Annotated in this window: 52 protein-coding genes (1 of these 52 cut by a window edge); 9 read left to right on the top strand and 43 right to left on the bottom strand. The window is 44.9% G+C overall.

What is annotated here, in order from left to right:
- Window positions 1–210, bottom strand: partial view of an RNA polymerase recycling motor HelD gene (gene helD, locus ACUTVW_RS08815; protein WP_445645422.1) — the 5' end (the start) only. Its footprint begins 2211 nt before the window's first position; only the first 210 of its 2421 coding nucleotides appear in the window; its start codon is at window positions 208–210; its stop codon lies off the left edge, out of view.
- A 466-nt stretch (window positions 211–676) separates the two neighbouring features.
- On the opposite strand from helD, the gene ACUTVW_RS08820 reads away from it, so the two are divergent.
- Entirely contained in the window at window positions 677–1657 is a 981-nt protein-coding gene (locus tag ACUTVW_RS08820) for an aldo/keto reductase (RefSeq protein WP_445645423.1), read from the top strand.
- A 137-nt stretch (window positions 1658–1794) separates the two neighbouring features.
- Here ACUTVW_RS08820 and ACUTVW_RS08825 read toward each other — a convergent pair whose 3' ends face one another.
- Entirely contained in the window at window positions 1795–2835 is a 1041-nt protein-coding gene (locus ACUTVW_RS08825) for an NAD(P)-dependent alcohol dehydrogenase (protein WP_445645424.1), read from the bottom strand.
- 178 nt (window positions 2836–3013) lie between these two features.
- Entirely contained in the window at window positions 3014–4054 is a 1041-nt protein-coding gene (locus ACUTVW_RS08830; protein ID WP_445645425.1) for an ABC transporter substrate-binding protein, read from the bottom strand.
- Window positions 4055–4339: 285 nt separating this feature from the next.
- Between ACUTVW_RS08830 and ACUTVW_RS08835 the strand changes: the two genes are divergently transcribed.
- Complete coding sequence (locus ACUTVW_RS08835) at window positions 4340–5152, top strand: undecaprenyl-diphosphate phosphatase (RefSeq protein ID WP_445645426.1); 813 nt, start codon at window positions 4340–4342, stop codon at window positions 5150–5152.
- Between the two features lie 191 nt (window positions 5153–5343).
- A complete protein-coding gene (locus ACUTVW_RS08840; protein WP_445645427.1) occupies window positions 5344–6000 on the top strand; it encodes an MBL fold metallo-hydrolase in 657 nt (218 codons plus the stop codon).
- A gap of 35 nt (window positions 6001–6035) precedes the next feature.
- Here the strand turns inward: ACUTVW_RS08840 and ACUTVW_RS08845 are convergent, their stop codons facing one another.
- Window positions 6036–6659: a hypothetical protein gene (locus tag ACUTVW_RS08845; protein ID WP_445645428.1), complete on the bottom strand. Its 624-nt coding sequence runs from the start codon at window positions 6657–6659 to the stop codon at window positions 6036–6038.
- Window positions 6660–6869: 210 nt separating this feature from the next.
- Between ACUTVW_RS08845 and metE the strand changes: the two genes are divergently transcribed.
- Entirely contained in the window at window positions 6870–9167 is a 2298-nt protein-coding gene (metE, locus tag ACUTVW_RS08850) for a 5-methyltetrahydropteroyltriglutamate--homocysteine S-methyltransferase (protein WP_445645429.1), read from the top strand.
- Window positions 9168–9387: 220 nt separating this feature from the next.
- Here metE and ACUTVW_RS08855 read toward each other — a convergent pair whose 3' ends face one another.
- On the bottom strand, window positions 9388–10902 hold the full coding sequence (locus tag ACUTVW_RS08855; RefSeq protein ID WP_445645430.1) for an FAD-dependent oxidoreductase: 1515 nt from the start codon (window positions 10900–10902) through the stop codon (window positions 9388–9390).
- 291 nt (window positions 10903–11193) lie between these two features.
- Between ACUTVW_RS08855 and ACUTVW_RS08860 the strand changes: the two genes are divergently transcribed.
- The gene (locus ACUTVW_RS08860) at window positions 11194–11625 is read left to right on the top strand and encodes a hypothetical protein (RefSeq protein ID WP_445645431.1); all 432 of its coding nucleotides are present in this window, start codon (window positions 11194–11196) and stop codon (window positions 11623–11625) included.
- 114 nt (window positions 11626–11739) lie between these two features.
- Here ACUTVW_RS08860 and ACUTVW_RS08865 read toward each other — a convergent pair whose 3' ends face one another.
- The 7 genes from ACUTVW_RS08865 to ACUTVW_RS08895 all read right to left on the bottom strand — a co-directional run bounded on the left by ACUTVW_RS08865 (window position 11740) and on the right by ACUTVW_RS08895 (window position 17219).
- A complete protein-coding gene (locus tag ACUTVW_RS08865; RefSeq protein WP_445645432.1) occupies window positions 11740–12330 on the bottom strand; it encodes a redoxin domain-containing protein in 591 nt (196 codons plus the stop codon).
- A 13-nt stretch (window positions 12331–12343) separates the two neighbouring features.
- The gene (ccmA, locus tag ACUTVW_RS08870) at window positions 12344–13057 is read right to left on the bottom strand and encodes a heme ABC exporter ATP-binding protein CcmA (RefSeq protein ID WP_445645433.1); all 714 of its coding nucleotides are present in this window, start codon (window positions 13055–13057) and stop codon (window positions 12344–12346) included.
- Window positions 13050–13871, bottom strand: coding sequence for an ABC transporter permease (locus ACUTVW_RS08875; RefSeq protein ID WP_445645434.1), 822 nt, complete (start codon window positions 13869–13871; stop codon window positions 13050–13052). Before ACUTVW_RS08875 ends, ccmA begins: the two co-directional genes overlap by 8 nt.
- Before the next feature lie 24 nt (window positions 13872–13895).
- Complete coding sequence (locus ACUTVW_RS08880; protein WP_445645435.1) at window positions 13896–14492, bottom strand: nitrous oxide reductase accessory protein NosL; 597 nt, start codon at window positions 14490–14492, stop codon at window positions 13896–13898.
- Window positions 14489–15871: a right-handed parallel beta-helix repeat-containing protein gene (locus ACUTVW_RS08885; protein WP_445645436.1), complete on the bottom strand. Its 1383-nt coding sequence runs from the start codon at window positions 15869–15871 to the stop codon at window positions 14489–14491. The genes ACUTVW_RS08880 and ACUTVW_RS08885 overlap by 4 nt, the downstream gene beginning before the upstream one ends.
- Window positions 15872–16176: 305 nt before the next feature.
- A complete protein-coding gene (gene bshB2 / locus ACUTVW_RS08890) occupies window positions 16177–16854 on the bottom strand; it encodes a bacillithiol biosynthesis deacetylase BshB2 (RefSeq protein ID WP_445645437.1) in 678 nt (225 codons plus the stop codon).
- A gap of 20 nt (window positions 16855–16874) precedes the next feature.
- Window positions 16875–17219 carry a YojF family protein gene (locus ACUTVW_RS08895; protein ID WP_434751244.1) on the bottom strand — a complete coding sequence of 115 codons (345 nt, stop codon included), beginning with the start codon at window positions 17217–17219 and terminating at the stop codon, window positions 16875–16877.
- 233 nt (window positions 17220–17452) lie between these two features.
- Here ACUTVW_RS08895 and ACUTVW_RS08900 point away from each other — a divergent pair, with 233 nt between their 5' ends.
- A complete protein-coding gene (locus tag ACUTVW_RS08900; protein WP_445645438.1) occupies window positions 17453–18223 on the top strand; it encodes a DUF817 domain-containing protein in 771 nt (256 codons plus the stop codon).
- 22 nt (window positions 18224–18245) lie between these two features.
- Here the strand turns inward: ACUTVW_RS08900 and ACUTVW_RS08905 are convergent, their stop codons facing one another.
- The 10 genes from ACUTVW_RS08905 to ACUTVW_RS08950 form a co-directional block, all read right to left on the bottom strand.
- The gene (locus ACUTVW_RS08905) at window positions 18246–18836 is read right to left on the bottom strand and encodes a hypothetical protein (RefSeq protein WP_445645439.1); all 591 of its coding nucleotides are present in this window, start codon (window positions 18834–18836) and stop codon (window positions 18246–18248) included.
- Window positions 18837–18889: 53 nt separating this feature from the next.
- Window positions 18890–20220, bottom strand: a protein-coding gene (locus ACUTVW_RS08910; RefSeq protein ID WP_445645440.1) for an IS3 family transposase whose coding sequence is annotated in 2 segments (ribosomal slippage) — window positions 18890–19836 and window positions 19836–20220 — 1332 coding nt in all. Because the reading frame shifts where the segments join, the coding sequence is not laid out codon by codon here.
- A 423-nt stretch (window positions 20221–20643) separates the two neighbouring features.
- Window positions 20644–21537: a UDP-N-acetylmuramate dehydrogenase gene (gene murB / locus ACUTVW_RS08915; RefSeq protein WP_445645441.1), complete on the bottom strand. Its 894-nt coding sequence runs from the start codon at window positions 21535–21537 to the stop codon at window positions 20644–20646.
- Between the two features lie 304 nt (window positions 21538–21841).
- A complete protein-coding gene (locus tag ACUTVW_RS08920; RefSeq protein ID WP_445645442.1) occupies window positions 21842–22831 on the bottom strand; it encodes an SDR family NAD(P)-dependent oxidoreductase in 990 nt (329 codons plus the stop codon).
- A 154-nt stretch (window positions 22832–22985) separates the two neighbouring features.
- Window positions 22986–24389 carry an outer membrane protein assembly factor BamB family protein gene (locus ACUTVW_RS08925; RefSeq protein WP_445645443.1) on the bottom strand — a complete coding sequence of 468 codons (1404 nt, stop codon included), beginning with the start codon at window positions 24387–24389 and terminating at the stop codon, window positions 22986–22988.
- Between the two features lie 154 nt (window positions 24390–24543).
- On the bottom strand, window positions 24544–26595 hold the full coding sequence (locus ACUTVW_RS08930) for a serine hydrolase domain-containing protein (RefSeq protein WP_445645444.1): 2052 nt from the start codon (window positions 26593–26595) through the stop codon (window positions 24544–24546).
- Window positions 26596–26706: 111 nt separating this feature from the next.
- Entirely contained in the window at window positions 26707–28005 is a 1299-nt protein-coding gene (locus tag ACUTVW_RS08935; RefSeq protein WP_445645445.1) for a GHKL domain-containing protein, read from the bottom strand.
- Between the two features lies 1 nt (window position 28006).
- The gene (locus tag ACUTVW_RS08940; protein WP_445645446.1) at window positions 28007–28747 is read right to left on the bottom strand and encodes a LytR/AlgR family response regulator transcription factor; all 741 of its coding nucleotides are present in this window, start codon (window positions 28745–28747) and stop codon (window positions 28007–28009) included.
- Window positions 28748–28944: 197 nt separating this feature from the next.
- Window positions 28945–29517 (bottom strand): esterase/lipase family protein, encoded by a 573-nt coding sequence (locus tag ACUTVW_RS08945; RefSeq protein WP_445645499.1) that lies wholly within the window; start codon window positions 29515–29517, stop codon window positions 28945–28947.
- Window positions 29518–29729: 212 nt separating this feature from the next.
- Complete coding sequence (locus tag ACUTVW_RS08950) at window positions 29730–30038, bottom strand: hypothetical protein (RefSeq protein WP_445645447.1); 309 nt, start codon at window positions 30036–30038, stop codon at window positions 29730–29732.
- Window positions 30039–30264: 226 nt separating this feature from the next.
- On the opposite strand from ACUTVW_RS08950, the gene ACUTVW_RS08955 reads away from it, so the two are divergent.
- Window positions 30265–30690 carry a hypothetical protein gene (locus ACUTVW_RS08955; protein WP_445645448.1) on the top strand — a complete coding sequence of 142 codons (426 nt, stop codon included), beginning with the start codon at window positions 30265–30267 and terminating at the stop codon, window positions 30688–30690.
- Window positions 30691–30783: 93 nt separating this feature from the next.
- Here the strand turns inward: ACUTVW_RS08955 and ACUTVW_RS08960 are convergent, their stop codons facing one another.
- Window positions 30784–32016 carry an exo-alpha-sialidase gene (locus tag ACUTVW_RS08960; protein WP_445645449.1) on the bottom strand — a complete coding sequence of 411 codons (1233 nt, stop codon included), beginning with the start codon at window positions 32014–32016 and terminating at the stop codon, window positions 30784–30786.
- An 18-nt stretch (window positions 32017–32034) separates the two neighbouring features.
- Window positions 32035–32403: a hypothetical protein gene (locus tag ACUTVW_RS08965; RefSeq protein WP_445645450.1), complete on the bottom strand. Its 369-nt coding sequence runs from the start codon at window positions 32401–32403 to the stop codon at window positions 32035–32037.
- A 209-nt stretch (window positions 32404–32612) separates the two neighbouring features.
- Here ACUTVW_RS08965 and ACUTVW_RS08970 point away from each other — a divergent pair, with 209 nt between their 5' ends.
- Window positions 32613–33893, top strand: a complete 1281-nt coding sequence (locus ACUTVW_RS08970) for a stalk domain-containing protein (RefSeq protein ID WP_445645451.1) — start codon at window positions 32613–32615, stop codon at window positions 33891–33893.
- 179 nt (window positions 33894–34072) lie between these two features.
- On the opposite strand, the gene ACUTVW_RS08975 is transcribed toward ACUTVW_RS08970, so the two are convergent.
- The 8 genes from ACUTVW_RS08975 to ACUTVW_RS09010 all read right to left on the bottom strand — a co-directional run bounded on the left by ACUTVW_RS08975 (window position 34073) and on the right by ACUTVW_RS09010 (window position 43000).
- On the bottom strand, window positions 34073–34291 hold the full coding sequence (locus ACUTVW_RS08975; RefSeq protein ID WP_445645452.1) for a hypothetical protein: 219 nt from the start codon (window positions 34289–34291) through the stop codon (window positions 34073–34075).
- Window positions 34292–34361: 70 nt separating this feature from the next.
- A complete protein-coding gene (locus tag ACUTVW_RS08980) occupies window positions 34362–35552 on the bottom strand; it encodes a Ger(x)C family spore germination protein (RefSeq protein ID WP_445645453.1) in 1191 nt (396 codons plus the stop codon).
- Window positions 35553–35556: 4 nt separating this feature from the next.
- Entirely contained in the window at window positions 35557–36672 is a 1116-nt protein-coding gene (locus ACUTVW_RS08985) for a GerAB/ArcD/ProY family transporter (RefSeq protein WP_445645454.1), read from the bottom strand.
- A 45-nt stretch (window positions 36673–36717) separates the two neighbouring features.
- On the bottom strand, window positions 36718–38361 hold the full coding sequence (locus ACUTVW_RS08990; RefSeq protein ID WP_445645455.1) for a spore germination protein: 1644 nt from the start codon (window positions 38359–38361) through the stop codon (window positions 36718–36720).
- 331 nt (window positions 38362–38692) lie between these two features.
- Window positions 38693–39574, bottom strand: coding sequence for a carbohydrate ABC transporter permease (locus ACUTVW_RS08995; protein WP_445645456.1), 882 nt, complete (start codon window positions 39572–39574; stop codon window positions 38693–38695).
- A gap of 15 nt (window positions 39575–39589) precedes the next feature.
- Window positions 39590–40480, bottom strand: coding sequence for a carbohydrate ABC transporter permease (locus ACUTVW_RS09000; RefSeq protein WP_445645457.1), 891 nt, complete (start codon window positions 40478–40480; stop codon window positions 39590–39592).
- A 281-nt stretch (window positions 40481–40761) separates the two neighbouring features.
- A complete protein-coding gene (locus ACUTVW_RS09005; RefSeq protein WP_445645458.1) occupies window positions 40762–42039 on the bottom strand; it encodes an ABC transporter substrate-binding protein in 1278 nt (425 codons plus the stop codon).
- Window positions 42040–42124: 85 nt separating this feature from the next.
- The gene (locus ACUTVW_RS09010; RefSeq protein WP_445645459.1) at window positions 42125–43000 is read right to left on the bottom strand and encodes an AraC family transcriptional regulator; all 876 of its coding nucleotides are present in this window, start codon (window positions 42998–43000) and stop codon (window positions 42125–42127) included.
- Window positions 43001–43204: 204 nt separating this feature from the next.
- Here ACUTVW_RS09010 and ACUTVW_RS09015 point away from each other — a divergent pair, with 204 nt between their 5' ends.
- Window positions 43205–43630, top strand: a complete 426-nt coding sequence (locus ACUTVW_RS09015) for a MaoC family dehydratase (RefSeq protein WP_445645460.1) — start codon at window positions 43205–43207, stop codon at window positions 43628–43630.
- Between the two features lie 160 nt (window positions 43631–43790).
- On the opposite strand, the gene ACUTVW_RS09020 is transcribed toward ACUTVW_RS09015, so the two are convergent.
- From ACUTVW_RS09020 to ACUTVW_RS09070, 11 genes are all read right to left on the bottom strand, one after another.
- Window positions 43791–44405, bottom strand: a complete 615-nt coding sequence (locus ACUTVW_RS09020) for a TetR/AcrR family transcriptional regulator (protein WP_445645461.1) — start codon at window positions 44403–44405, stop codon at window positions 43791–43793.
- Between the two features lie 17 nt (window positions 44406–44422).
- The gene (locus ACUTVW_RS09025; protein WP_445645462.1) at window positions 44423–45274 is read right to left on the bottom strand and encodes a lysostaphin resistance A-like protein; all 852 of its coding nucleotides are present in this window, start codon (window positions 45272–45274) and stop codon (window positions 44423–44425) included.
- A gap of 180 nt (window positions 45275–45454) precedes the next feature.
- On the bottom strand, window positions 45455–46645 hold the full coding sequence (locus ACUTVW_RS09030) for an aminotransferase-like domain-containing protein (protein ID WP_445645463.1): 1191 nt from the start codon (window positions 46643–46645) through the stop codon (window positions 45455–45457).
- Window positions 46646–46834: 189 nt separating this feature from the next.
- Window positions 46835–47974 carry an NAD(P)/FAD-dependent oxidoreductase gene (locus tag ACUTVW_RS09035; protein WP_445645464.1) on the bottom strand — a complete coding sequence of 380 codons (1140 nt, stop codon included), beginning with the start codon at window positions 47972–47974 and terminating at the stop codon, window positions 46835–46837.
- Window positions 47971–48699, bottom strand: coding sequence for a methyltransferase domain-containing protein (locus ACUTVW_RS09040; RefSeq protein WP_445645465.1), 729 nt, complete (start codon window positions 48697–48699; stop codon window positions 47971–47973). The genes ACUTVW_RS09035 and ACUTVW_RS09040 overlap by 4 nt, the downstream gene beginning before the upstream one ends.
- Window positions 48686–49840, bottom strand: coding sequence for a type III polyketide synthase (locus ACUTVW_RS09045; RefSeq protein ID WP_445645466.1), 1155 nt, complete (start codon window positions 49838–49840; stop codon window positions 48686–48688). Before ACUTVW_RS09045 ends, ACUTVW_RS09040 begins: the two co-directional genes overlap by 14 nt.
- Before the next feature lie 374 nt (window positions 49841–50214).
- Window positions 50215–51114 carry an alpha/beta hydrolase gene (locus ACUTVW_RS09050; RefSeq protein WP_445645467.1) on the bottom strand — a complete coding sequence of 300 codons (900 nt, stop codon included), beginning with the start codon at window positions 51112–51114 and terminating at the stop codon, window positions 50215–50217.
- A gap of 67 nt (window positions 51115–51181) precedes the next feature.
- Complete coding sequence (locus tag ACUTVW_RS09055) at window positions 51182–51532, bottom strand: MmcQ/YjbR family DNA-binding protein (RefSeq protein ID WP_445645468.1); 351 nt, start codon at window positions 51530–51532, stop codon at window positions 51182–51184.
- A gap of 150 nt (window positions 51533–51682) precedes the next feature.
- The gene (locus tag ACUTVW_RS09060; protein ID WP_445645469.1) at window positions 51683–53179 is read right to left on the bottom strand and encodes a DEAD/DEAH box helicase; all 1497 of its coding nucleotides are present in this window, start codon (window positions 53177–53179) and stop codon (window positions 51683–51685) included.
- A 105-nt stretch (window positions 53180–53284) separates the two neighbouring features.
- Window positions 53285–53914 carry a pentapeptide repeat-containing protein gene (locus tag ACUTVW_RS09065; RefSeq protein ID WP_445645470.1) on the bottom strand — a complete coding sequence of 210 codons (630 nt, stop codon included), beginning with the start codon at window positions 53912–53914 and terminating at the stop codon, window positions 53285–53287.
- Between the two features lie 54 nt (window positions 53915–53968).
- On the bottom strand, window positions 53969–54805 hold the full coding sequence (locus ACUTVW_RS09070; protein ID WP_445645471.1) for a class I SAM-dependent methyltransferase: 837 nt from the start codon (window positions 54803–54805) through the stop codon (window positions 53969–53971).
- Window positions 54806–55503 lie beyond the last annotated feature (698 nt).

Consider the following 55503-nt stretch of genomic DNA (forward strand, 5'->3'; position numbering starts at 1 on the left):
TTGCTGATTAATTGTATAAAAGGCATCTTCAAAATCCGTGTAGGAGCCGGTATTGATTGTAACGTCTTCCCAGAAACGTTTGCGAATTTCGGTAGCTTGCTCCGCGAGACCCTGCATCTGAGGTTCCAATTCGTCAAGTCTCACCTGCAGTTCATTACGCACCTGATTCAATCTTTCTTTTTCCAACAACCATTCGCTTGTTTCTGTCATAGTCGCAACCACTCCTTAACCCAATTATTGGCACAAAAAAGTGCGTTGACAAATCGAAGAATACGATGTAACATTAAGTTAGGAGAAATAATAAAACATCAATTACACATTCTACGAAAAACCAACTGCGCTCTCGATTATATCACGGCGTATTTTTGCGTTCAATCTTTTTTTATCCTTTCCGCTCATGTAACCTCTTCATTCCAAAGCTCAACATTTCATATTATAACTTCATTTACGTTAAGTCCCTTGGTCTGTTCCAAGGGGCTTTATTTATTTCATTTGATGCTTTACGATTATATACGTAAAGGACTTCTACTCCCCATTTTGATCGAATCAGGCAAAATTTCGATGGAAATGAACTACAGTTTCACTAGAGAATCATGACATAATAGAACAGAAAACAGCCATCCTATTAAATAGTGGAATACGTGGAAACTTTGAATAGAAAGGGAATGTGATTAAGATGGATTACGTAAAACTGGGCAATACAGGACTTGATGTCTCGCGCTTCTGTCTCGGATGTATGGGCTTTGGGGACGCCAATAAATGGGTTCACGAGTGGGTGTTGAACGAAGAAGACTCCCGGTCTGTAATTCGAAAGGCTCTGGATCTTGGTGTTAATTTCTTCGATACAGCCAATATCTACTCTCTTGGTACGAGCGAGGAATATCTGGGACGGGCTTTGAAAGACTACGCAAACCGTGATGAGGTCGTAATCGCAACCAAAGTTCATGGCAAAATGCATGAAGGACCAAACGGTTCCGGGTTGTCCAGAAAAGCTATTATGAGTGAAATTGACAAAAGTCTCAAACGACTTGAAAGCGATTATGTTGATCTGTATATCATCCATCGCTGGGACTACAACACCCCTATTGAAGAAACGATGGAAGCCCTCCATGATGTGGTGAAGTCTGGCAAAGCGAGATACATTGGTGCTTCTGCGATGTTTGCATGGCAGTTTCAGAAAGCGCTGTATACCGCCGAGAAAAATGGCTGGACCAAATTTGTGTCCATGCAGAATCATTTGAACTTGATTTACCGTGAAGAGGAACGTGAGATGTTGCCTTTATGCAAAGAGGAAAAAATCGGCGTCACGCCATACAGCCCCCTCGCTTCCGGCAGATTAACACGAGATTGGTCCGTGACTACCCATCGGTCAGAGACGGATATGATACAAAAATCAAAGTACAATGCTACAAGTGACGCGGATCGTGTTATTGTCGAACGGGTGGCAGCTATTGCCGAGAAGTATGATGTGCCTCGTACGCATATTGCGCTAGCATGGCTTTTACAGAAAGAGACCGTGACTTCTCCAATTATCGGCGCAACCAAACATTCACACCTGGATGTTGCCACGGCTGCATTGTCCGTAAAGCTGAATTCAGAGGATGTTGCTTATCTGGAAGAGCCTTATATTCCTCATCCTGTCGTGGGCGCACAATAAACATCATATATGTAACAAAACAAAATAGCCCCTTCTTTCCTTATGCGGAAATAGGGGCTATTTGCTGATGCATCTAGTTTATTATTCTGTACAAAAGCACTGACCAAGGTCAAAGTTACCTATTACCCTCTGCCCTCTTAAATCGTGCTAGTGTCAATAACAAAGCGATACTTTACATCTGAGGCAAGTACACGTTCATATGCTTCATCAATCTGATCTGCCGAAATAACCTCAATGCTAGGGGCGATATCATGCTCGGCACAGAAATCAAGCATTTCTTGAGTCTCACGTATGCCACCAATCATCGAACCGGCGAATGAACGGCGGTGACCAATCAACGCGAATGCATTGACGGCGAGTGGCTCAGGCGGAGCCCCTACATTAACGAGTGTGCCGTCCAACTTGAGCAGCGAGAAATAAGCATTGATATCAATGCTGGCACTTACTGTATTAATGATCAGGTCTAATGAGCCTGCCAGCTTTTCGAATGTTACCGGATCGCTCGTTGCAAAGTAGTGATCCGCGCCAAACTGCAAGCCGTCTTCTTTTTTGCTTAGCGTTTGGGAGAGAACGGTAACTTCGGCTCCCATCGCATGTGCGATTTTAACCGCCATATGACCAAGGCCACCCATCCCTACGACGGCAACCTTCTTACCCGGGCCAGCGCCCCAGTGATGCAACGGAGAATACGTGGTAATCCCCGCACATAGCAGCGGTGCAGCAGCATCCAGCTCAATATTGTCAGGAATGCGCACTACAAAATCCTCGGTTACCACGATATGAGTGGAATAACCGCCTTGCGTTGGTTCACCGTATTTGTCTACTCCCGCATACGTTGGAATGTTACCTTTCAGGCAGTACTGCTCTTCGCCTTTACGGCAATTCTCACATTCGCCGCAAGAGTCAACCATACATCCAACACCTACTCGGTCGCCTATTTTATATTTTGTTACACCACTACCTATTTCGGTCACAATTCCGGCAATTTCGTGGCCCGGTACGAGTGGATAATTGACGGGGCCCCACTCCCCATGAGCGGTATGAATATCCGAGTGGCAGATACCTGCAAATTTAATCTCAATTAATACATCCGTGGTATCCAGATCACGGCGGTTAATCTCTGCGGAACGAAATGCTTGATCGGGTCCGTCCACGGCTCTGGCTTTAGCTGTAATCAATGTATAACCTCCTCATGATTTTGGAATCCTCTTTATCTTAAGCCCTATAGTTAACTCTAAGTCAAATGTTTTGCTCTACTTTTTTTTCCAGCTCACGTAAAGAGGCCCACACCTATACGGTGAGAGCCTCTTTTTTTCTCTCGTTCAATTTGCTCTAAACATAGTCTGTCTGCTGAAACTACTTGGATGCCGAAAGTAAGCTATCTGTAATAAATTTAAGCTGTCCTTCCAAAGACACCGGATCGTTGTAGGTGTCAGAGGATGGATCAAGCTGAAATACATGATTTGCTTTTACAGCCGGAAGGTTCTTCCACAGTTTATTTTCGTACACCTTTTTGGAATCACTCGTGTCCCCGGACCACGGGCTGGTGAAAATAATGTCTCCTGCATAATCCGGCAGCACTTCGATCGAGATGGAAGCCCAGCCTGTGCCGCTGTCAATCGCTTCCGCTTGAGCCTTGGCCGGAGCCTTAAATCCCAATTCGCCGTAAATTATTTCTCCCCCGCGACCATAGTTATGACCGAACACATATAACCCTTTGTCATACGGATTCAGAATAGATACGGTACGCTTGCCTACAGCAGCCTCGACTTTTGGTTTCAGCTCGTTAATCTGAGCTTCCCACTTGCTTAGCCAAGCTTTAGCTGCATCTTCTCTGTTCGTCAGTTTGCCCATCTCCAGCATCAAGTCTTTGTAATTGCGCTTACCGTATTTAATCTGCACAACAGGTGCAATCTGGGACAACTTATCGATGCCTTCTGTACCTGTGTATACAATAATCAGATCGGGTTTCAGAGCAAGCAGTTGCTCTGGCGTAGGCCCCTGTTCACCTAAATCTGCTGTTCCTTGCGCAGCAAGCTGCCCTTTGATGTATTTGTTGTTCATTGCACCTGTAGTTGCCCCCACCACTGGAGCATCCAGTGCGACAAAATATCCCGTAGAGAAGGCCGTCAGATCCACAATCCGTTTAGGATTTTTCGGCACTTTCACTTCACCAGCATCAGACTGGAATGAAACCATCTCATCTTCTGCACCTGCTCCTGTGTCTGTCGTACCATCTGAATTGTTACTGGTTTTGCTTCCCGCATCGGATGATACAGTAGTCTTCTCCGACCCATCTTTAGCTGTATTTGAAGCAGACTGACCACATGCACTCAAGATCAGCATAAACACAAGCGCCATCATGATCCATATTGAACTTCTTTTTGTACTACGCAAAAATAACCCCACCTTTTATGTATTGATTCTATAAATCAAATGATATTGATAATCATTATCAATGATATCACGACTTTAGCCTTTTTACAATACAAGTTTAATATATTCATTCCGAACTTCGTCTATCCCCTTGAAAAACAAGCTCCACATCACATTTATTCTGACATTTTCACTCCAAACTTGCCATCAGGTAAGTTAAAAGGCTATCATCATTAGAGTGGATAGAGAGATTCAACTCATAGAATTGCTTTAGAGAATGTAAAGAAATGTTTCAAGGAGGACAAGATGGATCAGATTATACTGTGGTTAAAGTACTTTTTCTTAGGCATTGTTCAAGGGGCAACGGAGCCGATTCCGGTCTCCTCCAGCGGTCATTTGATTATTGCCCAGCGGCTGATGGGGCTGAAGCAGAATGGCCTATCATTCGAGATTTTGACAAATACCGCCTCATTAATTGCGATTGTTTTTATTTTTAGAGACGACATCATGAAGCTGATTACGGGTGGATGGGGTTACTTGCGTACCCGCAAACCGGAATATCGGGCAGACTTTATGTTTTGCTTATATATTGTCATCGGTACGATTCCTGCTGCCGTAGCTGCTGTACTGTTCAAAAAACAGATTGAGAGCATCTTCTCATCTGTTTATACGGTTGCAGTGGCTCTGCTAATTACGGGTGTAGCCCTCTGGCTTATCCGTAATCTTCGCGGCCGCAAACAGGACGGCGATCTGAAGATGAAGGATGCTGTGCTGGTTGGACTTGCCCAAGCTGTTGCTCTTATTCCGGGTATCAGCCGTTCGGGTGCTACCGTTATTTCGTCTATTGCGGTCGGCATGAAACAGGAAACAGCGTTAAAGTTCTCCTTTATGCTTTACATACCGATCAGTATCGGTGGTGTGATTCTGGGAGCCTCAGATATAGCGCATGATCCTAATCGTGCTCAGCTCGCTATTCCTTACCTGATCGCGTTTATCACCACGCTGGTCGTTACCTATTTCTCGATGAGATGGTTTATGGGCATTATGGCCCGAGGCAATCTGAAGTATTTTTCATACTACTGCTTCGCGGCGGGAACATTGTTACTTATCTTTTTATAAAAAAGATTCTCTATACACAGCAAAGGGACAACCAAGACGGTTGTCCCTTTTATTAGATTCCAAGTAATAATAAAAATTCCACATACACAGGATTCAGAACAACCGTATCTTTTGGCAGTCCCTATTCGTTTACTTAAGAAATGTAAAGATCAGCTGTGCATTGAAACTTGTTATTAGGAGGTCTGATATTGATGTTAATTTCAAAAGGAATCAAGATGATTGAACTCAATTTTGAAGGAGTTATAATTCATCCTGTTCTGATATGGGATGAAGAAACAGCCGTGTTAATTGATTCCGGTTTTCCGGGACAATATGACGATTTATGTCTTGCATTAGAGAAGATAGGCGTGCCGATGAGCCAACTAACAGCAGTGATTTTGACGCATCAGGATGTGGACCATATAGGCTGTCTTCCCGAGATTTTGCAGGAGTGTGGTACTGGGGTCAGGATATATGCACACGAACTGGACAAGCCCTATATTGAGGGACATCTCCCGCTTATCAAAGACGACCACCTGGAACATCCCCCAAAAGGCAAGATTGATGAAACTGTAACGGATGGTCAGGAACTGCCGTTTTGCGGTGGAATTCGCGTTATTCACACGCCTGGGCATACTCCTGGTCATATCAGTCTTTATGTAATGCGTAGCAAAACGCTCATCGCCGGAGATTCCATGTACAGTGTTAACGGCCAGCTTGAAGGTATCCACGGTCCGACTACACTGGATATAGAGGCAGCGCGCTTCTCTTTGAAAAAGTATCTGGAACTCGATATTTCATCCGTAATTTGTTATCACGGTGGTCTCAGTGATATGCATATAAAGGAACAGATCTTACGGCTGATTTAGAATTAAATGGTGGTTTCTGTTTCTGTTTTCATATTTTAAGGTTTGGCATACTCTAAAATGGCTGTCGCCGCTCGCACTCGCAGCACTTCTTCTTCGCTTTGCAGGGCTTCTTTCAGTACTTGAAGTGCCGCTTGAATTAAAGCTTCATCCACATTTGCTGTGAGAGCGTTGCTTGCTTCGGCTGCTGCGCTGACTGCAAGCGCGCGATCCAGCTGAGCTTCTGATACAGGATGCTCAAATTTCACGAGGATGGATGATGTGTTCCACAAAGCTTGGACTTTATCGTTCAATTCTGCGTGAGGAATACGTCCTAACCAAGTGACTCCCCGGCGGTGACAGATCAATTCATCTTCAGCACCTAAGGAGTCATCGTAATAATAATCTCCGATATCCCCTACATAGGTCCATTCCTCGTCCCTTATTAAGACGTAGTCCCCATCCTGCATCAGGTTAGCAAACATATGTAGTGTTGCAAGTGTATTTGTACATTCCGTCTCCCCCAGGCTATAACGTTGAGCCAGTTGTTCTTTCCATTGCTCCGGTGGCGTAAGCTCAAGGTCCCCTAGACCAGACCAAGGGATGCCAATGAAGTTATCTTCCAGAAATGATGATGTCCTGTTGAAACCTTGCAATATAGTTTGAATATGATACAGATTCATTCGTTTTTCTTCCTTTCACTCATTCATATGAACATAATTAGTCATTGTAACATCAGCGGTGTCACTTTCAAACTTACACGTTCTTTAACTCATGCCAAACTTTTTTTGTTATATCCTAAGGCTATAACTAGATATAATATAAGAGAATTACGTTATAGCCGTGTATTTGTGATAAATTTTTGTTAACACATTGCAGAGGGGTTAGTTCAAATGACAAAAAGCAGCGTATTGGGATATCCACGAATCGGAGCCGATCGGGAATGGAAAAAAGCACTTGAGGCATTCTGGTCAGGAAAGTTGGAAGAGAATGAGCTGCACGCAAGGTTGCAGGAGATTCGGCTCGATCATTTGCGCAAGCAACAAGCCAAAGGCATTGATCTGATTCCAGTGAACGACTTCAGCTATTATGATCATATTCTGGATACAGCCGTAATGTTTGGTATTGTGCCAAAACGCTTCGCTTATACCGGAGGCGCTGTGCCTCTCTCCGTCTATTACGGCATCGCCCGAGGAACGAAAGATGCCGCAGCCAGTGAGATGACCAAATGGTTCAATACGAACTATCACTATATTGTACCTGAACTGAATGATGCTTCGCCGGCATTGACCGAGAATAAACCACTACTCGCATACCTTGAAGCCAAAGAGAAACTGGGCATTGAAGGCAAACCGGTTATCGTTGGACCGCTAACCTTCCTCAAGCTTTCTAAAGGTTATGATGCATCCGAAACAGACGCTTGGCTTGATCAGCTACTTCCTCTCTACACTCAGGTGCTGCAAGAACTTGCAGATGCTGGCGTACAGTGGGTACAGATTGATGAGCCGGTTCTCGTAACCAAATTGAATGACGCGGATCTGCAGCGCTTGAACAAAATCTATACCGCTTTTGCATCAGCTGTTCCGGGTTTGAATATATTACTGCAAACGTACTTTGAATCCGTCGAAAACTACAACGAAATCATCAGCTTGCCAGTTCAAGGCATCGGTCTTGACTTCGTGCATGGTCTTGAAGGTAACCTGCAATCCATTCAAACGAGCGGTTTTCCGGCAGACAAAGTGCTGGGTGCAGGTATCATTGACGGACGCGGCATCTGGAAAGCATCCCTTCAGGACAAGCTGACATTGCTGGGCACCCTTACTTCTCTCGTTACATCTGAAAGGTTAATTGTGCAGTCCTCCTGCAGCTTGCTGCATGTGCCTGTGACAACAGCACGTGAAGCAAAACTTGCTGCTGAACTCAAAGATGCACTTGCATTTGCGGATGAAAAACTGGATGAGATCGTTATTTTGACCCAAGCAATCAGCAGCCCCGATGCGGACATCACCGCTAAAATTAAAGACGCCGAGCAAAAACTACAGGCATTGCAAAGCTCCGGAGATCGTAACCGCAAAGCCGTGCAGGAAGCCGTTGCTTCCATCCGTGTACAAGAGCCTAACCGCTCACGTCCGTTTGCAGAACGTCATGCAGCACAGCAAGAAAAGTGGCAATTGCCTTTGTTCCCGACAACAACGATTGGCAGCTTTCCGCAATCAACGGAGGTCAGAAAAGCTCGCCAACAATGGCGCAAAAACGAGTTGAGCAATGAAAAATACTCTTCCTTTATCCGTGATCAGATTGACCGCTGGATTAACATTCAAGAAGAGATCGGTATTGACGTGCTGGTTCACGGTGAGTTTGAACGCACCGATATGGTTGAATTTTTCGGCGAGAAGCTGGCTGGATTTGCCTTTACGCAATATGGATGGGTGCAATCCTATGGCTCACGTTGCGTGAAACCACCTGTTATTTTCGGAGATGTTGAATTTGTAGGTGAAATGACGGTTGAGGAAACGAAGTACGCGCAGTCGAAAACAGACCGCCCTGTTAAAGGTATGTTGACCGGCCCGATCACCATCATGAACTGGTCCTTTGTACGGGATGATATTGAACGGGAAACCATCGCTTATCAATTGGCCTATGCACTCAGACAAGAAGTTGAAGCACTCGAAAAAGCAGGCATCGGCATGATTCAAGTGGATGAACCTGCCGTCCGTGAAGGCCTGCCACTCAAGGAACATAAACAAGCCAATTATCTGGATTGGGCCGTCAAAGCGTTCCGTATTACGACATGCACCGTACAGGAAACCACCCAAATTCATACTCACATGTGCTATTGCGAATTCCACGATATGATTGATTCTATCGAAGCAATGGATGCGGACGTCATTTCCATTGAGACTTCACGCAGTCATGGTGAGCTGATTCACAGCTTTGAAGAGAATACGTATGAGCTCGGTATTGGACTTGGTGTATATGACATCCATAGCCCGCGTGTGCCAAGCGTCGAAGAAATGAGCAACATGATTGACCGCGCTTTGCGTGTGCTTGATCCGAAGCTGTTCTGGATCAATCCAGACTGCGGTCTGAAAACCCGTGGACAGGAAGAAACCGTGGCTTCGCTGAAAAACATGGTAGATGCTACACGGATTGCCCGAGCGAAGTATAATGCTACTCCTGTTCTGAACTAGATAAGTTGAACAACTGATGATTTATACGGACATTGTAATAAACAATAAACAAAATAACCTGGTAGAGTCGCTATAGTACACTAAACAAAAACACTTAAAGAGCCGCAATCCTGTATCATGCAGGATTACGGCTCTTTATAGTTACGCACGTTTAAAATCGGCGTTGTTACAACGTCAATCACAATGGCAAGCGCTAACACAGGGATTTCAGGTTGTTTTACTAGCTCATCGCAGGCTGAAATGATTCCAGCAGTTTTTTAATCTGCTCATCATACTCCAGTTCAAATGATGGAAGCATCTCATCCAATCTTTGCTGGAACAAATCAGGATCTTGTACACCAATCTCAGCCCTTAATTCCATTTCCTCTTCTGAACCATTGTCGTTCAGAATCATGTTCAGTACGTCACTATTAAAATATTCACTTGGAGGAAGAATCAGCGCATTCATCAGGAATTGCATAAAGAAGAGATGGTTATCTTTTTCCTGATCCGCTTTTTCCATCGCTTGCTTCGTAAATAAGTTGATATATTTCTGAGCAAAATTAACTCCTTTCAGTTCGAATGACCCTCCATGTTCCACTCCCTTCCAACGCATGTCAGCCACAGAACTAAGCCACCAAGCCGGTTCGATGGCCTTCTGCATCCGATGCAGTACCTCCCGCTCAAACGGAGGATCAGGATGCATCCGCTGTGCTTCCAAACATTTCCCTATCGTTTCCGCTTCGATTGCAGCTACGGTGATACCTTGTCCATGAATGGGATCAAAGCTGCAAAATGCATCGCCAAGAACGAGTAATCCAGAAGGCCAATCTTCCATGAGTTCAAAATGCTGGCGAACGGACTCGGAAATACGGTACCCCCTAGGCCCATGCAATGGCTCTAGCTGCTCCATTAACTTTACAATTTTATCTGAAGCAAACAGATGTTTGATTTGTTCTTGAAACTCCTCCGGCTGAGTGGACGGATACACCTCTCCTCCAGCATTGAAAAGAATGATTCCAGCGATATCATCCTCGGTGCGCATAAATATGCTTGCACGAATACCTTGCCCAGGATCTGAATCAGACATCACCAATTCATTTGGAATAGGGGATTTTATTTTGTAATAGCGGGTGCTGTAACCAAGAGATACTTTCAGCACTTCCGGTTCTGGCACAGACAATCCAATCTGATTAAGCCATCTGATCAATTTGGAGGAACGACCTGAGGCATCAATAACCATATCCGCTGGAAGTTGTTCTTCTCGCTTTTCCCCGCTTCTCTCTTTGGTGTAAATGCCTGTAATGGAGCGCTGATCTTCAGAGACCATTAGCCCGGTAACTTCCATACTGGTTATGAAGCTTATATGGGAAATATTCTGAATTCGTTTGCGCAGCACCCATTCCAGCAAGGCTCTGCTGCACGATGCAATTTTAAATGAGGAGGTCTCCTCCTTATTCACCAATGTACCGTACCGATTGCTAACGACAATCCTCTCATCGTGTGAAGAAATCGCCCCCAAATCTATCAATTCTTCATTGTATCCTGGAAAATAATGTTCCAAAATCAGCGCGCCGCGTGGCTGTACACGGTGTGGATGAAAAGATTGCGGTACCCCCTGCCGGTTCGATGGCTCCGTAGGGAATTCATCTCTTTCGATAATATATACGTCTTCATAATAATCAGATAACATTCTGGCTGTAATCAACCCCGCTATCCCAGCCCCAATGACTACTGCTTTTTTCATGTCAGACATTATGACTTCATCCTTTCTTCCAAATTATTTATTCTACGCTTGTTGCACATCAAAAATATTACTTATAATACCAATATATAATGAAAATCTCTCTTCTGGTAAGAATCAATATAGTCTTGCTGTATAGTTAAACTACGATATGGAAGAGGTGTAGATGAAATTATAGAGAAAAAGGTTGATTTAAGAGTTGCCCGAACTCAAAAGCTGTTAATTACTGCCTTTAAAGACCTGTTATCCGAGCAAGGGAAATTATTCAGCAATATCACGATTAAAGAAATATGTGACAAAGCCATGGTTCACCGTACTACCTTTTACAAACATTTTGAGGATAAATTTGCGCTGTTACACTCGACCCTGACTTGGGTATTACATGATTATTTACACATGAATATAGAAGATCGGCTACGGCAGCCTTTACAAAGCCTATCCAGAATCATGTTGGAGAATTTACTGGAGCCGATTGTTCAAAATCAGAAGAATGACAAGGGATTCACTGAATTTTTCAGAAATTATATCGGAGATATATCCAGAAGAGATTTTCTGGAACTTAAAAGAAGAGGTAAACCATTTTCACCTCCCATAGAACTTTTAGCCGAATATCATTCAGGGGTCATAAGTTTACTTGTTACGTGGTGGATATATCATCTTGAAGAAGATGTTACGGCAGAACAGATGGATGAGTATTACTATCAAATGGTGAACGAGAAAATCATGTTGGAATAGCAAACAACTCACTTTAAAATCAATGGCTGATTTTAGAGTGAGTTTATTTTTCCCCTTAAAGTGTTATTACTGAAAGCGATGGTTTGTGAAGCCTAATTGACTAATCGTCAACATTCACATACTCTCCTCCAGCCATTGCTGTAAGGGAATATCCTCCGTCAGTTCACCAAGCAAGATATGTCTAAACTGCCCCGCTTGGTCAATAACCATCGTGGCTGGCAGGCCTGTGATACGGTACAGCTTGGATACCTTGCCCGTTGCGTCAATGATCACCGGAAAATCGAACTGATGACTTTTCATAAACTCGTTAATTGTGCCCTTGCTCTCCCCCACGTTGACAAACAGTGTCTCCACGCTATTTTGATTCTGCTGCGCAAGTTCATGAACCAAGGGCATTTCTCTTACACATGGCGTACACCAGGATGCCCAGAAGTTAATCATCACGGCTTTGCCCCGATAATTGGACAATTGGACTTGCTCGCCTTTGGAATTAACCGCTGTAAAATCAGGAGCCTCTTCCCCCGCCTGAATGGGATTGGTACTTTTTGAATCAGAATTCGATATATTCCCCAGCACAGCCCACACACCTGTACCCAATGCTGCCAGCGCAATCAACATCGTAACGATCCGTCTTATTTTCGACCCTTTCTTTTGTCCATCCTGTTCTGCACTGTTCGTACCCATGCTTTGCGGCTTGTTTTGCATGATCACATCACCTTCATTTTAATCCCAGACTCTGATGAAAAGCAGCATGAAGTGAACCATACTGATTCCGAATATTTTCTGCGGTGCCCTCACCGACGTTACGACCCTGATTCATAAACATCACTTGGTCTGCAATATCATCAGCCACTTCTAGCTGATGGGTGGAGAACACAACCATATGCCCCTCCTGTTGGATATCTCTCAGCAAATGTACGAACTCCTGCATCCAGAAGGGATCTAACCCATTGGTAGGCTCGTCCATGATCAGCAGCGCAGGCCTCGCGAGCATCGCCTGAGCGAACAATACACGCTGCCGCATCCCTTTGGAGAAGGCAGTCACCCGTTTATGTTTTTGCTCGTCAAGTCCAACCATCACTAATACTTCTCGCACTCTCTCTCGAGGGAGTTTACGAAGAGAAGCCCAGAATAACAACGCCTCCTCTGCCGTAAGTCCCTGGCTGAACTGATAGTCATCCGGCATATAACCGATCTGATTCGCATACCGTTTACGATCCTGTGACCAGCGGACGTTATTCACCAGGATCTCCCCTGACGTTGGCCGTAGAATGCCTGCAAGCATACGAAGCAAGGTACTTTTGCCTGCACCGTTTCCACCACATACCGCAAGCACCTGACCAGAACCTAGACGAAAAGAGATATCATCTACAATTTTTTGATTTTTGATTTGTTTGTCTAATCCGTTCACAATAACTTCTGGTTCATGCACGAGAGCGCCCCCTTTCCCATATAACGTAAACAACAAGGATCGAGCAACTCACCCATAACAAGCACATTCCAGCAAATATGGCACTGCCGCTTGGCTGTTGCACCCACGTCACCCATTGATAATACTCAGGCCCCAGTATAGAACCGCCACCGAGCTTGATCACAATAAACAGCCGTACCAGTTCAGCCGGATTCAGAAAAGTTAAGACGACCAGAAGCGGTTTGATCCAAAGGTACGGCATGAGCCCTAATACCGCAAGTAATAATGTAGGCCAACCTATAACGGCAAAGAACCAGACCGATACTGAAATCGTTAAAGCTTGCCAGCGATTGCGAGACAGTGAGCCGATTAGCAAAGCAACACTCAGGAATAACAGAACAAGTCCGCAGGAAAAGGCCAGGAACAGAAGATACGTCAATAGATCGATCGGATTACCAAGCAAGCCGCTGACAACTCCCATCAGTCCATATCCAAAGGTCACAATCGTCAGTAATACGGCTGCTAGTCCAACATATTTACCTGTAATGAAGGATAGTGTTCCAATGGGATAGGTCGATAACAGTTGCCAACTGCCGTCCTCCTTTTCAGCGGTCAACGAGAAAGAACCCAGGAACAATGTCATCAGCGGTAACAGATAAAGAATCAGATTCAGCATCGAACCTGTTGTTCCCGAATATCCTTGTACCGGATTCTGTGCATTGAGAAGCAATAAACTTAAGCTAAATGTACAAAAAAGAACTAAAAACGAATACGCCCAGGGATTGCGAAACCCCGTTTTCAACTCTCTCTTGGCCATTTGTATCATGTCAGACATTGGCTTCACCACCCCCTATCAGCATCAGTGGCTGCCTGATCCTTCTTTCGACTCCCCTTCTTGATGCATATCTTTACTCATCTCTTCTCCCATATCATGCTCCGAGTCTTTTTTCATCCCATCTTCATCGTGACCATGTCCGTGCCCGTCCATATTCATTTTATCCATGTTCTGAGTCCAGTCATGAGAGGCGAGATCTTTTGCAGTCATGATCTTGCCCACACCTTGTTCTGCTACGAATGCTTCAGCAGAAGCTTTATCCTTGAAGTTAACAATCCCGTAAGCCATAGGTGTTCTAAGCGAAGCATCATAAACATAAGTCGCTTTATTGAATTCAATCCATTCTTTGTCGTTGTAATCACGTACATAATCCATGCCAATATTGTCTGTTCCATTTTCCTTTTTCCATTGATTCATGCAACCGAGATCATCAAATTTCAGATTTTTACCGTCCTTGGTTGTGAGTTGTGTGGCAAAGGCGTCATCTTTCACCTGCATGTTACAGATCACACAGATATCCACGTCCTCGTTGATCGGCACAGCCGCATACTTCTGTCCACATGCCGTTAACATTACCGTACCTAAGAGCAACATGATCATTATAATCCATCGTTTATTCATTTTCTCCATACCCCCATATAGATCATCGTACTTGTAGAAAAGCCGAGCAAAAGTAAACCAATCATCCAAACCAAACTTGAGCGGGTTTTCACATTTGTTCCCTCTGTCCCGGGTGTTCCAGATAATTCTGTGTTCTCGATGCTCATCTGTGGTGATTCGTCTGTGGTCCATTTGTTTTTCCCTTCCGAATGCAACTCACTCAGAAAGACCATACCCGGTGATTGAAAAAACAGTTGATATGCGGCATTCCGGCTCACCAGTTGTTCATAGAACGGATTGATCGCATGGGATAGTTCGCTGATCCCATCCTGATTCAGATCCAGTCCCTGAAACGAATCCCAATAGTTTTCCTTCAAAATATTATCCTTGCTGTCCATTGCCGATGCATCAATAACGTTGGAAATAAATCGATTTTTCGTAAATTGATTTCCCTCAGCAAGCACTATCTGAATGCCAACGAAATTACGGATTAAGCCGTTGTCATGGATTTCATTACCTGAAGATTCGGCTATATTCATGCCCACACGGTTACCTTCAATCGTGTTGTTCTGAACTTTGGAACGATGTACGTCATAGAGTAAAATGCCTTGGGAATGAACATTCGTACTCTGTTTGCGAAAGATATTGCCTGACACAACCGTATTTTTTACACCCATAATCATGGCACCTGTCATGTTTTCTTCTCCAGTGTTATTCGTGACAGACGACCCATCGATATACATACAATGAATACCGTATCTGGTTCGAATGAAACGGTTATCGTTCACCACTGCATACCGGCTATTCTCCAGATAGATTCCATCGAGCATTCCGTGAATCGTATTGCCTTCGATCCGGCTGTTAGCGGAATTGTAGAGATCAATACCATTGCCTTTTTGACTGCTGGGGGTCGTGCTTGTCCCTGCCCATTCAATCGTATTGTCTTGTATTACGGCAGAAGCTGCATCACGCAGAAGCAAGCCAGCCCCTTTGGAGCGAATCGTAAGTTCAGCGACTTCGCTATTGCTGCCCGTAATTTGCACGGCGGCAGCTGGCTGACGACCGTTATGCTCAACCCTGAACCCTTCCAGCTTCACATCGCTTGCTTGAATGGATATAGCTGCTTGTTCTTGTTCATTGTGTACTGTAACCGCTGTATCCCCAATTAGAGTGAGCGGCTTAGTAATGACAACGGGGCCAGAGTATCGACCGGCCTCCAGATGGATTTCTTCTCCAGCATCCGCTTGATCTATGATCGGCTGAAGTGGAACCAATTGCTTTTCTTCATTTAGTCCAGTTGCAGCCACATCTCTTTGAATTGCGGGAAGCAGTCCAAATCCGATCACGAGGAGAGCAACCAGTGTTAGTTTACTGAGCCTGAATCCTTTATTCGTGTTCATATTAGTATTCATATTTTTAATTGTATTTTTCTTTTTGAGCTTATTTTTGTTCTTCCATCGATCATTCACGTTCAGAATGTGTAAGCCCCCAGTTCCTCTGCATTTTTCATGCATTTCATCACCACTTTCCTCCATTCCTAGTCTATAGTGTTACAGTAAAGCGTTATCCCAGTCCTTCACACAGTGTATCGAAAATGATAAATTTCCCATATAGCCCCATTAGGCTATAGTCTGCTTCCTTTTGTGTCCAAATTGTGATTGAATGAAAAAAAGCCGCCAAATTGGCGACTTTAAACATGTTAAGTTTATGCAAATGGATAGGTCCAGAAGCGTTCACGCCCAAAACGTGCTTGAAGTTCTTCATCGTTCAGCTTGCGATTACCAAGCAACTCTGCTGCTTGAAACTGCGAGCGGTGGGCACGAATCGAGGCCAGCTTTTGCTCCAAAAATTGGGAGACATCTACGGTTACATCTGGCTTACCAATATGCTGCTCGTGATTATTAGAGAAAGCTACACAGTGAACGACTGGACGTTGCTCCAGTGGTAAACGGCTAACCACTCGGATCACTGCGGCTCCTGTCGCATCATGATCGGGGTGTACACTGAATCCGGGATAAAAAGTAAAGATCAGTGAAGGTTTGATCTCCTCAAGCAGAGCCATAATGCTGCCATCCAGCAATTGAGGGTCTTCGAACTCTACCATTTTATCGTGAAAACCAAGCATCCTTAAATCTTGAATACCAATCGCACTAGCTGCTTCAATAAGCTCATCTTTGCGGATGGCTGGCAGGGTTACGCGGTTCGCAAACGGCGGAATACCCATGTTACGTCCCATCTCACCCAGCGTCAGACAAGCATATGTAACGTGTGCTCCAGAATCAATGTATTTGGCTAACGTGCCCGATACGGAGAATGCTTCGTCGTCTGGATGGGGATAAACCACCAGGATGCGTTGGTGCTCATCATGTGCATTCTTTGTCATATGTTGTTCCTCCGCTCCCATTAGAACTTCTCCCGGCTCAGCTGCAATGCGACAACCAGTTTGCCTTGGCTGTCATGGCCGGCCATAATCAGTCTTTCTTGTTCCTGCTCATCAATATGTGTAAGTCCTTCGGCATAAACCCAGCCATCTGTCGTCTTCAAGCCGACACGATAAGGTCCCTCACCCGAGATCGAGCCCTGTGTATATCGAATAGCTGCATTGGTAATAAAGGCCGAAGCCGGATGCCGTGAACTATCGTAATGTTGAGCGTAAGCGCCCGTTGTCATTTCAAGATGCATATATACATCCTGATTAACAAGGCGGTCTAGCCGAAGCTGAATATCTTGTGGTTGTATCAGTTGCATGACGGCCTCCCTGTTTCATGTTAAGTGTGAACTCCATTTTATCATATGCAACAAGGAATATACATTTAAAGCTGCTCAGAAGCATAAAATGACAAGGCTTTGTCCTCGAAAACATGAACTTTCTTCTGCATTTTTTATTTTTCAAATGGTACAAAATCGATTAGATTAGTATATGTACCATTATATCTCTCACATATATTCAAGATCAGAAGCATCAAAAGGAGCTGCTCCCCATGAAATCGATCATACAGTTATTACATTTTGGATATCATCAAGCCATGAGCTGCATTTTTCCCGTAGCTATTTTTGGTACGCTGGCTCTTTCAACGGTCATTCCATTTCCTTATATCCAACGCTATGATGCAATCCTGCTTATTCTGCTTGCTGTTCAATATTTGATGTTTCGCACCGGACTAGAGACATTGGACGAAATCAAGGTCATATGTGTATTCCACTTGATCGGTCTCCTGCTGGAGATTTACAAAGTACATATGGGATCATGGTCTTATCCGGAACCTGCGTATAGCAAAATATTTGGCGTTCCGCTGTACAGCGGATTCATGTACGCCAGCGTAGCCAGCTTCATGTGTCAAATCTGGCGAAGACTGCGTATGGATATGACCGGCTGGCCGGGTGTGGTTCCATCCATGTTGCTGGGCGGAGCCATCTATCTTAATTTTTTCACCCATCACTTTCTCCCGGATTTCCGCTGGTGGTTGACGGCACTTGTATTTATAGTCTTCTGGAAAACGTGGATCATCTACCGGGTACGTCTGACAACCTACCGCATGCCGTTGTCTCTTGCTTTCATTATCGTAGGTTTTTTTATCTGGCTGGCTGAAAATATCGCTACCTTCTTCAATGGCTGGAAATATCCGGATCAACATGAGAGTTGGCAACTGGTGAGCTTCAGCAAGATCAGTTCATGGTTCCTACTGGTCATTATCAGTGTAATCATCGTTGCACAGCTCAAACACGTGAAAGCTAATCGCACAGCAAAATAACTTCAAGAAGACCATGTGCGGATCACATCGAAGCTGACCTTTTCCCCAGCTTCAGTGATCCGCTATCGTTTACCATTTTATTTTGCTTGCTGCCAACTTCTTTTCCCTCTTCATCATATACTTTAATGATATAGGCTGTACCCTCCGGTGAAGGTAACTTCACAAACCAGACATACTCTTCCATATCTGTTTTGATCAACTTGGCTTCAGTAATGGACTTGGAGCCGTTCTGTTCTATTTCAGCAGTTACACGCTGGATACCCGGATGCCCGATTGTACCAAACACCATTGGAAAAGGAGTGTCTATCCCTTCAAGCTCCGGTAAGTTCATATAATACAATGCATACTCAGACGGATCTATATCTCCGATTCCATAACCTCCGCCCCATACCCACTTCCAGCCAAAACTATTTTTTCGTACGTACTCCAGCTGCAAATTACTTGATGCTTCGCTGTTCGTTCTCTGCGTAAACAAGATCATCCTGTCTTCCACAGGTTCCTGATGAACTAAACGGACATTAGGGGTTGACTCCCTGAATTGTTGAACTGCATCCTCAGGCGTACTGCCGATCGGAATCGACATGGTTTCGTTCAGCCCCATAGCTTTGGACAAGGTCCGATCCGCCAGTAAAGTGTACCCTTTGTAAAGGACATTTTGAAAAAAAACTAGGCAACTTGTTGAAGCTGCTGTCTGTATTTTACAGGCGGCAGTTTTTTTAAATCCCATTGCCCTCGATAGTGATTGTAATACGTCATATAACTTTTAATTTCTCGTTTCACTTCTTCAAGAGTTTCGCATTCTTTTGTATTCGTTTCATCCTTAAAATGCCCAAAGAATGATTCCTGAGGGGCATTATCCCAACAGTTCCCTCGACGCGACATCGATTGACTTAACCCCATGTTCTTCACCATCAATTGGAATTGCGGGTTCGTATAATGAAAGCCTTGATCGGAATGGATTAAGGCATCTTTTGTGAGATGACGGTGCTTCTTCAGTTGACGGAGTGTACTGAGTGCAATTTCTATACTCAACGAAGAGGAGACCTCATACGCTAAAATTTCATTCGTCTGTGCATCTTTAATGGTTGATAAATACGCACGTTTATTGCCTTTGTACGTCAAATAAGTGATATCCGTTAATAACACCTTACCCGCTTCTCCTGACTTGAAATTACGCTGTAATTGGTTTGTACATGTCCGATGCTCTTTCGTTGCTTTTGCCATTCTACGTGCTGGATTAGCTTTTCGAATGGGACAAATGATTTCGAATTTCTTCATAATTCGGCGAATACGTTTCAAGTTGTACGTCACCTTGTATTGATTTTCCAATGTCATTTTAACTTGACGTGCTCCTTTTTTCCATCCGCGAAACCGATAAGCCTTCAAGATCACTCTCTTTACAACTTCATCGGCTTTGGCTTTAGCTACACGCTTTTGAGTTGATTTTTCACTAAAGTAATTGTAATAGCCTGAACGTGATACTTCCATGACGTTGCATAAATAACCAACCAACCGCTTCAAATTGTACGTTTTAATCGTGTGGTGAATGAATTGAAATTTCAGTTCTGTTGCAATGTTTATTTCTTTTTCAACATCTGCCTTTCTAGTAGATCGAGCTTTTTTAACAGTTCGTTTTCCGCTCGTAACAGTAGGTTCTTTGCTTCTAATCGTTCAATCTTTTCCTCCAGCGTCCATTCACGCTCCAATGGCCGACCTGAATTGGTTTTACGTGTATCTTGTAAGCCCTCTACGCCTGCTTCACGATACGAGGCACGCCAACGTTTTCCGCAAGAACGGATACGCTCTAAACCAATTAAATCAACATCTAAACCGGCTTCTTCAAAAATCTCCCGTGGCATTTTACCATGTTCATTTTCTGCAATAAAATGACGCTTAAATGCATCGGTATATGTGATCGCCTTTTCACTAACAGCAACTATATTTAAATTTTGTCTAAGTTGTTCTTGTTCTTTCTTAGACAGTAATCTTTTCGTCATAATATTTCCGCTCCAACATCTTTTTTTATTATTATAAACAAAATACCCTATAAGATGGGCTTTTTTCAAAGTGTCCATCTTATAGGGTACATTTTACAGACCGCCTGGCTTTTCTTTTATATACATATAGGTGTATACCGATATCAGAGAGAGTGCTAAGAATGCTATCGTTGCAACTATAATCTTGAGAGTCTTTCCTTTTCCTTTACTCATGTTCAAGCCTCCTTCTTAAAAAATAGATAAATTAATAATATAACACACAAACCCATCAAAAATTACCATGATTTTCATAATACTTCTTTCATTTCTATAATAAAAGACAAAAAAGCCGCCAATTGGCGGCTTCATCTTATTAACGGCGCATAGTCTAGCCATGGCTTACGCATGCCCTAGTGCTCCATTCTTCACATGTCGTATCCTGAATTAATATTCTCCAAGGAATATTACTTCTGTCTCCAATTCCACTTGGAACTTATCCCATACCTTTTTCTGAATAAACTGAATCAGATCCTCGTAATCCTTGGCGGTAGCGTGATCCACATTCACAATAAATCCTGCATGTTTGGTCGAGATTTCAGCCCCACCCATCCGAGTGCCTTGCAATTGACAATCCTGAATCAGTTTACCGGCAAAATGTCCTTCCGGACGTTTGAACACACTTCCGCATGAAGGGTATTCCAGAGGCTGCTTCGATTCTCTCAGGAACGTTAGTTCTTTCATCTTGCTGGAGATTTCTTCTTTATCCCCTTCGCTAAGCGTGAACTCGGCGTCCAGAATAATATAATGATCCATCTTAAAGAGACTGTTGCGGTAGCTCAGCTTCATCTCTTCACGCGGGATCACAACAACCTTGCCTTCACGGGTAATTACCGTCGCCTTTTCAATTACATCTGCAATCTGACCACCGTAAGCACCTGCATTCATGTACAGAGCGCCTCCTGTACTGCCAGGAATGCCACAAGCGAACTCCATACCGGTCAGGCTATGTTCCAGAGCAGCTCTGGATACGTCAATAATATCGGAACCACTTTGCGCCAACATGCGTGTCCCATGGACTTCGATCTGGTCGAAGCGACTGAGTGAAATCGTGACGCCGCGAATGCCTCCGTCTTTAATAATAACGTTAGATCCTTTGCCAATGACGGTCAGAGGCAGCTGGTGGCTGTTGGCAATCTCCACAACTTTGGTGATCTCCTCCACCGTAGTTGGATGCACGAGGATATCTGCCTTGCCCCCAATTTGGATAAACGTATGGTTTTTTAGCGGTTCATTAAATTTCACTTTTTCGTTAGGTATGTGATTCTCAAAAATATTCATGATTTTCTCTCCCTGCGTTCTTCAAAAAGAACATGATTCCTACATTGTAAATCGAAACGCACTCCGATGACAATCTATCCTCATAATTCCCTGTACGGACCGATGAAATTCAACCGTATACTATAATGATATTCGCCTGTTTGCTGAATAGATACTCAAGTATACGTTAAATTATAAATGAACAACAATTTTTCAGATCGTTTTGCATAAAAAAAGCAATAGCGCTGCGGATTTATGACCCGCAGCGCTTGAACATTCTACCATATATTCTTGAATTCCTCTAGCTCTTGAATAGAAGTCCAGTTCATAGCCGTCCGTCAACGGGAATATCCGTCTTCGTCAATTCAGCAGATAACGCCCATAAACGCTCCGCCTGCTCTGCATCAATCGCATATGGCTTCACGCCGTAAAAACCGCCGTCTTCAGGAGCCATCTCACTGATATTACAATCTTCACAGTAAACACCTCCCATGCCTTCAAGCTGAGGAGCAGTTGCAGCCCATACTTGGGTTGCTGCACCCTGCTCCGGAGATTTGAACCCCGGATTAGCCACATTGCCGGACTCATCAATCCAGCCGAGTGCAATCATCTCATCTTTGGGCATATAACGTTGTAACGGAGTCATAATCCCGCCCGGGTGCACAGCAAAAGCACGAACTCCATGCTGCTTGCCAATTCTATCAAGTTCGACCGTGAATAAGCTGATTGCCGTTTTGGACTGACCGTATGCCGGAAACTTTTCGTATCCCTGTTCAAAATGAATATCATGCCAGCGAATCGGCGAGAAATGATGCCCTGCAGAGGAAAGCGAAACAACCCGAGCGCCTCCTTCACGAACCAAAGCAGGCCATAATTGAGTCGTTAACGCAAAGTGTCCCAGATGGTTCGTGGCAAACTGCGCTTCCCACCCTGACCCAATCCGTGTCTCCGGGCAGGCCATAATACCTGCGTTCAGGATTAACATATCGATGCTGCGTTCACTTGCCAGAAAACGTTCTGCGAATGCAGCAACACTGGACAGGTCAGCCAGATCAAGCTCGTGCACTTCGACGTTCTCAAGATCTGCCAAAGCTTCACGTGCAGCATCAGGTCTGCGTGCAGTCACAACAACGCGTGCTCCCGCTCCGACTAGTGCGCGTGTTGTCTCCAGTCCCAGACCGGAATATCCACCTGTCACGACAGCAAGGCGCCCTGACAGATCCAGGCCATGTAAGACCTCATCCGCTGTGCTGCTCTTGTCAAAACCTGAATTGATGTTCTGCTGCACTGTTCTTGTATCTTTATTTATATTCATCAGGCTCAGCTCCTTATACTCTGACTGTAACTACTTATAGTATTTATCCCTATTGGGACTTCTATAATCAGTCTACACCTTAGAGTGAACTCGAAGTCAAATCATGCTCGTTAAAACATTCTTTCAAATAACTATAATAGTAGTACACTAATCTTTATTTCAATGATGCTGGCAGTTTGACTCCAGTTATTTTCCCCTCCGACTGGATGATGATCATATCTCCAGTTTTCAACGTTTGATTATACATATCCCCACCGGCTTTTACACGAAAAACAGGTTGGCCTGTGACCATATTTATCGCGAGCAGTGTGCCATTGCGTTGCGCCCGGTACATCCCTTTTCCATATACATCAATCTGAGAAACAGGGGCATCGCCGTTCCATGATACATTTTGTCCATTTGCAAGCTTTACTCCAGCAAGTTCTCCATTCGCCGGGTTTCTCAATATCAAGCGTTGTTGTGCAACACCAAGCATTTCCATATTATCACCATAGGGTTTCAAAAACGTGCGCAAAGGAGCAGCGCCAGACTTATATTGATCAAGCGCATACTCTGCGATTTTTCCGTCCTGTTCCATATACAGCTTGCCTTCGAAGGCCGTAATTACTCCACGGCCATTTGCATATGGTGCTTGTCCCGGCAGCTCCCAGCTGTACTGCTGGCTTCCTTTTAACGCTCCCGACTTCAGGTTATAGACGTTGATTGTCCATGTACGAACAGGCGAAGACTCGTAATCCTCCAGAAGGGGTGAATGATAATCAACCGAATAAACAAGTCCATTTTTGATCTGAATGGCTTCTCCCTGACCAAATTTATCCCACAGTTTCTTGCCCGTCTTTTGATCATAAGCATTAAGCTGAATAGATGTCAGTGCACCTTGCACCATAAAACTTCGAAGTACAACGTCTCCGGATTCTATCAGATACTCTGTTCCATTTCCTTCTCCTGCCGCTTCATTGGCTTTCCACCGAAGCTTGCCTGACTCGATATTTAATGCATAGGTTTGACTTCCGTATATGACGTATAACGTATTTTTGGTTGGGACTACTGCTTGGGTATATGGATCAGTATCGCTAGAAATCGTTATACTGGATTGCCACGTCACTTTGCCCGTTTTGGCATTCAAAGCATAGGGCTTGTGACTACCGCTAAGTCCGTAGAGAACACCATCAAGGTAAGCGATCGTTGGCTTTAATTTACTGCCATAAGTCCATAAAACCTTGCCTGTCTTTGCATCCAGCGCGATTAGCTTTGAATCTCGGAACGTATATATTTTCCCATCTTTTGCGACCGCGTTACTCCCCATAAACTGTTCGCTCATATTCAGATAATTATCGACCTTTGCTGTCCAGGAAGGTTTCAATTCAGGTAGTTGCATGTTTTGTCCGGCATACCAATTACGCGCAGAGATATCTGCTTGCTCGGCATATGCTTGTGATGGTAAAACCACGACAGCGCATTGCAGCATGAGTACTCCGGCGGTCAGTCCAGCGATAACAGGCTGCAGTTTACGAGTCTTGCGAGTTAAAAAAGTGCGATGGTTCATTTTAAATAACATGGTCACTTTGCCTCCTAACAAAAATATATGTAAGCCGTCACATATATAACGCAGCGGGCAAGCAAAATGTTTCCATTTTTCTCTGTGTAATACGGCAAAAAGCCGCCATATGGCAGCCCTTTGCGGATGAACGTTGTATGCAAACTGTTTTTCTTTATTTCAGACGAATCTGAAAAACGTCACCGGCATTACCGCCAAATACGATAAAACCTTTCTTCGGAAGCTTGGTTGTCTGTTCACCCGTCGCGATGGAGAAATGCAGCACCTGACCTTGATCATTATAAACTGCATAACCGCCATGCTCAGGAGAATCCACCGTTATCGTCTTTTCAGCAGACTTCCCGCCAATAGCATACCATCGTGCTTGACCGTTCGCTGGAATAGTTGCAATTCCTGATTTCCCACTAAAAATCGGCCGTATAGCCTTTTCCGAGATGTATTGTTGTCCGTTCTGCGTGAGGATTTCAGCATCATTTTTCATCATTAATTCTAAGTCGAATGCATCCCGGCCGTTCATGACAGGGATCTCCGCAACATTAACGGAATGATTTACATCCTTAATTTGAGTCCCATTCACATAGCCCTGCTCTGCGTTGACCATAAAGTTTTTAATCAGCTGTGATGGAACCAGGTAGAAGATCGATGTAATTTTTTCGTCCAGCGCAAAATAGTTCAAGCCGTTCCGTGCAGCCCACTTCTTTTGGGTAACTGCGTCCAGTTTGTTAGGCTCCAGCTTTTGATAATCATACGTGCTCATGCCCATCTGTCCCAGCCCTGGTAAGCTAAGATATCCCCGAACTTTCACATAGGTCTTGGCGTTGCGTTCCTTCACAAAGCTCACGTTCACACTTCCGTCCATGCTGGTAAAATATCCGTCACCTGTATACACGTACTTTTGTTCAACAATCAGTCCGCCCAGCATAGCTGGTAATGTAAATGCTCCATTCTGAATATCGATTTCCGTAGTAGCACCAACGGTTCCATACAATCCGGAGTAATTTTTCAGCTCAGCAGGCATCTCGGTCTGGACTGGCGCAAAGAAAATACGATCCGGTTTGATGTTGTCAATGACACCCTGTTCCTTCAGTACTTCCAGCAACACTTTAGAGGCAAACATCTGGTCAAAAATAGAAGATCCGCCTGAAGATAACACAGCCATGGAGATGTCGTGCTCCGGGATGGTAATTAAGGAAGCGTGATACATCATCGTATCCCCACCCTTGGTCAGTGCCTTGATACCGTACTCACTGAACGGAGCAAGCTCAACGGCATCCCAGCCGAGTCCGTAGTTGAACGAATTGATTTCATCAGACACCCATATGCCTTTGCGATACTCCGCACTTTGCATCGCTTTGACTGAAGATTCTGACAGTAGATCCGGGCGGTTGCCCATCAGTACCTCAGCGAATTGTGTCAACTCCTCAGCCGTCGAATAAATACCGCCGGTGCCGATGATGTTTGCATTTTCAACAGGCATCTTAGCTTTAAATGTTGGCCAATAGGTCTCAGCCAACCTGTCTCTATTAAATGAATCCAGTGGCGTCTTCGTTGAATTCAGCTGCAGCGGCTTGCTGATAGACTGTTCCACATATTTGCTGTAACTTTGTCCACTCATGCGTTCCACCAAAATCTCCAGCAATTGAAATCCATCATTACAATAAACGGAGTATTCACCAGGCTTAGACTTAAGACGTTCGGACTGGAGTTTGATCAGCAGTTCATCCTGATTACGTGTGTCGTTATCATTAAACAGCATACTATTTCCATAATGCGAACCATATAACCCGGATGAATGATTCATTAACATACGTGGCGTGATTTCTTTATAGCGGGGATCAGCCATTTTGAAGTCGGTAATATACGTAGTAAGTGGCTTGTCAAGGTCTACCTTACCCGAATCCACCAGCATCATGACCGCTGATGTCACTACCATTTTGCTTACGGAGCCTATACCATACATCGTGTCTTTATCTACTGCTTTCTGGCTCGCTTTGTCATGGAATCCTGCACCGTCCGATATAATAACTTTTCCTTTGTCCATAATGGCATATTGCAGACTTGTGACACCGTATTGTTGAACCAGCATGTTAGCGATTTGTTTAGCTTTCGCTTGGGTTGTCTGCTTTTGTGTCACCTCGGCTTGGACTCCGGATACAGGCATGATGACAAGCATGAACGCACATAAAACCGTAATTATCCTTTTCATTCAGACTTCCTCCTTCAGATAGATATACATGAATGCATTCATCATATCCGGTAAAGGCGTCGCCTGCGGAAAAGAACCCTGAATGGAAAAAAACAACCCCTGAATGACAATTCAGACGTTGTTTATGTTGTATGGGAGAACAACGATGTTGTTAAACGATCCCTGCCCTTGTTCAATCGTCATATGTCCTCCATATTTGCTGCATATTCTCGATATATTGGTCAGGCCAAAACCGTGAAATTCTGAATCCGATTTGTCACTCTTCAGGCCCGCTGACGGTTGTATCGCATGATTCATCACCTGAATCACCAGAGCTGACGCCGTAGAATGGATAGATACTAACATATAGCGATCTTCGGCGATTCGTACTTTTTTGGATGCTTCAACAGCGTTATCCAGAACATTTCCAAGCACCACACACAAGTCGTACCGTTCAATGCCTACATGCTGGGAGTGCAAGTGAATGCGCGTATCGATCCGAATTCCGTTGGCCTGTCCAACCGTCAACGTATTGGTAACCAACGCATCAATGACCAGATTACCGCTATTTACACGTTGGTAAGCATGCTCAATGGTGTTCAAGGTTACATGCATGTGCTCTGTCGCTGCTGCCAATTCATTACGTTTCACACATTCTTCAATATATAGAAACTGCTGATTGATATCGTGGATAATACTTTTAATGCTTTTGAAACTGTGTACGGTCTTCTCATAATTGGCGTCCTGATAATCCATCTGCCGCTGCAATTGTTCATTCTCATGCGCAAGCTGCGCTTTCTCCACGATATTATCAAATACATATACGATAAATACATTGAGAAAAAGCGAGCCGAGCACCGAAATAATATAAAAAATATTTTTTTCGCTGTATATGGAAATGACATTAATCTGGTACACCGTAATCGCAGTTACGATTAAAAATAAAAGATAAGACCGATGGTGCACCCTGAAGCTCCTGCGTTTGGCAATAAGATGAACAATAGGGATCACTACAAACATAACGCTGCATCCTAGCAGAAGAACTTTGGAAAACAACCATATCGCTTCCGGGCCATAGACAGCCTCTTTCAGGTAGTCGATGCCGTCAATCACGCTAAAAATATAAACTGAAATGATATTCACCGTGGTTAACAGTGCTGCATACATAACCGTAAACATAATTTTCAGTTTTAATTCTACCCGATAGGATTGTGCCAGAGTGAAGATATAGATCAAGGCAAGAACAGTTGATAGAACAGAAGGTAATCGGATAGCCAAATATAAGAAATTGAGCAGGATAAACACTATAAAATACATCGTTCTGCGAGGTTTACGTCTGGATTTCCCCAGCACAGAATCAAAATAATAATTCGCTTGAAAGGTCATGAGCAGGGTCAACAAAATAACCGGCACCAGATGCATGGTATTCATCTTACTGCACCCTCATGATCATATATTTGGTGTAGGTGTCCTTGACTTCTTTAATTTTGGAACGACCTATGGGCAACGAAGTTCCATCCAGCATCGTGACCTGTGCACCCGTGAACTTGTGTACATGCATCAGATTAATAAGGACGGATCGGTGAATCTGCATAAAACCGTGCTCTTTCAGCGTGGCAGCATAAGCCGATAAAATACCTTTCGTTTCATAAGCATTATCACTAGTTATGACCTTAAGCTTGTTTTTGACCGTGAGGCTTTTGATGACCTCAATCCATAGAATATCTTCATATTTCAACATCAAATCATCGTAATCCGATTTAATGACAACATACTTTTTATCCATGGCTAGAAAGTACTGATGAAGTTTGATCAATTTCTCTTCCAGAACACTTGCCTCAATCGGCTTAATCAAATATTGAAACGTCATGACATCGAAGCTCTGAACCATATACTCGGGATAACTGGTTAGGAACATAATCTGCACATCCATGATCTTTAATTTTCTAATTTCATTTGCCGTCTGTATACCATTCAACCCACCCATCTCTACATCCAGAATAAGCAGGTGAAACGTCGCTTTATGATCCGCATAATGAGCTAAAAGTTGTTCTCCCGAACTGAACATTGTGATATGAAACTCAATATGAGTTTTGAGCGAAAACGCAGCCACCATATGCCGCACAAGTTCCCGCTGTTGCCCGTCATCATCACATATAGCTATATGATACATGCCTTCCCGCCTTTCCTATAACGCAAGCACTTTCACTCTTGGTTTTAATATACTATTTTATCATGCTCAGCGGTGTAGAAATGGGTTGAGATGCATCTAAAGCACCCTGAAATGCAAGCAACACATGAATTTTTTCGGGTTTCAAAAAACGACTGACCCAGAAAGGTCAGTCGTGGTATGAACGTTTATATACACTGCTATTCAATAAGTGCGGCTTTGATCAGGGCATTAACCCTTGAGTTATAGAGCAATCCGATATGAGTTACCAGATTGACAGAAATATTGTTCGCACCGTCCAGCCTGGATAAAGCAGGCGAAACGATGGTATCAATGGTTGAATAAATGGAGGTAACCTTAATGCCGCTTGGTGCTCTGCTCGTTGTCAACCGATTCGCCCCGCCCAGCGTAATCAGTTTATCCACTTTATCCGTGCCTCCACGGTTCAGTATATAGTACAGGCTGTTAGCTCCTCCCATACTATGGGCAACGATATGCACCTTTGAATGTCCCGTTTGGCGAAGTACATCATCAACAAATCGACTGATGGCCGCAGAGTTCAACAGTTGATTCCCTGCTTTGCTTGGGAGATCAATGGCAAATAGTTCATTATTCGACCATCCTTCACCGCGCAAATACCTTTCGATTAAGGCAAAATTACTGTCCGACCCTGTCAATCCATGAACAAAGACAATAGGTGTCCGCGCAGTGGCAGCAGAAGCGGTCGTACTCTGCCCAATTCCGGGTAAAGCAAAAGCAAAAATCGCACTCATCAAAACAATTAGCAGTGGTCTTAACCTTCTCAATCAGATCATCCTCCTGTAAAATGAGATATCCACATTTTACAATTTAAAATTGTAAATAACATGGTATTTTAGTCTCATTTTACCATTAGAGCATGATGTTTACTGCTTATTATTTTGTCGAAATACAGGTGTTCTCCACTTTCAGCTTGCCTCTTCGTACGCCTCGGAGCACGAGTCAATTATCCCTCCACGATATCTGCATGCAGTTGCGACGCAGCTTCCATCATGACCGGAACAATCGCTTCATTCGAAATGGCAACGTACAATTCCCCCATATACATTCGGAATGGATACTGCTGTCCTTCATGCTGCCACATAAAAAAATCTCCTTCAATGGTCATCGTACTCTCCGCCCCGACGATATTAAGCACCGTAGAGTAGGTAAACTCCGGCTTGGTAGCAAAATACGCTTTGCACTCCTCGAGCGAAATACGTTGTTCCGAACCGTTCTCCTGCATGGATCTCGTTATTTTAAAGCGCTGATTCATTTTGTTATGCCCCCAACATCATTTTATTTGTTCATTCGTTCTCTACTTCATTTCACAACAACGTATTTTCTCATTTCGATCTGCCTGTGTCAAAGCATGTATTCAAAATGGTTTATATGAAAACTAAATCTGAATATCCTAATTTAGCTAGTCCTGAGCGCTCGTCCATGCGAACGTGACCACATTGAATATAGTATTCTATCTGAACGCGAAGGAGGGATATCACTTGACCCAATTACTTGATGCCAGGGTATCGTTGAATGCAGCTACGTTTAATTCTATCGCCATTCCTATTCCGGTCATTAATACACCTACATTGTTTGCACAGATCGGCTTACTAACTGCTGGGGCTGGTTCCAATCCAAGAGTTTCTCTGAAAGGAACGATTACCGTACAGCTTCCACTCGCTCTGTTTCAAGTCCGAATCACGATTGTACGAGGCACAGTTGCAACCGATCCGATCATTTATTCCGCCAATTACACATACGGTCTAAGCGGGGTACTTGCACCGGAGGTGATCATGTTTTCTGCGAATGACTATAACCCGCCATTAACCCCGCAAATCACCTATACTGCATTTATCAGCACTAATCTGCTTGGCACCGTCCGGGTTGGCCCTGAAAGTTTCGACGGGTTTATCGTTTCGGATTAAGTTTTAGATTAAGCTTAGTATGTACTGCCTGTCACTCCTACCTGTAGAACCGCAGTGCGGAACGAACAGGTATGGAGTGATTTATACATAAGATTAATTTCCGAAATAAACATCCAGCTTACCCGTCGGCGGTGTCGTTGCCATCCACACCGCAGCCAGATTATCCGGGGCATATGTAGCTGCCGTAATATAATCTCCGATCAGAACGGTCGGTACTGGAGAGATACCATTGGGATTAAAGGAGGTTGTTGTTAGACGACGGTTGCTGAAAGTCGCACCTCCATCGAAGGATTCGGCAACAAATACATCAAGCAGAAAACCGTTGATTTGATTGCTGTAATAGATTACCCGAATGGTTCCCGCAAATGGAGAAACTGTAATCGCCGGGAAAAAGTTTTGTGTTCCTGCGGGTGCGCTAGTAATGCTTATCGGATCTGACCAAAGAAGTCCATCGGGAGATTCACATAGCAAAACATCGGTGTACCCCGCGCGAGCGTCATTCCATACAGCATAAACGGTGCCGCTGTTCGGTCCAATGGATATGTCAGCTGCCAAACTCAGATTGGTCTGCACTCGAAAATTATAGTTCGGCACGGGTAGCGGCGATGGCGCTGGAACAACAGAAGAAATAAATGTGGCCTGTCGTTCAATAGGGGGCTGATAATTGATTCCTCCATCGTATGATATACGCAGCAACGCTGAAGGGCTGGCTGGTCCTGTAATGATATAACCAGCATAGACCTCTCCAGAGAAACCAACGGCCAAAGCTGCCCGGTCATGAATACCCCGAGGATTCGATTGCCGATCCGGGGGTTCCCACGAGATTCCTTGATCAACAGATCTTTGAGTAAAAATAGCAGAAGATGTTGTCGCAAGCGGGGTATAACCTACATACGCATGGCCTCGATATGGACTGCCAGGGGAACGGTCTACAGCAATAAAAGGTTCATCATTATGCACGATTGTCCCGAAGCCCAGTTGTACAATAACAGGTGGTTGAAACGTAGCCCCGTCATCAAAAGAAGTGTAACTTACAATCGTTCCGTCATTAATTCCGTTAAACACATGCACTGTGACGATAAATGTGCTTGGAAACGTATAGTCAATGGTCGGTGCTTCCGCCCCTGAATAGCCTGCGGGTTGTGGAAGGACGGTGGTGGACCAGGTCGTTCCCCCATCAATAGATCGATAAAACCCCGTAAGCGTTGGCCCAGTACTCGTATCCACCGCAACAACACACATAATATTTGGATTTAATATGTTGACTGCAATGGAAGGTTCAAACTGATTTCCTGCCAAAGCACCGGTAATATTCACAACAACCATCTCTTCACCTCTTTTCTGTTAAGGGATATTGGTGAACCGGTCAATTAACGTCATTTCGGACTGAAGAACGCGCTGTATAATCTGACCCGTAGAATCAACGCCATAGACATGGATAACGGTGCTGGTTGCGCTAAAGAAATCACTTTGAACTTCAAAAAACGCAGCGTTAATCAACGGATAGATGAAAGTCCTTGTTGCTTGCGGCAAGATTTCAACTAAATCATGACCTATCGGAATCCGAGTCAATTGAGTCGTATCCCACCTGAACACCTCCAATTCAACACTGACAGGAGCATTGAGCGAATCATTAATACACGTTACAATCAGCTGCGTAGATTGTGTTGCACCTGCCGTCGGATTGTAGATAAATCCTGTAGAGTTCGGCAAAGAGTCACACTCCTTTCACACCGTATACTCCACTATATTTTCTATCAAGCTTGTGTTATGCCCCTTATACGTCTCTTGTATTGGAACAATATGAAAATTTTGTTATGATAGATTTGCCAAATTCTATGCTTTGATAACCTTACTCCATATATTTAATAGACTTTCAGATTGTACGAAAAAAAACACAACGCCTGGAGGTACACCTATTTATGTTCATGCAACGTACTGGAAAAATCGCTGTCGCAGCCGTTATGACTCTATCTGTTATGAGTAGCATACCTGCAACCCAAGTCCATAAACTTGATGCAGCTCCTGCCATCTCTGTGCAATTGGATCATGTGCCCTTAAAGTTTGATGCAGCACCACGAATTGATCAGGGGGTCACTTATGTTCCTTTCCGTACGGTCGGAGAAGCACTCGGCATTGGGATTAGCTGGAACAACAAAACACAGACCATAACCGCGGTCAACACATCCAAAGATAAAACAACAAAAGTGGTGCTTCAGGTGGGGAGCAAGACAGCCACTGTAAATGGTACCCAAGTCAAGCTCGCTGCTGCCCCCGTGCAGCGCGAAGGACGTGTACTCATACCTCTGAGTTCATTTAGCAGTCAGTTCGGCGTCCGTACAGGCTGGGATCAGGCTACACGAACCGTCTCTATGATATCACCTCAGCGCGAGATGCATCTCAGAGCATTCTATGCCATCAAAGCGTACAACGAAATCGATCTGTTACCTTCTATGAATTCGGTTGCTTTTGGATGGAGCCGCATTGACCGGGATGGTACGTTTACACTGGAGGGGAAAGAATATCAGGTTCCTGCTGCCGCTGGTGAAGTAACCCCTAAATCCATTGTGGCTGATGCAGCCCGCCAGCAAATCCAGCCAAGCCTGATGGTTTATGCACTGGATGGAAATGGTGAGTTAACCAAAGTACTGAGTGACAGTAGTTTACGCCAAAAGTCCATGGATGGCATTAAAACCGCCGTTCAGGAGTATGGCTTCGGTGGGGTTGTACTTGATTTTGAGGGATTGGGATTTAAGCTGGATGCGGTACAGCAGCAGCAATTGCTGAATCAGTATGTGAAACAACTTAGAGAATCGTTGCCTCAAGGGATTGCCATCTCTCTGGCTGTTCCTCCGCTTAATAGTGCGTACAAGGGATATGATTACACAACACTGGCTACGATAGCGGATGATCTTATCATTATGGCCTACCAGTATAATCCGGCAGGAACCAAAGCCCAGGTTGCAGAGCCAAACAGTCTGGTCGATCAGGCTATCGTGCTAGCGCTTAAGGCAGGTGTACCCAAGGATAAACTATTACTTGGCATTAACATCAATAGTGAGACTCCCGCATCTGTCGGGGACAAACTGGGGCTTGCTAAACGTTATGATCTGAAGGGTGCCGCCTTCTGGAGGTTGGGTCTGTTCCGCACGTACAATGCAGAAATGGAAACTGCTGTACAGTCATCCGTAATCAAGGAATAACAAAGCCGCCTTTCATTAATTTAGTGATCCGAATCAAAATAAACAAAAAAAGCACGCTCCTTGACTGACTGTGCAAGGAACGTGCTTTTGGTGTGCTTCTGTTTTTACTATTGTTCATGCATGTGTTTCTCTAAATCAGGTTTGTTCTATCTTACTTTGTCAATATGTGATTCCTCTTCTTATTTCATGACCTTATCTATACCTCCAAACAGCAGTTTAATGATCACACCCGGACCCGGAAAACGGGGATCAAATAACAGGATCGTGCCAATGACCGCACTGATAGCACTGACCCCTGCAGTGATCATCCTGACTTTTTTTTCTTCGCTACGTTTCCATTCCACATAGATGATCGTACTAGCTAACAACAAAATACCTAGCATTGAAGCAATTTTCATAACTTATCACCTTCTGTCCATCATATATCGTATCCCCATAAGTAATGCTAATACTGCCACGGTTAAACCCTCATCTCCCCTGCTCATCCGGAATTCCCTGAGGCCCGGCAGATTTACCTGTACGTACAACCTGAGCATGTATCTGGAGATCCACGTCCAGCTCGGAGTAGATCTGCTCCCATCTCTTCTCCTGTTCCTTCCACTGTTTCGGATAATATCTGCGAAACTCCACCGCGAACTTAAACAGATCCGTTCGCATCTCTCGCTGGGATAACCGAAGGGCTGATTCAGCCATTTCTTTCAGTTGTGATGCCCAAGTTTCCTCCAGCTTTTTCAGTACGGCAGGATCTGTGAGATTCCCATCTGTTGTATTTAACAACACCTCTCCCCTTGTCTGTACATCCACCTGCATGCTCCACTGTGAACCCGAAATATTCGGCTTCAAAATCGTCTTCACTTCTAGCGGCTGGATCGAAAAAGAACCTCTCTCAGGCTCTACATTTACAGGCATGATAATGTTGTTTAACTCATTAGCGAGCATTAAAATGCCAACGGTTAACGGCTCTTGTACACTTCGATTAAACGTATCGCCCTTGTAGAGACTTAGTCCTTTGATATATGGTGTCGTTGTTAATTTATCCTGCCCCTCGTCTGGTGGAAGAGACAACATACGGGACAAAATGACAGATTGGTTCGGGCCTTCGATCGATTGGGCCAGTTCCAGAACGGTTATCCGTGTACCCAGTTTCATATTGGCCATCTCACGCAAAGATTCCGCAGAGCTTCGTTCCAGTGGGTCCAGCAAGGCAAGAATGTTTTTGGCAGGGTCAGGTGTCGAAAAAACGTAAGCATGTTCCCTGATCTGGGGGTATCGAAGGAAAAAATCAATGAATTCGCGTATGCCCTTTTTTCCGGCGTCTTCGCTAATCACAATTACTTCGCAGTGTCCCCAAAACATATTTCTCGGCACTTTCCGTTGCAAGCGATTCAGAGCCTCTGCAATGGTATGACCCTCGGCCGAGCGCGTCAGTGTCACTCCACTGGGACTGCCTCCACTGCCGGTGCTGTCTCCTCCTCCTGCTTTGCGGGGAATAAATATCTGTGATGTCAGTTCGATCTGATCATTTTTGTAATCCACTCCCGTTGCCAGTACAATAGCCAGATCATTAATCTCAATCCGATCCCAGCATCCCGTGAGTAATGTGCAACATAAACAGATAAGAAGACCAATATTGCATGAAGAAATCATTCTTTTTTTCATGAGATCAGGCATCCGTACGTTTTTCTCGTACATAAACCCACCCCTTTTTCACCCAAGCTATCCCGTAAGTCAATCCCGGCAGAAACAGCAAAACGGTGATCGTATACAAATTGGCTGAAGGACTCACCAAACTGGATAATCCGGAACTGCTGGAAGCTACCCAAAACGAAAAGATCATACAGAGAAAGGAAAGCGGGCTCACTAGCGGTTTGTAATCCTTCAGACCAAACCATTCCGCTGTCGACGTCACAGATATATACAGGAACACGGAAACCTTCACAAACATGCCAAAGATCCATACGGCAATAATAAGGGATTCAATATGTTGTAAAAAATCTGCAATCGTAATGTACCGGGCGGCAATCATCACCGGAAAAACAAACGTGTCTGTCAAATCTCCAGTTAAAAAGAGACATACCACATTAATAACGGTCATCACTACCGTTGTTGTCAATAAAGATCCGAGCATCACACGGGTGGTTCTTTTTTTGCGATTCACATACGGCAGGAGAAAGGCAATCACGATATATTCACTGAACCAGGCGGCAGGAGCGAGCGCTCCTTTGACGGCAGGCATTGGCCCGTTTTCCATAAAAGGAAATAATTCAGCCGGATTCAAATCTCCGATGAGCAGTACAAAGACGAGACCCAGCATAGCCATGACCAGTGTCACAAAAACCTGTGCTGTCCTACCAACCACTTCAATACCAAGTCTGACATTAATCCCACAAACGAGCATCATCGTACCCATGATCACAAACATCGGTGTGCGTGGAAGTGCATTATTGGCGATGAACTCACCATATTCCCTTATAATCAGCCCGGTTAGATGAGGCATGAACAAAATATAAATAAGTCCCATAAGCTTGCCTGGAATGAAGCCGGCTGCGAGCACACTCGATTGAATGAGGGATTTTCCGGGATACATCCGCGCAAGGCCAAGCGAAACACCAATCGCTGCAAGTCCTGTAACCGACCCAATAATGGGAGATAGCCACATATCATGTCCGGCATAATGCATTGTGATTCCTGGTACAGACAAGATCGCAGTGGCAATAACGGCTGGGAAGATCATAAATGCCAGCTGTGTCTCCGATATTCTTCCTTGGTCAGTTAACATGACTCTTCCCGCCCCTCTTCGAAATCATTAAATGCAGTTTAATCCCTATCGCGGCTTGTTCCACGGTGCTGGACGCCACCACAAATCCTTCAACCCTTTGGCATTCGTCGGTGCAACTGGAGACAGATACGGCGCCCCGAATGAGCGCAGACTGCTCAAATGAATGACGATCAAAATGATACCCAGCATAACCCCGATTAAACCCAGCGTTCCAGCCAGAAGCATAATGGGGAAACGAAGCAATCGTGTCGAAATGCTAGCGGAGTATCGTGGAATCATAAAGGATGCAATCCCTGTGATCGCAACGATGATAATCATCGGAGCGGAGACGATGCCGGCGGTGGTTGCGGCCTGTCCAATGATGAGCGCGCCGACGATGCTGACCGCGGAACCTACCTGTTTGGGCAGGCGAACACCGGCTTCCCGGAGTGCTTCAAAGGCAATTTCCATAATCAGTGCCTCTACAAGTGCGGGAAAAGGAATCTCCTCTCTGGCTCTAGCGATACTGAGTAGTAACACTGTAGGAATCATCTCCTGGTGGTAGGTCGTGATCGCGACATAAGCCGAGGGCAGTAACAAGGACAAAACATAAAATACGTATCGCAACCAGCGCAGGAATACACTCATAAACACATATTGATAGTAATCTTCAGGCGACTGCAGCATTGAAAATAGCGTTACTGGAGCAACGAGTGTGAAAGGTGTACCGTCAACCAGTATGGCAAACCTGCCTTCCATCAGATTGGAGGCCACAACGTCAGGTCGTTCTGTCGCAATCATCTGTGGAAAAGGTGAGAACCGCTGATCGATGATATCTTCCTCAATATACTGACTTTCGAGTATGTCGCGGACTCTTAACCGATCCAGCCGCTGCTCTACTTCTTTCACCAAAGAGGCATCAACGATACCTTCCACGTACGCAAGTGCAATGCTCGTATTGGAGCTCTCTCCAACGGTACGTGTACGGAATTTTAGAGCAGGGGTTTTGAGCCGTTTACGAACCAAAGAAAGATTTGTGGTAAGCGACTCCGTGAATCCGTCCCTTGCACCACGTACGGTAGATTCAGCAAGAGGTTCTTCCGTCGAACGGTTAGCGGCCTTGTAGAGTGGATAGGTTGTCGCCACATTGGAGCCTTCCAGCAGTAGAAGCGCTTCTCCTTCCAATATCGCTTCTGCGGCCTGTTTGGGCGTTTCCACGGTTTTTACGGAAGACAGAGGAACCTGAGCAGCCTCCATGCCTATCTCCTGAACAGGTGTTAAAACCTGACGCTCAAGCCGTTCCGTATCACATAAACCCACACAATATACACATAGTGCCGAGGTGAAGCCCGCGGTCTCGAAAGAATGAAATATTACATCAGAACAGTCCGTAAATACGGCGCGTAATGTCTCTTCATCAATGGCCAGATCCCCTGTTAAGGGCAAGTCCTGCTGCGTTTCTTGTTTTTCTTGATCCGATTGTCCTTCTTGATTCGATTGATCCTTGCCTTTTTTCTCTGTCTTCTTCTCTTTCTTTTTCTCGTTTGAATCCAGATCTGCATTTTTATTCGCGTCTTGATCCGTATTCTGTTTTGATTTTTCACTGTTTTCGCTTTCTTGCTGATCTTGTTCTTGTTCTTGTTCTTTCTGTTCTTCTTTTGTATCCTGTTTCATATTTTGCTCGGTTGACCGTTCGGTATCTTGCTTCAAATCCTGTGGTTCCGTGGTGCTTGAGTTTGAATTGGTGTCTGTATTCTTATTTGTGCTTGTGTCGGTATTTGTACTTGAGTTCGTATTTGTGTTTGAGTTAGTGTTTGAGTTAGTGCTTGAGTTAGTGCTTGAGTTGGTATTTGTATTTTGACTGTTCTGACTCATGGGTTCCCCACCCCCTTTCCGTCGATTCGTCCAAGTATTCTCAGTAAAAGATATCATTTGCTTCCTTCACCAGAAATATGCAGTCTGAACGACGAAAAGAGCCGCTCCGCGAGCGACCCTCTTTTAAAACAATATGAACTAACACTGCACAGATTTTGCGCTTCAACTACCCTTTAACAGCACCCAAAGCGACACTTCCGATAATCTGTTTGGAAAAAACGGCGAACACAATAATAATCGGTAAAATCGAAATCGCTACGCCCAGATACAACAATCCGTAATCCATACCGTAGTACCCCTGAACTAGAGCGACCAGCACGGGCAGCGGATATTTATCAAGGGAGAAAAACAGCACGAGCGGTGTCAGAAAGTTATTCCATGATCCGATAAAGGTGAAAATCCCCAGAGCCGAGATTGCTGGCCCAAGGATGGGCAGTACAATCTGATTAAACGTCCGGAACTCATTCGCACCGTCCACCCGTGAGGATTCAATGATCTCATCGGGAATGCTGCTCTCCATAAATTGTTTGATAAAAAAAACATTAAAGGCATTTGCCGCTGCAGGCAGAATAATCGCTGCATAACTATCCAGCAGGCCAAGCGTACTGAACAACCGGTATACCCCGATTAGCGCCAGTTGACCCGGAACCATCATCGTTGCGAGCAGGAACAGAAATAATCCGGTTCGCCCTTTAAAATTAAACTTGGCAAAGCCATAGGCCGTCAAAGCACCGATATACAGTGACAGCACCGTGGAGCTGCCTGCGATAAAAAAACTGTTGGCGAAGCCACGCCAGATATTGATTTTGGAAGCCATATTCACATAATTTTCGATCAGAAACGTACCCGGAAGAAACGTAAAGCTTGAAGCAATGGACGCGTTGTTATGTGTGGAATAGATCAGCATGAGGTAAAACGGAATCACACACAATACAGCGAGAGCGATGAGAAACAGATAAATGAGGATTTTCCCCACTGTCAGCCGCTGACGAAGCGCATGATGTTGAAGCACGGCATCCCGCTGCGCGGCAACCTTGGCAGTTTGCATACAATCTCTCCCTCCCTATGAACGGCTCTTCCGTTTGGTCATGATGAAGGATGCAACGGACAACAGAATGATAATGATGAATAAACAAAATGCAATGGCAGCTCCGTAGCCAAAACGTGTGCTTTGGAACGCTACATTATATAGGTACATGATGCTGGTCATCGCCGCACGGTCCGGCCCCCCTGTACCATTGGTCAACGTAAACGGCTGGTCAAAAATCTGAATGCCCCCAATGATCGAGGTAATAATCTGAAACAATATAATCGGTTTGAGCATCGGTACGATAATGTGCAGGAAGATATGTTTTTTCTTGGCACCGTCGATCTGGGCCGCTTCTTGCAGCGCCGGATCGATCCCTTGTAGTCCAGCCAGATAGATGACCATTGAATAACCAAAGTACTGGAAAAACAGGATTGACGATACGATCAGCCGCATAAACCAGGGGTCATCTTTCCAATTGATCGGATCTTGAATTAACCCTGTCTGCACGAGAAAATGATTCAGTCCACCCGACTGCCAATCAAAGATCAGACTGACAAGCAAACCGAGCGAAGCAGCCGTAACGATGTTAGGAAAAAAGTATACCGCCCGGAAAATATCCCGTCCCTTTAACAGCTTATCATTCAGAATAAAAGCCAGCACAAGGGAAACCGTCAGTTGGGGTACAACCGACACCCCCCATATGAAGAGGGTATTAAACAACGTTTTATAGAACAGGGGATCCTGAAGTACGGCGACATAGTTACCTATCCCAACGAACTCAGGTGTGGTGATCCCGTCGAAATTCGTGAAACTGATATATAGCGAATACAGAATCGGATACAGTCCGAAGATCGCAAACACGATAAAAAAAGGAGCGATAAAGTAGTACCCGAAATGGTCCTTGCGAATCGTTTTGGCAAACATACGCTGTCCTCCAATCATTAACCTGGATATGACTGCTCTTATTAATTTATCTTCCAGTAAGTTCAACTAAGCGTTTACACAAAAAACGAAGAGGACAGAACAAACCTGGAAAAGCGGAGCGTTCGCCTAAAAGCTTTCTGAAAGAAAGCTACATCGGAAGCATACGCTTCACCGGATTTTCCCCATTTAAAAAGGGAATCAGAAAAATCTGGGGATAACAGCGATTGAAAGGGTGTTCTGTCATCGGAGTGCTTGTGTAACCATATTGGTTCAACTTACTCTTACTCCACCTCTAGTTCCGGGAACCTTAGACGTACGTCACGTTTGATGCGTTTCACCACTTCTTCCTTGGTCTGAATATCGCCGTTCAGATACAGTTGCAGCAGGTTTCTATAGATATCATTGCTGATAATGCCGTCATATTTCGTGCGTTCATACACCGGAACTTGTTTGGCGGCCTCGGAGAAAAATTCAAAATGCTTTTGTCCACCCAAATAGGCTGAAGTCAGTGAGTCTGCAAGCTGGTCATTCACCACCATGTTACTCGTAAAGTAATCCTGCTCCTTGGCAAGTCCTGTCAAAAATTCATGATTAAAATTGTAAAATTCGATGAATTTCCAGGCGGCATCCTTCTGGTCACTTTGGTTATACATCGCAATGTAGGTTCCTCCTGAACTGAAGGACGAAGGCCCGTGTGCCAAGCCCCATAACCCTTCGGTATCGGGTGCGTTCGCTTTGAATGTAAACTGCAATCCCCAAGTCGCGGCAGGATAGAACATCACTTCACCTTTTTGCATGGACGCTGCATACCCTGCACTTCCATCCTCGTATTCAGCCAACACACGCCGCTCCCTTGCCTCACGCACCAGATCAAGCACCTTCATGTACGTGGGATCAATGACAAGCTTCCCATCTTTCACCCAAGGGATGCCACCGTACGAATTGGCTATTCCATTCCAGTTCGCCAGCGCATGTACCTTGTTTCCACTTTGTTTCTGCACTTTTTCTCCGATGGCAAAGATTTTTTCCCATGTATCAATCTGAGCACTTACCTTCTGCGGATCATCTGTACCCAGATATTCCTTCGCCAGATCACGGCGATAATAGATACCTCCAGGTGTACCTTGATAACCGAGGGCCCTTACGTGCCCCTCGCTATCCTTCTCATTGGCCTGCACAAAAGGATACTGCTCCTTAATTAACTCGTCAGCGTTATACGGCGGAGGTGACAGGTTTTCCAAATAGGGCACATCGATCAGCTCCCGGATATTTGCGTTTTCAATCATGAACACATCGGGAGCCTTCGAACTGGTCTGTAGTGCTGATTTGAGTTTGGTGAGGTAAAAGTTGCCCGGAATGTTAACGAAATTCACCTTGATATCCGGATACTTTTCTTCGAATTTTTTAATGGCGTAACCTGCTTCATCCGTGAAGCTCCAGACCGTGATTTCCTGCTTCTTGGATCCATTGGACGTTCCTGTCTGGCAACCTGTTAAGAGCATGATTGCACCTGCAAGCACCATGACTGGTACAGCACATCGCTTGAACCATTTCTTCATAAAGTACCCTCCCTAAAAAGGAAACGCTTACAATTTATTTGAGTATAAGAATTTGAGCGGTAGCTTTCTCCACAAATATTGTCAATTAGCCTTGATATTTTGCGATGTTGGAGCGGTGACGTTTACGAAATTCGGACGGTGTGCAGTGATTATATTTTTTGAAAAGGCGATTATACGAGTTCACATTGTTGAATCCATGACTGATTGCAATCTCCAGAATGGATTCCTGCCGAAACAGGAGCGCCCACTCCGACTTGATAATGCGAAAATGATTCAAATATTCCATCAATGTGGTGCCCTTGATCTCTTTGAACAGTTTGCAGATATGGAATTTGCTGAATTTCATATGCTCTGCCACCTGCTCCAGCTTGATCGGTTCGGCGTAGTGATCTTCCAGGTACTCGCAGACCGCTTCAAGAAACTCGAACTTTTTGGAGGATACACAAGGCCAACATGGTGATGTATCCCTTTCTATAGTCTGAGGTGCGGTACGCAGTAGCAGAACGATCAGATCATATAATCGAGATACCATAAGCCACCGGTAACCCGGTTTTTGATTTTTTTTCTCAGCCGCAATCGCATCAATATAGGGACTCGGATTGTACTGACTGCTGGACGGAATGATGGACGTGTGATTAAAAAGTGATCCAAGCTCCTGTATCTCCGCTTCATTCGTAAAGCTTCCGGTTAACAATTCGAGCCGAAACAACAGAATCGTCAGCCGTCCGGTGCCCGGCATAAAGTAATGCACGTCCCCCGGTTTGATCAGGATGATATCCCCTTGGTTCAGATCAAAAATCTGTTCATTTACCCCAATTCGTGCATGCTTTCCATTCACGACGACAAGTTCCACTTCATCATGCCAATGTGCGGCATAATTGAATTCTGCGCCTGTATAAATTAACCGAAGGGGAAATCCCTCAGCCATGTGACCCGTTTCCAGAAAAGTAGGTACGCCCATGATATTTGCCTCCTCTTTTTTCCTCACACATCTGTCTCATGTTTCCGTTTCTATTCTTATGCCTGAATGGACTCACCCTTTTCTCATATTCTAACTAAAATTGGTCCAAACATCCAAATCAGCGAATCTCTTCGGTTAGGGATATCTGATGTAAGCATGTTAATATAAGCTATGGAAATCTCAATGAGATCGGAGTGAGTAGATATGAAATACAGCGATTTTAAAATAGGGCAGCGTTATGAAACAGGATCTATGATTTTAACAAGAGAGGACATCATTCGGTTTGCCGAAAACTATGATCCGCAATATATGCATCTGGATGAGGAAAAAGCGAAACAAGGTCGTTTTGGCAGCCTGATTGCATCAGGGATACAAACATTAAACGTTTCTTTTAAACTGTGGATTGAAGTTGGCGTATATGGTAAGCATATCATCGCTGGAACGGGCATGAACCAGATTCAGTTTCTGAAACCGGTCTATCCAGGGGACGAGCTCCGCGTTGTCGCTGAAGTCACCGAGCTTCGTCCGAGACGAACGGGGAACGGCACGGTGACTGTACTTCTCAGCACCTATAACCAAAAGGGTCAGAACGTTTTTCGGGCAGAATTGAGTGCGCTGGTGGATAATTGAATCGGTGATAGCAAAGGAGTCGTCAGCTTCAATTGTTTGTATTCTGCAAACAATCGAAAGCTAACGACTCCCTTAGAAAATGCCTATAACCATTCGCTCTAACCCTCATACGATTCCTAATCTCCGAAAGTTATCCTATGCGGTAGGCAAGTATATCCCCTTATTTCAAGCCGGGTTTATCCATTAAAACTCCTTTTAAAAGCAACTTAACTGCTTTGACATGCAGAGCAGCATATTCGTCTCCGCTTAAATTCGGCATGGTCAGACAGAGCTGTGTTGCCCCAGCTAATGTGGACATGACACCAAAACTCAATGTTTCGATGTCTTCATTAATAAAAACATCTTGATTTATCCCCTTTTGCAGCACCTGTCTTATCGCAGAATATGCGGTTTCTGTAATCCCCTTTAATGTAGCCAGAGACTCGGATTCGCTAGAAAGCGTTCTGGCATATTCCTCGAGTGCCTGGATTAATGGACTTTCACAGTCTCTTCCCAATAAGTCGGCCATTTCAAGCAGCTGTTCGCTGGGAGATAAAGATTGCTCCATCAAATGAAGCCATTTTTGTGACATCTGTTCGGTATGCTGGGTAAGCAGTTTTAGAAACAATACCTCTTTGTTTTTAAAATGATGGTATAAGTTTCCTTTGCTCATCTGTGTCAACACACATAAGTCATCCATTGTAGCTCGATCATAGCCCTTTTCAATAAATAACAACTTGGCATGATTTAAAATAATCGTTTTAGCCTCTTCTGCTGGCAATCGTCTTCTAGTCATAAGCTCCTCCCGGAACCTTATGAACGGTTCCTTTTATGCTTGAAAAATTGAAAAGCACCATATGAGATAACGATAACAAAAATCCCAAAGAATGCAAATGGCATATCTAATGTGTGTCGGTATACCACATTTTGCAGACCCATGTTTTCCAACGTCGATGTTCCATATCCCCAGATGGATGTATTAAAAATGTTCGTGGCAAAATGAATACCGATGGGAGCGACCAGACCATTCGTATGGTAAGCTACGGTTCCCAAAAAGAACGCTACCAGCAAATAATACAGGGGGCCAAAAATTCCGTAATGCAACATTTCGGGATTAAAACCATGGAGCAGAGAAAAGACCAGAGAAGTGACAAAGATGGACCAGAATGCACCGCCTCTTAATGATCTGAACATACGGTACATGTAACCTCTAAACAAAATCTCTTCAGCAGCACTTTGAAACAAAACCAAAGGAGCTGTAAGCATGAGCACACCCAGCCACGGCAGCAGATCAAAATGAAGCACAAAAGCTTGAGGATGCAGGGCGATATCTGCAAGTAAATACAGGATAAGGGCAGTGAAGTACCATGCAAAATAAATAGCAAACTTGCAGAAATCAGGTCTCTTACCTTCAAACATAAATGTTCTAAAAGGAATCTTAAAGGAATACCTGGTGATCATGTAGACACCGAGAATCAGGAAAGAAAAGGACAAATAAAGTGTGATCAATTGGGGTAATCCAGAACGCGTAGCAGGAATCAGAGTATGGAGTAGATTGAACCATAATAAAGCACCACCTTGCCAGATGATCAAAATAAGTACGAAGCCTGCTACGGATTTTAAACCCAGTGGTATCGGCGGTTGAAGGCCATAATGTCTTTCCATGACACACACACTCATCTCTTATTGTATTTACCGACTTAATAGTCGGTAAATACAATATACATAGCCATATCGGTTTATGTCAACATTGAACAACGATTTTTTTGCTGGTCAACAGTACTCACCGGTTAATCGGATCACACAAAAAAGCCGCCCGTAGGCGGCTTGCGTCATGCATTTATTTTACGAAAACGAATTTCTTAACACATGTCCAAGGATCTCCACACCTTTGGCAATTTGCTCATCGGATGGTGTCGAGAAATTCAATCGAATCGCGTTGCATGGGTCTTGTTCATTGACGAGGAATGCATTCCCTGGAACAACTGCCACACCTTGGGCAGCAGCCGTTTTGGCATATTCCACCATCGGAACATGAGCAGGCAGATCACACCAGAGGAACAGTCCCCCATCCGGACGGGTATAGGTCACAGAGTCACCCAGATGCTCCTGCAGCTTGTCCATCATGAGAGTTGCCTTTCGGAGGTAGACTTGGCGAATGTGGTTAATATGCCCTGCATAATCATACTCGGTCATGAAGCGATGAGCCAGAATCTGCGGAAGCATCGCTGTATGTACATCTTCTCCCTGCTTGGCTACAACCATCTTCTCCACAACTTCATGCGGAGCCTGTACAAAGCCAACCCGAAGTCCGGCCGACAAAATTTTGGAGAACGAGCCGACATAGATCACCAAGCCATCCTCGTCCATCGATTTAATGGTTGGCACGTCCTCGCCATTGAATCGAAGCTCCCCGTATGGGTTATCTTCCAAAATCATCACGCCATATTTTTTCGCCAATGCATAGATCGCTTTGCGTTTTTCCAGACTCGTCGTCACCCCTGTTGGGTTCTGAAAGCTTGGAATCACATAGATCATTTTCACATTCGGCTCGGTTTGTAGCGCTTGTTCTAACTTATCTATATCCATGCCATCCATCTCCATCGGAACGCCCGCCAGCTTCGCACCGGAAGCACGGAAGGAATTCAAGGAGCCGATAAAGCTGGGACTTTCACAGATAATCGTGTCCCCCTCATTACACAGGACTTTACATGCAAGCTCAATCCCTTGTTGTGCTCCAGACACAATAAAGAGTTGGTCGGACGACTTGCCTGTGTTAAAATTCTGCTCCAGGTGCTGCTGTAGTGCCTCACGCAGCGGAACATAACCTTCCGTAATACCGTATTGCAGCGCTGTAACCGGGTCTTGTTCCAGAATCGATTGAGTAAAGGTACGAATCGCTTCAATAGGAAACGTCTCCGGCGCGGGATTGCCCGCAGAGAATGGAATTACATTTTGGCCTGAAGAAGCTTTCAAAATCTCACGAATAATGGACGGCTGCAAAGATGCAATCCGGTTGGAAAAAGTATAATTCATCTTCAATAACATCCTCTCGGCATCTGATCTAATTTATGTCTCGAATGATACATTAGACTCTATTATACGAGCATTTCTCGATTTGCCAAAGCGTCCGCCGCCAAGTTATATGCAAATTGATTTGAATTCTGCCCTAGAAGTGCTCGAACGATGTCCTCAAATAACGACAAAAAGCCGCCAGCGGCAGCTTTATCTCATGTCCGATAGTCTCGTAGCCTTGACAACATAGCTAGCCAATCCAGGGAATAGTCGAGCCAGGGTCGGATAAAAGCGATTGGTTTTCGCGAAAGCAAGGTTTTGAATGGTTCTCGCCCTTCGAAGCAATGGAGCAAACTCCCGATTGGCTTCGAGAGTGTACTCGCTTTGCCAGGTGGTATAGTCCATTTCGTCTTTAAGATATGCATCTGTCCACCCTGCACAGAGGATCGCAGAACGAAGAGCAATGGACATTCCATCTCCGCACAGAGGTGGAATCACCATCATCGCATCTCCAATATGCGGATAATCAGCCCAGGGCTCCGGAATGTTGGATAGCTGCAATGGTGCAACAGATACTTGGGTTCCCTGAACGGGTTCACCTTCTGTTAAACGGGCTGCGAGACTTGAATTCGTCATTGCTGCTGCCTGCAAAATCTCCGGCACTGACTTGCCGCTCCCCTGCACGGATTCCAGCGTCAGGAGCGCCGCAACGTTGACTGTATCATTTTCAATGGGAGAGATTCCAACGTAACCTCCATCGCAAAAATAGAGTTCCACTCGCGCTGGTATGTCGATGCCTCTGTAATGAGATTTGACACCGACATAGGTCGTCTCGTCCCGGAGTCCTTCTGCGCTGTTTGATCCTCGCAGTTTTTTACTACCGTATGCCCCGATGACAGCCTTGGCTTGATAACATATTCGTTCGTCACCCTGTTTAACTTCTACTTCATAACGATGATCCTCTAGTTGCTGAATAGAGGTGATGTTCACTTTGGTCAAGATTTCAGCTCCGGCAACGTGTGCCCGTTGGTGCAGCTGCTGATCCAGCTCATATCGGCTTATGCCGTATGCAAATCCGGGCAAAGGTGCCTCAATCTCCCCACCGTCCGGCATCGTTATTCGGGCATGATCCATGCTGCTGGGGGTCTTCTGCTGCTCCAGCAGATGGATGCCCAGATGCTCCAGCATCTCTCTCGTTTCGGGAGACATGAACTCTCCACATGTTTTATGACGCGGAAACTGCTGACGATCCAGTAGCAGCGTTCGATGTCCTTGCCGAGCCAGTTCAATGGCACAGCTACTGCCCGCAATACCCGCCCCAACAATGATTACATCCGTTGATCTCGTCACGTGAGTACACCTCCGTTGTGAGGAATCACCACAGAATATCGGAACAACGGTTTCCACTCGTAGGTCATCGTGTCATGGTTCAACCGTTGCTTAAGTTCCTGCCAATCTTGATCTGTGAATCCCTTCGCTACCGATAGCGGCCCGTCATGACGGATATAACGATTACGCGAAATAAGCCTTGTTGTAATCCATACCGCCTTATAAGACACGGTATGACGATGGATATCATTGATAACCACGCCATACCTGGAAGCTCGCAGCATATGAGAAACCATATCCACCAGCTGCTCTCCCTCAAAGTGGTGAATAAACTGCGATCCGGTCACAATATCGGCCGAAGCATCTGGCAACGTAGTTAGATCGGCACGCTGTACTCGAACACGCGGCTCGTGACGGAATAACTCTCTGGCCTCTTCACAGGCCTCTTCCGTCAGATCCACCAACGTAATATGCATATCTATACCTTGATCCTTCGCCCATTGCAGCAACTTCAGATTCACATCTCCTGAACCCGCGCCCACATCCAGAATGGTCAGCTTATCCGGTCTGCCCAAGGAATTCCACAATTTATCGATGCCGGATACTGTGGGGCCGGGCGCGGCAAATATTTTGTTCAACCGCCGTAAATGGCGCAGTGCTTCACGCAATTCTTCTCCACCCATGGAGAAGTCGTCCATCAATTCTTCTTCCTTGGCCCGACTGCCCAATCTTCTAAAGAAGGACATGAGCCTGCTCCTCCATCACCGATGTTATAGCCGGAACATAGGTGAATTTCATTAATTCTGCCGTAAGTCCAGGCCCAAAAGCCATCGCCACGCCTTCTGTAGACAACTGTTCCATCTTTTTCATATCCATACGCATCGCCTGAAGCACAAACAGAATCGTATTCGAGGACAAATTACCGTAATCTCTCAAAATTTCCCGACTGTACTTCGTCTGTTCGGGTCTTAGACTCATGACTTCCTGTACAGAATCTACGATTCCTCGTCCACCGGGATGGATCGCCCACAGTTCGGGAAGCTGCTCGCTCTGTAGCAAAAGACTTAACTCCTCTTGTAGATAGTTTCCCAGCAACTTCGGAATTCGGGGCGACAGATGCAGGTCATATCCGTAATCAGACACTTCCCAAGTCATGTCTTCCGTCGATTCTGGCAAAAGCACCTCATATCCGGTTCCCAGACTCAAGTAGTCTCTGTGCCGCGCTTCCGGCGTCCCCACGATGGATGCAGAAGCTGCATCTCCAAAGAACGACGCCGCAAACAGTGCCTCCCGATCCTTTACCGGCTGGAAATGAAGTGTACATAGCTCCACGCATACGATCAATACCTGAGAACCTGGTGCCCCCTGCACGACATCACGCGCCATCTGTATGGCTTTTAATCCTGCTGCACAGCCTTGAAATATGAGCGGTAATCGATTCACACGAGCAGAAAGTCCAAAGTGTTGAATTAGTTGAACGTCGAGTCCTGGCAAATACTGCCCCGTGCAGCTAACTGTTATCATGTGAGTTATCGTTTCGGGAGAGATCCGAGCGTCATGCATCGCTTCTTCCGCTGCCTTGATCGCCAGAGGGAGTGCTTCCCGCTGGTATGTATCCATTCGTTCCCGTGTCGTCGGAATCTCAGGCTGTTCACCCGAAGGGATATAACGACATTTTTCCAGAGAGCCAAGATAACTCGGTTCCACGGTATATCGTGTTTCTACACCGCACGATCTGAAAATGCGCTTCGCAAAGCGGGCCAGATCAGGACGATCATGTAGTGAAGAAGCGATGAGCTCCGCGATTTCCGGCTGAGCTACCTTGTGCGCTGGGAGAGCCGTCCCCATACCAAGGATGGCGATTTCACTCGAGTTGTTTGGATTCATAATAACCTCCTGATTTTGGTTATGATTTCCTGTAATTAACACCTCTTACCCTTTATGAAAAGGTTGTAACCTCCAAAATCATATTGATGCATATAAAATAACAGCACAGATGATTGAAACCGTAACGCAACATCACTGTTTCTCAATGACGAGGCTTAGCCATGATTGTATATTTTATTAAGATGTCTGCTTACTCAGAAGCCCCGTTTAGAGAACTTTAAACGTTCATAGAAAAAACACCTTCCAAGATGAATCATTCCGATGCAGATTGCATGCGGCTGTGATCATCTTTAGAAGGTGTGACATTTTACTATACTTATTTGTTGATCATACGAAAGTTCGCTTGCTTGTGACTCCAATATTCCCCTTTTATCTTAGACACCTGCACGGCTAAAAGTCTGCTTCAACTTATCACTCATCAGATACCACGCATCTTCAGCCATCTGAAGATCGCCATGATGTGTAAAACCGTGGACGGCCCCCTGGTATTCCTTATGAGTCACGCTCACGCCACTTGCCTCCAGCTTCGCCGCGTATGCACGTGCTTCCTGGGCTAGAGAATCTCTCTCAGCAGTAATGATCAGCGCTTCAGGCAAATTAGAGAGCGAATCGGCGAATACAGGAGAAGCTAGCGGATTCGAAGCATCCTCTGGTTTCATCAGATACATCGTATTAAACGTCCTAGCCACATCAGCTGGAATCGCTTCGGGAAAATCAGGCTTCTCCGCCGGGTCTGTTGCCAGATCCAATACAGCATAATCGATAATCTGGAGCAAGATCGGGAACTCGTTCCCACGTTCCCGGTTAAGTAAACATACCGCCGCAGCCAGATTCCCTCCGGCACTGTGACCGCCAATAGCAAACATCAACGCATTTGCAGAGAACTCATTTGCATTGGTTTGCATCCATTTCACCACATCGTAACACTCATAAACCGCTGTTGGAAATTTGTGCTCAGGTGCTAGTTTATAATCAATATTCACGACCATACATCCTGCACGATCTGCGATTAAACGGCACCAGGAATCGTCCCCGTCCGCTTGCCCCAGCACAAATCCTCCGCCATGCATGTTAAAGAACACGGGCAAAGTTAAAGCTGGTTCGTTCTTCCGATTGGGCACATATACCAGAACTCGCGTGTCCCCAGCCGAAGTCGGGATCATGTATTCTTTTACTGTAACATCATATGTAATACTTGGCTTACATCCTTGATCATTTCCCGAGCTATGCTGACGCATTTGTTGAACCATGGCAATCTGCTGCTGTTGATCCATTCCCATTCACTCCTTCGTCTTCGTTCCAAACGGGATACTGACGCCACTCCATGTGGCCTCATTCATTCTATTCGCTCAGCGTCTCCTGAATCCTCTTTGGTAGCTTCTGCACGATCAGATCATAGGAGTGATCAATCATGGCATAGATGTCCTCGTCCGGTAAGGAACCGTCGAGCATCACGGTATTCCAGTGCTTTTTATTCATATGGTAACCGGGCTTCACGGCCTCATGTTGCTCTCTGAGGTTCTCTGCAATGATCGGATCACATTTCAGATTCAAACGGCTGTGCTCCCCATTCCCTTCAAACAAAAGAGCAAACATTTTGTCCGCCACCTTAATCACGGCTGCTTCAGGCCCGAATGGATATTCTTTAACGGCCCCTTTTTTGGCAAGACAATAATTCATCATGGTTTCCATCCCATTGCTCCTCCTCTACACTTCATTCGTCTGTCTTCCATTTTACCGAATGTATGTTTGGCTGTAAATGCAGTTCAACATATAATAAAACAAATAACAAAACAAAACCTCCTCCTAAAATCGGAGAAGGCTCAATGTATTGTCGTTCAGTTATTTGGCTTGGTCACTGCGCGTTTTGCCCCGGCGCTGTTGGCCCTGATAGGAGGAACGGCTTTTTGTTTTACTGTGCTCCCCTTTAGGCGTTGTGCGAGATGGCTCTCCACCTTTGTAGGGATTCGACTGCTCGCTACGTGCAGGACGTGAAGCACTCGTATGGCGATCCTCGGCTCTGCTGCCGGATGCCATTTTATCCCGTTTGGTAAACCATTCGGACTTCGGCTTGCGAGCCGGATTGGTTTTGTTTTTGGCAGGCTTGCCGCCGTAGGCTTTGGAAGCCGGTTTCGTTGAATTCATTTGTGCAAATACAGGCATGTTTGTCATCGGATAAGGATGATCCTTCACCTCGGGAATCGATTTTTTGATCACTTTCTCGATATCTTTCAGGAAAGGAAGCTCATCCTTCTCACAGAACGAAATGGCCATCCCGCTTTTACCAGCTCGACCTGTCCGTCCAATACGGTGAACATACGTCTCTGGAATGTTGGGGAGATTGAAGTTGATGACATGAGTTAATTCCTCTACATCAATTCCTCTTGCCGCAATGTCGGTTGCTACAAGCACACGCGTTACGCCGCTTTTAAAATTGTTCAGTGCCCGCTGGCGTTCGTTCTGCGACTTGTTGCCGTGAATGGCCTGTGCCGTCACGTTAATTTTAGCCAAATCTCGCGTAACCCGATCAGCCCCACGTTTCGTGCGAGTGAATACCAGTGCGGAAGCTATCGATTCATCCTGCAAAATATGATTCAACATATTCTGTTTCTTGCCATGCTCCAGCAAATATACAGATTGTTTGATGCGATCTACGGTTGACGAAACCGGAGTAATCTCTACTTTCACAGGATTCACCAGCAGGGTTTGCACCATCTTCACAATCTCTGGCGGCATCGTAGCTGAGAAAAATAAGGTCTGTTTTTTGTTTGGCATCTTGGCAATGATCCGTTTCACATCGTGGATAAAGCCCATATCCAACATACGGTCAGCTTCATCCAGTACGAGAATCTCCACCATTTTCAGATCAATCTGCTTCTGATTCACCAGATCCATCAAACGTCCAGGCGTAGCAATGACAATATCTGCCCCTTGCTGCAATGCACGTTCTTGCACCTTTTGAGATACTCCGCCCACAATGGCAACCGAACGAATGTCGGTGTATCTGCTGTAGACTTTGATGTTATCGGATATTTGGATGGCAAGCTCTCGGGTCGGGGACAAAATGAGCGAGCGAATCGCACGAGTCTGCTTTGCCTTTTTATCTGCCGGCTTTCCTGAAGCCCCTTGTTTCCCTTGGCTGCTTTCACTCAATAACTGAATAATGGGCACAGAAAATGCTGCAGTCTTGCCTGTTCCCGTCTGGGCACAACCCAGTAAATCTCGGCCTGCAAGCACTGCTGGTATGGACTGCTCCTGAATCGGAGTAGGTTTGGTGTAATTCGCTTTTTTCAACCCTTCCAGAATCGGAGGGATAATGTTTAATTCCTGAAATGTCATGTTATCTCCTTCATTTACGCAAATCTCTACATAAAACGAGTCTTTATGTCACACGTAACAGTTAAGGATAACATTTAAAAAGGATTCTGTATACTTTTTTGATATTTATTTAATGATAAGCCCCATTAACCCCGCAAAGGTAGCCGCTTGATGCGGTGCAATGACACACCCAGCCAAATCTTCAATTGTAAGAACCAGAGCATCCAATTCACAATCACTCAGATCGAGCCCCTTCATTGCTGTTCCGGTAAACGTTACCTGATTCAGTTTACATGCGCCAAATGCGATCTTCTGTAATTTCAAATAGGCAAAGTCGGCACCGACCAAGCTACACTCGTAATATTCAACCTGTTTGAGATGCGCAAAACGGAAATTACTATAGTCACATACACTCTGCAAAACGCTCACATTTTGCCACCGGCTGCCGGAAAAGTCCGTACCCACCAGCTTGCAATTCACCCACTCCGTGCGATGCATAAATGTATTTTGCAGATTCACATTGGAAAAATCACAATGTTCGAACCGCACGTCCGTAAATTCACAGTGTTCAAGTGAGGACTCCAAAATGGTTACATGCCGGAAGATTACGTTCTCAAACGATGCTTTGTTCACTTCCTGCAAATCCAGCGTTATATTCTCTATCAACCTGTCTCTGTATTCTGTTTTTGATTCAAATGTATACATCGGCTCAGGTTCAAGCAGGTGCTCCTGTAGTTTGGGTTTCTCTATTTTCATGCCAGCCTCCTTGGATCTTGGTCGGACTTATTCCCACTTGGTTAATCTCATTCATTAAGCTTTAATCGCAACAACTCGTAGTCTGGAAATATCCAGATTCCACTGCCCTTCACGATAAAGCTGCGCTTCTACTTTCTTTTCGACAACCTTCATAACTAACTCCTTCTCATCTGCTGCAATATCACGGAAAAGATACGTTGCAAAGCTGTTCAACCATTGGCGTATTCCCTGTTTCAAAGGTCTGAGCGTGTTGGTATGTTGGATAAATAACACCCGGAATCCATGCTGCTCAAGCAAGCTTGAAAACTCGCCCACGGTAGGGTGATACCACGGGTTACGCCCTTCCCAACTGTATCCTCTTGTAAGTAACTCCTCCCGAACCGCATGAAGAAGGATCGCCGTATTACCACTTCCTGCAAACTCAGCGACCAGACGTCCGCCTTCCTTCAGTTGCAATTGCATGGTTTGAACAACTGCCGTGACATCGGGCATCCAATGTAACGCGGCATGAGAAAAAACAGCATCATAACGTTCATGCGTCCGATAATGACCAGCATCTGCTATCTGAAAATCCAGTTCGGGATATTTCTCCATTGCCTCTGCAATGCTCTCTTCCGAAAAATCAATCCCGGTGGTGATCGCTCCGGTTGCCGCAATCTTAGCCGTCAGTACGCCATCCCCACACCCCACATCCAGAATGCGTTCTCCTGGGGATGGCTGCAACATCGATAATAGTGATGGAGACTGTATGGGGAGCTTCGATTGCACCGCGAGCATGGATTGGATTGATTTTAGGGGGCGTATGGAAGGGTCTGATTCGTTGAACTGATTCTTATCCTGTGAGCCTTTTATTAAAATAAGTTGCTCTTGTTCTTGTTCTTCAGTATTCATAACATCTCTCCTTATATTAGAGACATAAAGTGTCTTTAATAACTTAAATTAAACCGGGAGTGATGTCAATCGATTATTTAATAACGTATTTAATCCTATTTAATCTAATCATAGTCTATCTAATCATAGTCTAGTCTGGTCTGAAATAGTCTGATCTAATCTAATTCTAAGATGAAACGTCCTTCAGATAATTTTAACGCAAAAATAAAAAAAAGGCGTGCCCCCAGGTTGCATATCACCTGCAAGACACCCCTCCATTCTATTTCAAGCAGAATCATCGCAAAATTGCCGTACTCTCCTGCAATAAGTCTGGAAAAGATAAGTTTAGAAAAGATTACTGATTAGTGTTTTCAGTTCCAACATTTCCCGATCAGCTATAACACATTTTTTGTGTGGCACGCTTTACTTTTTAGGTTGTAGCAAGCAGTATCAAGCTTCTCCAACTGTGGAAAATCCTTTAACGATCACCAGAGACGTTATTTGCCTCATTTCAGACCATCTCCAATTCTAACGATCACCAGGAGTCTTATTTCGTTGAAAAATGGCTTTTACGACTAAAAAATACTGATTTCTTATAACATAACGTCTGTGGTGATCGTTAGAAAAATTTCCTTGTTAAAATGCCCCAAACAAGCTCCGTCACGGTTCAACCCCTTAATATTGGACACTAGCTAGCTCATACTCAGCGTGACGTATCA

The organism is Paenibacillus sp. TSA_86.1, assembly GCF_052691815.1.

Excerpts from the sequence above, each read along its gene's own strand:
- ACUTVW_RS08820 (WP_445645423.1), top strand. The coding sequence starts at position 677 with ATGGATTACGTAAAACTGGGCAATACAGGACTTGATGTCTCGCGCTTC.
- ACUTVW_RS08835 (WP_445645426.1), top strand. The coding sequence starts at position 4,340 with ATGGATCAGATTATACTGTGGTTAAAGTACTTTTTCTTAGGCATTGTT.
- ACUTVW_RS08840 (WP_445645427.1), top strand. The coding sequence starts at position 5,344 with ATGTTAATTTCAAAAGGAATCAAGATGATTGAACTCAATTTTGAAGGA.
- ACUTVW_RS08845 (WP_445645428.1), bottom strand. The coding sequence starts at position 6,659 with ATGAATCTGTATCATATTCAAACTATATTGCAAGGTTTCAACAGGACA.
- metE (WP_445645429.1), top strand. The coding sequence starts at position 6,870 with ATGACAAAAAGCAGCGTATTGGGATATCCACGAATCGGAGCCGATCGG.
- ACUTVW_RS08855 (WP_445645430.1), bottom strand. The coding sequence starts at position 10,902 with ATGTCTGACATGAAAAAAGCAGTAGTCATTGGGGCTGGGATAGCGGGG.
- ACUTVW_RS08860 (WP_445645431.1), top strand. The coding sequence starts at position 11,194 with ATGGTTCACCGTACTACCTTTTACAAACATTTTGAGGATAAATTTGCG.
- ACUTVW_RS08865 (WP_445645432.1), bottom strand. The coding sequence starts at position 12,330 with ATGCAAAACAAGCCGCAAAGCATGGGTACGAACAGTGCAGAACAGGAT.
- ACUTVW_RS08875 (WP_445645434.1), bottom strand. The coding sequence starts at position 13,871 with ATGTCTGACATGATACAAATGGCCAAGAGAGAGTTGAAAACGGGGTTT.
- ACUTVW_RS08880 (WP_445645435.1), bottom strand. The coding sequence starts at position 14,492 with ATGAATAAACGATGGATTATAATGATCATGTTGCTCTTAGGTACGGTA.
- ACUTVW_RS08885 (WP_445645436.1), bottom strand. The coding sequence starts at position 15,871 with ATGAACACGAATAAAGGATTCAGGCTCAGTAAACTAACACTGGTTGCT.
- bshB2 (WP_445645437.1), bottom strand. The coding sequence starts at position 16,854 with ATGACAAAGAATGCACATGATGAGCACCAACGCATCCTGGTGGTTTAT.
- ACUTVW_RS08895 (WP_434751244.1), bottom strand. The coding sequence starts at position 17,219 with ATGCAACTGATACAACCACAAGATATTCAGCTTCGGCTAGACCGCCTT.
- ACUTVW_RS08900 (WP_445645438.1), top strand. The coding sequence starts at position 17,453 with ATGAAATCGATCATACAGTTATTACATTTTGGATATCATCAAGCCATG.
- murB (WP_445645441.1), bottom strand. The coding sequence starts at position 21,537 with ATGAATATTTTTGAGAATCACATACCTAACGAAAAAGTGAAATTTAAT.
- ACUTVW_RS08920 (WP_445645442.1), bottom strand. The coding sequence starts at position 22,831 with ATGAATATAAATAAAGATACAAGAACAGTGCAGCAGAACATCAATTCA.
- ACUTVW_RS08925 (WP_445645443.1), bottom strand. The coding sequence starts at position 24,389 with ATGTTATTTAAAATGAACCATCGCACTTTTTTAACTCGCAAGACTCGT.
- ACUTVW_RS08930 (WP_445645444.1), bottom strand. The coding sequence starts at position 26,595 with ATGAAAAGGATAATTACGGTTTTATGTGCGTTCATGCTTGTCATCATG.
- ACUTVW_RS08935 (WP_445645445.1), bottom strand. The coding sequence starts at position 28,005 with ATGAATACCATGCATCTGGTGCCGGTTATTTTGTTGACCCTGCTCATG.
- ACUTVW_RS08940 (WP_445645446.1), bottom strand. The coding sequence starts at position 28,747 with ATGTATCATATAGCTATATGTGATGATGACGGGCAACAGCGGGAACTT.
- ACUTVW_RS08945 (WP_445645499.1), bottom strand. The coding sequence starts at position 29,517 with ATGAGTGCGATTTTTGCTTTTGCTTTACCCGGAATTGGGCAGAGTACG.
- ACUTVW_RS08950 (WP_445645447.1), bottom strand. The coding sequence starts at position 30,038 with ATGAATCAGCGCTTTAAAATAACGAGATCCATGCAGGAGAACGGTTCG.
- ACUTVW_RS08960 (WP_445645449.1), bottom strand. The coding sequence starts at position 32,016 with ATGGTTGTTGTGAATATTACCGGTGCTTTGGCAGGAAATCAGTTTGAA.
- ACUTVW_RS08970 (WP_445645451.1), top strand. The coding sequence starts at position 32,613 with ATGTTCATGCAACGTACTGGAAAAATCGCTGTCGCAGCCGTTATGACT.
- ACUTVW_RS08975 (WP_445645452.1), bottom strand. The coding sequence starts at position 34,291 with ATGAAAATTGCTTCAATGCTAGGTATTTTGTTGTTAGCTAGTACGATC.
- ACUTVW_RS08980 (WP_445645453.1), bottom strand. The coding sequence starts at position 35,552 with ATGAAAAAAAGAATGATTTCTTCATGCAATATTGGTCTTCTTATCTGT.
- ACUTVW_RS08985 (WP_445645454.1), bottom strand. The coding sequence starts at position 36,672 with ATGTTAACTGACCAAGGAAGAATATCGGAGACACAGCTGGCATTTATG.
- ACUTVW_RS08995 (WP_445645456.1), bottom strand. The coding sequence starts at position 39,574 with ATGCAAACTGCCAAGGTTGCCGCGCAGCGGGATGCCGTGCTTCAACAT.
- ACUTVW_RS09000 (WP_445645457.1), bottom strand. The coding sequence starts at position 40,480 with ATGTTTGCCAAAACGATTCGCAAGGACCATTTCGGGTACTACTTTATC.
- ACUTVW_RS09005 (WP_445645458.1), bottom strand. The coding sequence starts at position 42,039 with ATGAAGAAATGGTTCAAGCGATGTGCTGTACCAGTCATGGTGCTTGCA.
- ACUTVW_RS09010 (WP_445645459.1), bottom strand. The coding sequence starts at position 43,000 with ATGGGCGTACCTACTTTTCTGGAAACGGGTCACATGGCTGAGGGATTT.
- ACUTVW_RS09015 (WP_445645460.1), top strand. The coding sequence starts at position 43,205 with ATGAAATACAGCGATTTTAAAATAGGGCAGCGTTATGAAACAGGATCT.
- ACUTVW_RS09020 (WP_445645461.1), bottom strand. The coding sequence starts at position 44,405 with ATGACTAGAAGACGATTGCCAGCAGAAGAGGCTAAAACGATTATTTTA.
- ACUTVW_RS09025 (WP_445645462.1), bottom strand. The coding sequence starts at position 45,274 with ATGGAAAGACATTATGGCCTTCAACCGCCGATACCACTGGGTTTAAAA.
- ACUTVW_RS09030 (WP_445645463.1), bottom strand. The coding sequence starts at position 46,645 with ATGAATTATACTTTTTCCAACCGGATTGCATCTTTGCAGCCGTCCATT.
- ACUTVW_RS09040 (WP_445645465.1), bottom strand. The coding sequence starts at position 48,699 with ATGTCCTTCTTTAGAAGATTGGGCAGTCGGGCCAAGGAAGAAGAATTG.
- ACUTVW_RS09045 (WP_445645466.1), bottom strand. The coding sequence starts at position 49,840 with ATGAATCCAAACAACTCGAGTGAAATCGCCATCCTTGGTATGGGGACG.
- ACUTVW_RS09050 (WP_445645467.1), bottom strand. The coding sequence starts at position 51,114 with ATGGATCAACAGCAGCAGATTGCCATGGTTCAACAAATGCGTCAGCAT.
- ACUTVW_RS09055 (WP_445645468.1), bottom strand. The coding sequence starts at position 51,532 with ATGGAAACCATGATGAATTATTGTCTTGCCAAAAAAGGGGCCGTTAAA.
- ACUTVW_RS09060 (WP_445645469.1), bottom strand. The coding sequence starts at position 53,179 with ATGACATTTCAGGAATTAAACATTATCCCTCCGATTCTGGAAGGGTTG.
- ACUTVW_RS09065 (WP_445645470.1), bottom strand. The coding sequence starts at position 53,914 with ATGAAAATAGAGAAACCCAAACTACAGGAGCACCTGCTTGAACCTGAG.
- ACUTVW_RS09070 (WP_445645471.1), bottom strand. The coding sequence starts at position 54,805 with ATGAATACTGAAGAACAAGAACAAGAGCAACTTATTTTAATAAAAGGC.